This window comes from Actinomadura napierensis, from assembly GCF_039529375.1.
In the GTDB taxonomy this organism is placed as follows: Bacteria; Actinomycetota; Actinomycetes; order Streptosporangiales; family Streptosporangiaceae; genus Spirillospora; species Spirillospora napierensis.
In genome coordinates this window covers 1-56,694 of the sequence record NZ_BAAAMR010000025.1, presented here as the reverse complement: position 1 = coordinate 56,694, position 56,694 = coordinate 1, and the positions used below count along the sequence as shown (strand labels likewise).

50 protein-coding genes, 1 tRNA gene and 2 pseudogenes (1 of these 53 only partly in view) are annotated in these 56,694 nt (G+C 72.7%); 28 read left to right on the top strand and 25 right to left on the bottom strand.

What is annotated here, in order from left to right; translation table 11 throughout:
- Positions 1-550, bottom strand: partial view of a TetR family transcriptional regulator gene (locus ABD296_RS16535; RefSeq protein WP_344267409.1) — the 5' portion only. The gene continues 143 nt to the left of window position 1, outside the view; the window shows 550 of its 693 coding nt (coding positions 1-550); its start codon is at positions 548-550; its stop codon lies beyond the left edge, outside the window.
- A 179-nt stretch (positions 551-729) separates the two neighbouring features.
- Here ABD296_RS16535 and ABD296_RS16530 point away from each other — a divergent pair.
- A pseudogene (locus ABD296_RS16530) lies at positions 730-2,416 on the top strand (MFS transporter).
- 91 nt (positions 2,417-2,507) lie between these two features.
- Positions 2,508-3,215 carry a rhomboid-like protein gene (locus ABD296_RS16525; RefSeq protein WP_344267405.1) on the top strand — a complete coding sequence of 236 codons (708 nt, stop codon included), beginning with the start codon at positions 2,508-2,510 and terminating at the stop codon, positions 3,213-3,215.
- A 228-nt stretch (positions 3,216-3,443) separates the two neighbouring features.
- On the opposite strand, the gene ABD296_RS16520 is transcribed toward ABD296_RS16525, so the two are convergent.
- Complete coding sequence (locus ABD296_RS16520) at positions 3,444-4,694, bottom strand: hypothetical protein (protein WP_344267403.1); 1,251 nt, start codon at positions 4,692-4,694, stop codon at positions 3,444-3,446.
- A 262-nt stretch (positions 4,695-4,956) separates the two neighbouring features.
- Here ABD296_RS16520 and egtA point away from each other — a divergent pair, with 262 nt between their 5' ends.
- Genes egtA through egtD form a run of 4 tightly spaced genes read left to right on the top strand, consistent with a single transcriptional unit; the run spans position 4,957 to position 9,333 of the window.
- Complete coding sequence (gene egtA, locus ABD296_RS16515; RefSeq protein WP_344267401.1) at positions 4,957-6,222, top strand: ergothioneine biosynthesis glutamate--cysteine ligase EgtA; 1,266 nt, start codon at positions 4,957-4,959, stop codon at positions 6,220-6,222.
- The gene (egtB, locus tag ABD296_RS16510; RefSeq protein ID WP_344267399.1) at positions 6,210-7,616 is read left to right on the top strand and encodes an ergothioneine biosynthesis protein EgtB; all 1,407 of its coding nucleotides are present in this window, start codon (positions 6,210-6,212) and stop codon (positions 7,614-7,616) included. The genes egtA and egtB overlap by 13 nt, the downstream gene beginning before the upstream one ends.
- A complete protein-coding gene (gene egtC, locus ABD296_RS16505; RefSeq protein WP_344267397.1) occupies positions 7,617-8,351 on the top strand; it encodes an ergothioneine biosynthesis protein EgtC in 735 nt (244 codons plus the stop codon).
- 25 nt (positions 8,352-8,376) lie between these two features.
- A complete protein-coding gene (gene egtD, locus ABD296_RS16500) occupies positions 8,377-9,333 on the top strand; it encodes an L-histidine N(alpha)-methyltransferase (protein WP_344267395.1) in 957 nt (318 codons plus the stop codon).
- A gap of 63 nt (positions 9,334-9,396) precedes the next feature.
- On the opposite strand, the gene ABD296_RS16495 is transcribed toward egtD, so the two are convergent.
- Positions 9,397-10,176 carry an SGNH/GDSL hydrolase family protein gene (locus tag ABD296_RS16495; RefSeq protein WP_344267393.1) on the bottom strand — a complete coding sequence of 260 codons (780 nt, stop codon included), beginning with the start codon at positions 10,174-10,176 and terminating at the stop codon, positions 9,397-9,399.
- A gap of 159 nt (positions 10,177-10,335) precedes the next feature.
- On the opposite strand from ABD296_RS16495, the gene ABD296_RS16490 reads away from it, so the two are divergent.
- On the top strand, positions 10,336-11,442 hold the full coding sequence (locus ABD296_RS16490) for an acyltransferase family protein (protein WP_344267391.1): 1,107 nt from the start codon (positions 10,336-10,338) through the stop codon (positions 11,440-11,442).
- 47 nt (positions 11,443-11,489) lie between these two features.
- Positions 11,490-12,677 carry a hypothetical protein gene (locus ABD296_RS16485; protein ID WP_344267389.1) on the top strand — a complete coding sequence of 396 codons (1,188 nt, stop codon included), beginning with the start codon at positions 11,490-11,492 and terminating at the stop codon, positions 12,675-12,677.
- 122 nt (positions 12,678-12,799) lie between these two features.
- On the opposite strand, the gene ABD296_RS16480 is transcribed toward ABD296_RS16485, so the two are convergent.
- Positions 12,800-13,330 (bottom strand): cysteine dioxygenase, encoded by a 531-nt coding sequence (locus ABD296_RS16480; RefSeq protein ID WP_344267387.1) that lies wholly within the window; start codon positions 13,328-13,330, stop codon positions 12,800-12,802.
- A 197-nt stretch (positions 13,331-13,527) separates the two neighbouring features.
- Between ABD296_RS16480 and ABD296_RS16475 the strand changes: the two genes are divergently transcribed.
- Complete coding sequence (locus ABD296_RS16475) at positions 13,528-14,499, top strand: LacI family DNA-binding transcriptional regulator (RefSeq protein WP_344267385.1); 972 nt, start codon at positions 13,528-13,530, stop codon at positions 14,497-14,499.
- Here the strand turns inward: ABD296_RS16475 and ABD296_RS16470 are convergent.
- Positions 14,496-15,959 carry an aromatic amino acid ammonia-lyase gene (locus ABD296_RS16470; protein ID WP_344267384.1) on the bottom strand — a complete coding sequence of 488 codons (1,464 nt, stop codon included), beginning with the start codon at positions 15,957-15,959 and terminating at the stop codon, positions 14,496-14,498. The genes ABD296_RS16475 and ABD296_RS16470 overlap by 4 nt on opposite strands.
- 159 nt (positions 15,960-16,118) lie before the next feature.
- On the opposite strand from ABD296_RS16470, the gene ABD296_RS16465 reads away from it, so the two are divergent.
- Genes ABD296_RS16465 through ABD296_RS16450 form a run of 4 tightly spaced genes read left to right on the top strand, consistent with a single transcriptional unit; the run spans position 16,119 to position 19,596 of the window.
- Positions 16,119-17,312, top strand: coding sequence for an ABC transporter ATP-binding protein (locus ABD296_RS16465; protein WP_344267382.1), 1,194 nt, complete (start codon positions 16,119-16,121; stop codon positions 17,310-17,312).
- Positions 17,312-17,962 carry an ABC transporter permease gene (locus ABD296_RS16460; protein WP_344267380.1) on the top strand — a complete coding sequence of 217 codons (651 nt, stop codon included), beginning with the start codon at positions 17,312-17,314 and terminating at the stop codon, positions 17,960-17,962. Before ABD296_RS16465 ends, ABD296_RS16460 begins: the two co-directional genes overlap by 1 nt.
- The gene (locus ABD296_RS16455) at positions 17,959-18,645 is read left to right on the top strand and encodes an ABC transporter permease (protein WP_344267378.1); all 687 of its coding nucleotides are present in this window, start codon (positions 17,959-17,961) and stop codon (positions 18,643-18,645) included. The genes ABD296_RS16460 and ABD296_RS16455 overlap by 4 nt, the downstream gene beginning before the upstream one ends.
- A 24-nt stretch (positions 18,646-18,669) precedes the next feature.
- The gene (locus ABD296_RS16450) at positions 18,670-19,596 is read left to right on the top strand and encodes an ABC transporter substrate-binding protein (RefSeq protein ID WP_344267376.1); all 927 of its coding nucleotides are present in this window, start codon (positions 18,670-18,672) and stop codon (positions 19,594-19,596) included.
- A gap of 128 nt (positions 19,597-19,724) precedes the next feature.
- Here ABD296_RS16450 and ABD296_RS16445 read toward each other — a convergent pair whose 3' ends face one another.
- Positions 19,725-20,561 carry a TetR/AcrR family transcriptional regulator gene (locus ABD296_RS16445; RefSeq protein WP_344267374.1) on the bottom strand — a complete coding sequence of 279 codons (837 nt, stop codon included), beginning with the start codon at positions 20,559-20,561 and terminating at the stop codon, positions 19,725-19,727.
- 225 nt (positions 20,562-20,786) lie between these two features.
- Here ABD296_RS16445 and ABD296_RS16440 point away from each other — a divergent pair, with 225 nt between their 5' ends.
- Entirely contained in the window at positions 20,787-22,079 is a 1,293-nt protein-coding gene (locus tag ABD296_RS16440) for an alpha/beta hydrolase family esterase (protein WP_344267372.1), read from the top strand.
- 1 nt (position 22,080) lies between these two features.
- On the opposite strand, the gene ABD296_RS16435 is transcribed toward ABD296_RS16440, so the two are convergent.
- Complete coding sequence (locus tag ABD296_RS16435; RefSeq protein WP_344267370.1) at positions 22,081-22,716, bottom strand: winged helix-turn-helix transcriptional regulator; 636 nt, start codon at positions 22,714-22,716, stop codon at positions 22,081-22,083.
- Between the two features lie 65 nt (positions 22,717-22,781).
- On the opposite strand from ABD296_RS16435, the gene ABD296_RS16430 reads away from it, so the two are divergent.
- On the top strand, positions 22,782-23,564 hold the full coding sequence (locus ABD296_RS16430; protein WP_344267369.1) for an SAM-dependent methyltransferase: 783 nt from the start codon (positions 22,782-22,784) through the stop codon (positions 23,562-23,564).
- On the opposite strand, the gene ABD296_RS16425 is transcribed toward ABD296_RS16430, so the two are convergent.
- The 5 genes from ABD296_RS16425 to ABD296_RS16405 form a co-directional block, all read right to left on the bottom strand.
- Positions 23,551-24,783: a glycosyltransferase gene (locus tag ABD296_RS16425; protein ID WP_344267367.1), complete on the bottom strand. Its 1,233-nt coding sequence runs from the start codon at positions 24,781-24,783 to the stop codon at positions 23,551-23,553. The two genes, ABD296_RS16430 and ABD296_RS16425, sit on opposite strands and share 14 nt — an antisense overlap.
- A gap of 174 nt (positions 24,784-24,957) precedes the next feature.
- Positions 24,958-25,143 carry a DUF397 domain-containing protein gene (locus ABD296_RS16420; protein WP_344267365.1) on the bottom strand — a complete coding sequence of 62 codons (186 nt, stop codon included), beginning with the start codon at positions 25,141-25,143 and terminating at the stop codon, positions 24,958-24,960.
- 101 nt (positions 25,144-25,244) lie between these two features.
- On the bottom strand, positions 25,245-25,499 hold the full coding sequence (locus ABD296_RS16415; protein ID WP_344267363.1) for a DUF397 domain-containing protein: 255 nt from the start codon (positions 25,497-25,499) through the stop codon (positions 25,245-25,247).
- A 41-nt stretch (positions 25,500-25,540) separates the two neighbouring features.
- Entirely contained in the window at positions 25,541-25,732 is a 192-nt protein-coding gene (locus ABD296_RS16410; protein WP_344267361.1) for a DUF397 domain-containing protein, read from the bottom strand.
- Positions 25,729-26,610: a helix-turn-helix domain-containing protein gene (locus tag ABD296_RS16405; protein ID WP_344267359.1), complete on the bottom strand. Its 882-nt coding sequence runs from the start codon at positions 26,608-26,610 to the stop codon at positions 25,729-25,731. The genes ABD296_RS16410 and ABD296_RS16405 overlap by 4 nt, the downstream gene beginning before the upstream one ends.
- 325 nt (positions 26,611-26,935) lie before the next feature.
- On the opposite strand from ABD296_RS16405, the gene ABD296_RS16400 reads away from it, so the two are divergent.
- Positions 26,936-27,400 (top strand): ATP-binding protein, encoded by a 465-nt coding sequence (locus ABD296_RS16400; RefSeq protein WP_344267357.1) that lies wholly within the window; start codon positions 26,936-26,938, stop codon positions 27,398-27,400.
- Positions 27,401-27,668: 268 nt separating this feature from the next.
- Positions 27,669-29,309: an asparagine synthase-related protein gene (locus ABD296_RS16395; protein ID WP_344267355.1), complete on the top strand. Its 1,641-nt coding sequence runs from the start codon at positions 27,669-27,671 to the stop codon at positions 29,307-29,309.
- Here ABD296_RS16395 and ABD296_RS16390 read toward each other — a convergent pair.
- On the bottom strand, positions 29,263-32,316 hold the full coding sequence (locus ABD296_RS16390) for a hypothetical protein (protein WP_344267353.1): 3,054 nt from the start codon (positions 32,314-32,316) through the stop codon (positions 29,263-29,265). The genes ABD296_RS16395 and ABD296_RS16390 overlap by 47 nt on opposite strands.
- Before the next feature lie 101 nt (positions 32,317-32,417).
- A tRNA-Leu gene (locus ABD296_RS16385) sits at positions 32,418-32,490 on the bottom strand.
- A 205-nt stretch (positions 32,491-32,695) separates the two neighbouring features.
- On the opposite strand from ABD296_RS16385, the pseudogene ABD296_RS50585 reads away from it, so the two are divergent.
- Positions 32,696-33,031: pseudogene (locus ABD296_RS50585) on the top strand (AfsR/SARP family transcriptional regulator); the annotation flags it as partial.
- 416 nt (positions 33,032-33,447) lie between these two features.
- Positions 33,448-33,726 (top strand): hypothetical protein, encoded by a 279-nt coding sequence (locus tag ABD296_RS16380; protein WP_344267351.1) that lies wholly within the window; start codon positions 33,448-33,450, stop codon positions 33,724-33,726.
- Positions 33,727-33,759: 33 nt separating this feature from the next.
- On the opposite strand, the gene ABD296_RS16375 is transcribed toward ABD296_RS16380, so the two are convergent.
- Entirely contained in the window at positions 33,760-34,257 is a 498-nt protein-coding gene (locus ABD296_RS16375; protein WP_344267349.1) for an FBP domain-containing protein, read from the bottom strand.
- A 299-nt stretch (positions 34,258-34,556) separates the two neighbouring features.
- Between ABD296_RS16375 and ABD296_RS16370 the strand changes: the two genes are divergently transcribed.
- Complete coding sequence (locus ABD296_RS16370; protein ID WP_344267348.1) at positions 34,557-36,785, top strand: FUSC family protein; 2,229 nt, start codon at positions 34,557-34,559, stop codon at positions 36,783-36,785.
- Positions 36,786-36,799: 14 nt separating this feature from the next.
- Here ABD296_RS16370 and ABD296_RS16365 read toward each other — a convergent pair whose 3' ends face one another.
- A complete protein-coding gene (locus tag ABD296_RS16365; protein WP_344267490.1) occupies positions 36,800-37,561 on the bottom strand; it encodes an IclR family transcriptional regulator in 762 nt (253 codons plus the stop codon).
- Positions 37,562-37,653: 92 nt separating this feature from the next.
- On the opposite strand from ABD296_RS16365, the gene hutH reads away from it, so the two are divergent.
- The 6 genes from hutH to ABD296_RS16335 all read left to right on the top strand — a co-directional run bounded on the left by hutH (position 37,654) and on the right by ABD296_RS16335 (position 45,249).
- Entirely contained in the window at positions 37,654-39,198 is a 1,545-nt protein-coding gene (hutH, locus tag ABD296_RS16360) for a histidine ammonia-lyase (protein WP_344267346.1), read from the top strand.
- 11 nt (positions 39,199-39,209) lie between these two features.
- Positions 39,210-40,862: a urocanate hydratase gene (gene hutU, locus ABD296_RS16355; protein WP_344267344.1), complete on the top strand. Its 1,653-nt coding sequence runs from the start codon at positions 39,210-39,212 to the stop codon at positions 40,860-40,862.
- A gap of 82 nt (positions 40,863-40,944) precedes the next feature.
- Positions 40,945-42,144 carry an allantoate amidohydrolase gene (locus tag ABD296_RS16350; protein ID WP_344267342.1) on the top strand — a complete coding sequence of 400 codons (1,200 nt, stop codon included), beginning with the start codon at positions 40,945-40,947 and terminating at the stop codon, positions 42,142-42,144.
- Positions 42,145-42,154: 10 nt separating this feature from the next.
- Positions 42,155-43,510 carry a formimidoylglutamate deiminase gene (locus ABD296_RS16345; RefSeq protein ID WP_344267340.1) on the top strand — a complete coding sequence of 452 codons (1,356 nt, stop codon included), beginning with the start codon at positions 42,155-42,157 and terminating at the stop codon, positions 43,508-43,510.
- Positions 43,507-44,682 carry an imidazolonepropionase gene (gene hutI, locus ABD296_RS16340; RefSeq protein ID WP_344267338.1) on the top strand — a complete coding sequence of 392 codons (1,176 nt, stop codon included), beginning with the start codon at positions 43,507-43,509 and terminating at the stop codon, positions 44,680-44,682. The genes ABD296_RS16345 and hutI overlap by 4 nt, the downstream gene beginning before the upstream one ends.
- A gap of 21 nt (positions 44,683-44,703) precedes the next feature.
- The gene (locus ABD296_RS16335) at positions 44,704-45,249 is read left to right on the top strand and encodes a ferritin-like domain-containing protein (RefSeq protein WP_344267336.1); all 546 of its coding nucleotides are present in this window, start codon (positions 44,704-44,706) and stop codon (positions 45,247-45,249) included.
- Here the strand turns inward: ABD296_RS16335 and ABD296_RS16330 are convergent.
- The 4 genes from ABD296_RS16330 to ABD296_RS16315 form a co-directional block, all read right to left on the bottom strand.
- Positions 45,246-45,725, bottom strand: a complete 480-nt coding sequence (locus ABD296_RS16330; RefSeq protein WP_344267489.1) for a flavin reductase family protein — start codon at positions 45,723-45,725, stop codon at positions 45,246-45,248. The two genes, ABD296_RS16335 and ABD296_RS16330, sit on opposite strands and share 4 nt — an antisense overlap.
- Positions 45,722-47,425 (bottom strand): signal peptide peptidase SppA, encoded by a 1,704-nt coding sequence (gene sppA, locus ABD296_RS16325; RefSeq protein ID WP_344267334.1) that lies wholly within the window; start codon positions 47,423-47,425, stop codon positions 45,722-45,724. Before sppA ends, ABD296_RS16330 begins: the two co-directional genes overlap by 4 nt.
- A 118-nt stretch (positions 47,426-47,543) precedes the next feature.
- On the bottom strand, positions 47,544-48,035 hold the full coding sequence (locus ABD296_RS16320) for a PaaI family thioesterase (RefSeq protein WP_344267332.1): 492 nt from the start codon (positions 48,033-48,035) through the stop codon (positions 47,544-47,546).
- An 89-nt stretch (positions 48,036-48,124) separates the two neighbouring features.
- Positions 48,125-49,696 (bottom strand): serine/threonine-protein kinase, encoded by a 1,572-nt coding sequence (locus tag ABD296_RS16315; protein ID WP_344267330.1) that lies wholly within the window; start codon positions 49,694-49,696, stop codon positions 48,125-48,127.
- Positions 49,697-49,786: 90 nt separating this feature from the next.
- Here ABD296_RS16315 and ABD296_RS16310 point away from each other — a divergent pair, with 90 nt between their 5' ends.
- Complete coding sequence (locus tag ABD296_RS16310) at positions 49,787-50,653, top strand: NUDIX domain-containing protein (protein ID WP_344267328.1); 867 nt, start codon at positions 49,787-49,789, stop codon at positions 50,651-50,653.
- Here the strand turns inward: ABD296_RS16310 and ABD296_RS16305 are convergent.
- From ABD296_RS16305 to ABD296_RS16295, 3 genes are all read right to left on the bottom strand, one after another.
- The gene (locus ABD296_RS16305) at positions 50,610-51,005 is read right to left on the bottom strand and encodes an ACT domain-containing protein (RefSeq protein WP_344267326.1); all 396 of its coding nucleotides are present in this window, start codon (positions 51,003-51,005) and stop codon (positions 50,610-50,612) included. The genes ABD296_RS16310 and ABD296_RS16305 overlap by 44 nt on opposite strands.
- Before the next feature lie 35 nt (positions 51,006-51,040).
- Complete coding sequence (gene glgB, locus ABD296_RS16300) at positions 51,041-53,272, bottom strand: 1,4-alpha-glucan branching protein GlgB (RefSeq protein ID WP_344267324.1); 2,232 nt, start codon at positions 53,270-53,272, stop codon at positions 51,041-51,043.
- Between the two features lie 385 nt (positions 53,273-53,657).
- Positions 53,658-53,867: a hypothetical protein gene (locus ABD296_RS16295; protein WP_344267322.1), complete on the bottom strand. Its 210-nt coding sequence runs from the start codon at positions 53,865-53,867 to the stop codon at positions 53,658-53,660.
- A 197-nt stretch (positions 53,868-54,064) separates the two neighbouring features.
- On the opposite strand from ABD296_RS16295, the gene ABD296_RS16290 reads away from it, so the two are divergent.
- The gene (locus ABD296_RS16290; RefSeq protein WP_344267320.1) at positions 54,065-54,823 is read left to right on the top strand and encodes a GntR family transcriptional regulator; all 759 of its coding nucleotides are present in this window, start codon (positions 54,065-54,067) and stop codon (positions 54,821-54,823) included.
- A 48-nt stretch (positions 54,824-54,871) separates the two neighbouring features.
- Here the strand turns inward: ABD296_RS16290 and ABD296_RS16285 are convergent, their stop codons facing one another.
- Both ABD296_RS16285 and ABD296_RS16280 read right to left on the bottom strand, forming a co-directional pair.
- Positions 54,872-56,317 (bottom strand): maltokinase N-terminal cap-like domain-containing protein, encoded by a 1,446-nt coding sequence (locus ABD296_RS16285; RefSeq protein WP_344267319.1) that lies wholly within the window; start codon positions 56,315-56,317, stop codon positions 54,872-54,874.
- A 2-nt stretch (positions 56,318-56,319) separates the two neighbouring features.
- Positions 56,320-56,694 (bottom strand): alpha-glucosidase C-terminal domain-containing protein (locus tag ABD296_RS16280; protein ID WP_344267318.1); only part of this gene is annotated, 375 nt, incomplete at its 5' end.

Sequence of the window (56,694 nt, the reverse complement as noted above, 5' to 3'; positions counted from 1 at the left end):
TGGCGGCCGCGGCGATCACGTGCGGGCGCAGTTCGGTGGCCGGGTCCAGGCCCATCCGCTCGGCGATGATCTCGGTCATCAGCTGCTGCTTCTTCTGCGCGTGCTCCAGGCTGCCCGCCATCAGGGTGGGGCTGTCGCTCATCATGCTGAACAGGCACTCGAAGCGCTCGGGGTCGAAACCCAGCCCGCCGCCCTCGCAGGCGCGGGCGATCTCCACCACGGTGCGCCGGAGCGCGGTCATGATCGGTTCGTCCGGGGGGCGGTCGGCCAGCGCCTGCATGACGGCGCTGGTCTGCTCCTCCTGGAAGGTGAGCGCGACGTCCTCTTTCGAGGCGAAGTAGCGGAAGAACGTGCGGGACGAGACGTCCACGGCGTCGGCGATCTCCTCGACGGTGGTCGCGTCGAACCCCTTCTCGGCGAAGAGGGTGAACGCGGCGTCGACGAGCGCCTCACGGGTGCGCTGCTTCTTGCGTTCGCGCCGGCCCGGGGGCTGGGATCCGGGGCCCGCGGGCTCGTTGCCCGGACGGGTCTCGGGGGCGGTCGCGGTCATGTGCGAAGTGTAACGACGCGCGGACCCGACGCCAAGTGGCCGAGGGCGACTGTTGTCGTGATCTGAATCATGTCCTTCTATGACCTGAGGCATTTGACGACAACTGTCAGCGCATGACAGTTTGGGACCCACAACGTCGCTACGGAGGCTCGACCATGTCCCAGACCCGCGGCGCCGAGGTGCTCCACCCCGGCGCGTCCCACCCGTCCAGCCCCCGTGACCAGGCACGCGGCCGTCCAGCCCGGCCCGGCCACGGGCATCCCTGGCTGACCCTCGTCGCCGTCGCGCTCGGCGTGATGATGGTCGGCCTGGACGCGACCGTCGTCTCCATCGCCAACCCGGCGATCGCCAAGGACCTGGGCGCGTCCCTGTCCGGGCTGCAGTGGGTGACCAACGCCTACCTGCTGGCCCTCGCCGTCACGCTGATCCCGGCCGGCAAGATCGCCGACCGGTTCGGCCGCAAGCGCACCTTCCTCGCCGGGGTCGTCGGCTTCGGCGTCGCCTCGCTGGCGATCGGGCTGTCCGGCGGGCTCGGCATGGTGATCTTCTGGCGGGTCGTGCAGGGCTTCGCGGGCGCGCTCCTGCAGCCCGCGAGCCTGGCGATCCTGCGCAACACCTTCCCCGCCGACAAGCTCAACGCCGCCATCGGCATCTGGGGCTCCACCGTCGGCATCTCCATCGCGGGCGGCCCGATCGTCGCCGGCCTGCTGGTGGAGAACGTCAACTGGGAGTCGGTCTTCTTCCTGAACGCCCCGCTCGGGCTGGTCGCGCTGCTGGTCGGCCTGTGGGTGATCCGCGAGTCCAAGGACGAGGAGGCCGCCGGGTCGTTCGACGTGCCCGGCGTCGCGCTGCTGACCGGCGCGCTGTTCGCGCTGGTCTGGGGCCTGATCAAGGCGGGTGAGCACGGGTTCGGGCACGCCACCCCGCTGGTGTCGTTCGCCGCGGCCGTCGTGCTGTTCGCCGCGTTCGTGTGGAACGAGCTGCGGGTCGAGCGCCCGCTGCTGCCGCTGTCGCTGTTCCGCTCGGTGTCGCTGTCGGCCGCGACCGGGCTGATCGTCCTCGGCTTCTTCGGGATGTTCGGGACGATCTTCTTCATCACCCTCTACCTGCAGCAGGTGCACGGCATGAGCCCGGTGGACGCGGGCGTGCGGATGCTGCCGATGACCGGCATCTTCATCGTCGCCTCGCCGATCGCGGGCGCGCTCACCAACCGGTTCGGCCCGCGGGTGCCGCTCGTGCTCGGCATGGCGTTCACCGCGGCCGCCATGTTCGGCCTGTCCCGGATCGGGGTGGACGCCCCGTACGTGCAGCTGTGGCCGTGGTTCGTGCTCGTCGGCCTGGCGTTCGGCATGGTCATCGTCGCCGGCACCGAGGCGATCGTCGGCAACGCGCCCGCGCACCTGGCCGGCGTCGCGGGCGGCCTCCAGCAGACCGCGTCGCAGCTCGGCGGCGTCCTCGGCACCTCCGTGCTCGGGGTCCTGCTGTCCACCAAGGTCGGGGACGTGCTGGTCGGCCGGCTCACCGAGTCGGGCGTGCCCGCCGGTGCGGCGAACCAGCTCTCCGGGACCGACGGGCTGGTCGCGCAGGGCGTCGCGCCCATCCCGCCCGGCACGCCGGAACCCGCCGCGAAGGCCATCACCGACGGCAGCCACCTGGCGTTCATGGACGGATTCCAGACCTCGCTGACGGTCGCCGGCGCGGTCGCCCTCGTCGCGGTCCTCGCGGCGCTGCTCGTCCGCCGCGGCAACACCCCGGTGGAGGGCGCCGCCGCCGTCTGACGGCCCGCGGTGCGCCGTCCCGGTCGCCCCCGGGACGGCGCACCGCGCGCGGCGTCGAACCGGCCGTCCGGAATCCCCGTACCGGTGACCAGGGAGGAGCCTTGGAGAAGCCGTCGTTTTCCTGTGAGTCTTGGGGGTATCGGGACCCCGACACTTCTGGAGCACCTAGGCTTGCCGGGATGATGGGCGGGTTTATCAAGCGGTACCCGATGCCGCTGACGTTCCTGGGCCTGTTCGGCGCGATGTGGCTGGTGCAGGTCTTCCTGCTGCCGCCGGCCGCGCAGCGCGCGGTCGTCGCCTGGGCCAGCACCAACCTGGCGAACCTCGCGGTCGACCCGGTCGGCACCATGATCGCCTCCGCGTTCGTCGCCGAGGGGTCGCAGGCCGCGCTGCTGGTCGTCGCCGTGCTCGGGCTGTTCCCGGTCGCCCGGCGGTTCGGCAACGTGCGGGCGATCGTGCTGGTCACGGTCTCCCACGTCGCCGGCACCCTGATCAGCCAGGGCATCGCGTTCGTCCGGCTGGAGGCCGGCCTGCTGTCGGACTCGGTCCGCACGATCTCCGACGTCGGCCCGTCCTACGTGCTGTGCGCGGCGCTCGTCGCCGCGGTCCTGTACGGGCACGGCCGCGTCCGCCGGCTGCTGGCGTTCGGCGCCTGGGCCGCGCTCCTGCCCTTCCTGTTCCAGGGCCTGTCCTCGCTGGAGGTCGCCGCGGTCGGGCACCTGGTGGCCATGCTCAGCGGCGCCCTCGTCGGCGGCCTCCTGCTCCTGTTCGAGCGCCGCCGCGGCCCCGTGGCCGCCGCCATCGAGGCGGCCGAGACAAGGGCCGTCCACGCCGTCCAGGAAGTCCACGACTCCCTCAAGCCCAACCCCACCCCCTCAGAAGCCTGACCCCCAGCCGCCCCATGGCTCGAACCCCGACCACACGACAAAGGCTCGAACCCCGACCACGACGAAGGCTCGAACCTCAGCCGCCGCCACGGGCAGGAACGCGGAGCGAGCGCAGCGAGCGGAGCGGGCCTGCCCGCCGACCGACAGGCTGTTTCGCCACGGAGCGCCAGCGGAGTGGGGAAACGGCCTGTCGGTCGCAACGGGGGTTCCAGGGGGTCGCCCCCTGGGCTACTGAGCCTCGGGCGTCGGGTTGGCCGTGGGGCTCGGCGCCGGGGTGCCGGGGTCGTCGGTCGTCGGAGGCGTGGACGGCGGCGTCGTCGGCTCGGTGGAGCCGTCGTCGGGCGGGGTGGTGGGGTCGGGGCTGCCGGAGTCCGGGGGAGTGGTCGGCGTGTCCGAGCCGGGCGGCGTGGACGGGGCCGGCTTCTCGGGCTTCGCGGGGGTGCCGGTGCTCGGGTCGGAGCCGTGCGCGGGCGTGGAGTGCTCCGGGGACTTCGCCGGCGCGGACGTCGCGCCGGGGGTGCCCGGTGCGGCGCCGGAGCCGGGGGTGCCGCCGGCGGGTTGCGGCCGGCCGTCGAACGCGCTGGTCACGGGGTTCTTGGACGGGTCGGGGTTCCCGCCGGTCGAGCGCTCGGAGCCGGTGCGGCCGGTCGGCGGGTTCTCGGTGATGCCGGTGGTCTTCGCGGACGCGGGGTCGGTGCGTCCGCTGCCCGCCGTGGGGACGAGTGACGCGGCGCCGCCGCCCTTCGCAGTGGGCCAGGACGCCAGCAGGCCGATGACGGCGGCGGCGGACGCGGCGACGCCCGCGACGGCTCCGAGGCCCTTGGACCAGATGCCGCGCTTGGCGCGCGGTCTGCGGTCGGGCTCGCCGAGGACGACGAGCGGGGTCGGGGCGGAGACGCTCGGCAGCGGCCCGGCGGCCTCCTGCTCGCAGGCGGCGAGGACCTGGGCGCGCAGCCAGTCCGGCGCGCGCGCCGGGGCGCGCTTGGCGAGCAGCTGCGGCAGCCGCCCCTTCTCGAACGCGGCGATGACGTCGAGCTGCGGTTCGGCGGTGCCGCGCATCAGCGTGTCGAGGACGGCGCGTTCGAGCCGGGACCGGGCGGCGTTCAGCAGCTGGACGACGGTGTCGGGCGCGAGGCCGAGGACGCGGGCGATGTCGCGGGTCTCCAGCCATTCGCCGGCCCACAGCAGCAGGACCTCGCGGTGGTCGGCGCGCAGGCCGCCGGCGGCGCGGACGAGGGGGTCGGGGTCGGCGAACAGCAGGCCGCCGGACGGGGTGGCGAAGGCGCCGCGCTCGGCGCAGGCCGTCCGGGACAGCGAGTACAGCCAGAGCACGCTGTCGCCGCGCGGGGGCTGGTGCACCGCCGCGGCGAAGGTGTCGCCGACCGCCGCCGCCGCGAGCTGGTCGCCGACGAGCGACCAGCAGTAGGCGTACAGGCGGGCGGCGTGCGCGTCGTAGAGCGAGCCCAGGTCGCCGCGCATGTGACCTCCCGGTCGTCTCCGCTGCTGGCACCGGGCTGCACCCATCCGTGCATACCGGTCGGTAGCGGGACTCTAGCGCCTGGGGTCAACCGGTGAGAAGCCGGGGAGTGAACATCCTGTCGAATAGCACGGAAAGTAATCACTCCGGCGGCAGACGGTCATGTTCACCCAGATTTAAGGAAGTTCACGAAAATTCGCGGATTCCTGATCCGGTTCAGCAGGGAAGGATTCGAACTCGTTATCGAGTTTTCGAGGAGGCCGCGTGCCAGGACTCACCGAAGACGACGTCTACCAGCACATTTACGGCGTCTGCTTCAAGACCGGCCCGCCCGGGACGGTCGGCGCGGAGACGGAGTGGTTCGTCGTCGACGGCCGCGACTCGGCCGCGCACGTGCCCGCACGGCGGGTGCGGATGCTCGTGGACGAGGCCGGGCCGCCGCCCGGCGGAAGTGCCGTCACCTACGAGCCCGGCGGGCAGCTCGAACTGAGCTCCGCGCCCTTCCCCGGCATTTCCGAACTGCATTCGGCGCTCGCCGGGGACGTCGCGCACGTGCGGGACGCGCTCGCCCCGGCCGGGCTGGACCTCGTCGGGCACGGCGTCGACCCCGTCCGGCGGCCCCGCTTCCAGGCCGAGCATCCGCGCTACGGGTGCATGCGCGACTACTTCAGCGCGGGCGGGTTCGCCGACGCGGGGCTGGCGATGATGTGCTCGACCGCGTCCGTCCAGGTCTGCCTGGACATCGGCGCCGACCGCGCCGACGCGGCCCGCCGCTGGCGGCTGACCCACGCGCTCGGGCCGCTGCTGGTCGCGGCGTTCGCCAACTCGCCGCTGCACGCCGGCCGGCGCACCGGGCTGCGCTCGTCCCGGCAGGCCATCTGGACCGAGCTGGACCCGTGCCGCACCCTGCCGGTGCTGCGCGACGGCGCGGACGTCGATCCCGCCGAGGCGTGGACGCGGTACGCGCTGGACGCGCAGGTCATGCTGGTCAAGACCGCGTCCGGGGAGTGGGTGTCCGACCCCGGCATGTCGTTCAAGGAATGGCTGGCCAAGGGCGAGCCGGGCGCCGAGGACCTCGCCTACCACCTGTCCACGCTGTTCCCGCCGGTCCGGCCGCGCGGCTGGCTCGAACTGCGGATGATCGACGCGCTGCCGGCCCGGTACTGGCCGGTGCCCGTCGCCGTCGCGGCCGCGCTGCTGGACGACCCGGCCGCGTCGCGCGTCGCCGAGGAGGCGGCGGAGCCGGTGGCGCACCTGTGGGCGGAGGCGGCCCGCGACGGGCTCGCCGACGCGTCGCTGGCCGCCGCCGCCCGCACCTGCTTCACGGCGGCGCTGGACGCGCTGCCCCGGATGGGCGCGGCCGGGCTCGTCCCGCTGGTGGAGGAGTACGCGCGCCGCTACGTCGAGCGCGGCCGCACCCCCGCCGACGACGGCCCCGCCCGCCCCGGGCGCGCCGGCACTTCCCGCGCCGGCTCTTCCCGCGAGGCTCCCACCACGATGTCCGAGGAGGACCTGACATGGCACCGCTGAGCTCCCCGGGCCCGATCGCCGAGCACGGCGAGCAAGACGAGGACGCGCTGAAGGACCTGATCGCCGCCGAACTCGGCACGGTGCGCGACCGCAGTTTCGGCCTCACCACCGACGTCCTCGACGGCACCGGCCTCACCTCGCAGGTGTCGCCGCTGATGTCGCCGCTGGTCTGGGACCTGGCGCACGTCGGCAACTACGAGGAGCTGTGGCTGCTGCGCGCCGCCGCGGGCATCGAGCCGATGCGGCCGGAGATCGACACGCTGTACGACGCGTTCGAGCATCCGCGCGCCGAACGGCCGTCGCTGCCGCTGCTGTCGCCGGAGGAGGCGCGCGCCTACATCGGCACGGTGCGCGCCAAGGTCCTGGACGCGCTGCCGTCCGTGCGGTTCGACACGGCGAACCCGCTCACCTCGGGCGGGTTCGTGTACGGGATGGTCGTCCAGCACGAGCACATGCACGACGAGACGATGCTGGCGACGCATCAGCTCCGCAAAGGCGCTCCCGCGCTCCTGGACCCGGCGGTGGAGCCCTTGCAGAAGCCCGCCGCAGCGTCCGGGGCCGACGAGGTGCTCGTCCCCGCGGGCCCGTTCGAAATGGGCACATCGGACGACCCCTGGGCGTACGACAACGAGCGTCCCGTCCACAGGGTGGATCTGCCCGCGTACTACATCGACGTGGAGCCGGTCAGCAACGCCGCCTACACCGCCTTCATGGAAGCGGGCGGATACGACGACCCGCGCTGGTGGGCGCCCGCCGGATGGGAGTGGCGCACCACCACCGGTAAGCGCGCCCCCGCGTTCTGGTCGAAGGAGGAAGGGCAGTGGGTGCGGCGCAGGTTCGGACGCACCGAACCGGTTCCGCCCAACGAGCCCGTCCAGCACGTGTGCTGGTACGAGGCCGACGCCTACGCGCGATGGGCCGGCAAGCGTCTCCCCACGGAGGCGGAGTGGGAGAAGGCCGCCCGGTGGGACCCGGCCACGCAGCACTCCCGCAAGTTCCCATGGGGCGAGGTCTACGAGGAGGGCCGCGCCAACCTCGGGCAGAGGACGCTACGCCCGGCCGATGTCGGCTCCTACCCGTCCGGTGCGTCCGCCTACGGAGTCAGGCAGCTCATCGGCGACGTGTGGGAGTGGACGTCGTCGGACTTCCACGGCTACCCGGGCTTCCGTTCGTTCCCCTACAAGGAGTACTCCGAAGTGTTCTTCGGCCCCGACTACAAGGTGCTGCGCGGCGGTTCATGGGCGACGCACCCGCTCGCCATACGCGGCTCGTTCCGCAACTGGGACTACCCCATCCGGCGGCAGATCTTCTCCGGCTTCCGCTGCGCGCGTTCCGCGGTTGCCGGGGGGCGTGGGGGGTCGTCCCCCCACAAGGCGCATGTGGGTGAGGGCTGAGTGTGCCGCCACCTCGGATACCTGGGCACGGAGCGGACCCTGCATTCGCTCATCTACGAGGGCGAGCACTCCCTCGAGCACCAGGCGTACGCGCCGCGCATGACGCAGGGGAACCTGCTGAACGCCGACGGGTACGGCGCCGGCTGGTACTCCGGCGGCGCCGCCGTCCGGTTCCGGCGGGCGCAGCCGCTCTGGACCGACCAGTCGTTCCGCGAGATCGCCGGGACCGTCCGCGCGTCCTGCGCCGTCGCGGCGATCCGCTCGGCGACCGTCGGGTTCCCGGTGGACGAGTCGTGCGCGCAGCCGTTCCGGGAGGGTCCCTGGCTGTTCAGCCACAACGGCAAGGTCGAGGGCTTCGCCGGCGTCGAGGCCAAGCTCCGCGAGCTCGCCGGTGACCTCGCCGGCGTCCCGGACGCCCGCGCGCCGCTCGACTCGGCGCCGCTGTTCGCCATCGCCGTCCGGCACTGGCGCGACGGCGCGTCCCTCGGCGAGGGCCTGGCCGCCGTCGTCGCGGCCGTCACGGGCCTGACCGGCGGCCGCTACAACCTGCTCGCCTCCGACGGGACGGCGCTGGCCGCCACCACCTGGGGCGACTCCCTGTTCGTCCGCGAGGACGGGGACGCGATCCAGGTCGTCTCCGAACCGCTGGACGAGCGCCCCGGCTGGCGGCCCGTCCTGGACCGCTCGCTCGTCACCGCCGGACCCGCGTCCGGTGTCCGTATTGACCCGCTCTGATGCAGACCCGCTGTAGGAGGACCACGTGGACCGGTTCCTGACCGCCGACGACCTCGCCAAGACGCTCCGACAGGACGTCCGGGAGGGGCTCACCGGCACGCCGAAGACCCTGCCGCCCAAGTGGTTCTACGACGAGCGCGGCAGCGCGCTCTTCGAGGAGATCACCAAGCTGGAGGAGTACTACCCGACCCGCCGCGAGCGCGAGATCCTCACCGCCCGCGCCCCCGAGATCGCCGCGATCACCGGTGCCCGCACGCTGCTGGAGCTGGGCGCCGGGTCGGGGGAGAAGACCCGGCTGCTGCTCGACGCCCTGTCCGGGACGCTGCGCTCCTACGTCCCGGTGGACGTCAGCGGCGACTTCCTGGAGGAGGCGGCGGCCGGGATCGCCGCCGACCATCCCGGCCTCACCGTCCGGACGGTCGTCGCCGACTACGAGCAGCACCTGCACCTGCTGCCGGCCGGGGAGCGGCGGCTGATCGCCTTCCTCGGCGGGACGATCGGGAACATGCCGCCCGCCGCCCGCATCGGGTTCCTCGGCGGGCTGCGCGCCACCATGTCCGACGGCGACTTCCTGCTGCTCGGCGCCGACCTCGTCAAGGACACCGGACGGCTCGTCCGCGCCTACGACGACGCGGCCGGCGTCACCGCCGAGTTCAACAGGAACGTCCTGTACGTCATCAACCGGGAGCTGGACGCCGACTTCGTCCCGGACGCGTTCCAGCACGTCGCGGTCTGGAACGACACCGACGAGTGGATCGAGATGCGGCTGCGGTCCACCCGCGACCAGGACATCCGCGTCGGCGGCCTCGATCTGGAGGTCTCGTTCGCCGAAGGCGAGGAGATGCGCACCGAGATCTCCTCGAAGTTCCGCCGCGAGCGCCTCGCGTCCGAACTGGGCGCCGCCGGCATGGAACTGGCCGAGTTCTGGACCGACGAGTCCGGCGACTTCTCCCTCTCCCTCGCCCACCCCGCCGGAGCCTGAACCCACGTTCAGTTGCGGCGAGTCGTCGTTATGCGCGCCGCCATAACGACGACTCGCCGCAACTCAACGACGGGGGTGGGCGAGGCCGAGGCGCTTGACGTCGGCCGCGAGGCGGGTCGCCACGTAGCGGTGGCCCGCCTCGTCAGGGTGCGTCCCGTCCTTCTTGATGTACTGCGGCGCGTTGCCCCGGCGGGTCAGCCGGTTCCCGGTGATCCACCGCTCCGCGAGCGGGTCGACGAACGGGACCGCCATCTGCGTCGCCAGGTTCCGCAGCGCGTTGCGGACGGCCAGCTCGTTGGGCGGCGGGGTGTCGTTGCCCCACAACGGGCCCATCAGCACGACGTGCGTGCCGGGCCAGCGCTGCCTCGCCCGCTCGAGCAGCGCCCGCGCCGCGGCGGCGACGCGCGGCGCCGGCACCCGCCAGTCGTTGTGGCCGCCCGAGACGATCAGCATGTCGGGCGCGGGGCGCCAGCCGAGCTGGCTCTCGAACAGCTGCAGGAACGCCTGCCCGGCGACCGTCTTGACGAAGCCGGTCCCGGCGCGCCCCTTCACGATGACCTGCCAGCCCATCAGCCGCCCGGTCGCCGACGCGTAGGTGGACTCCGGCTGGACGCCCCGGTCGCCGACCGTGTAGCTGTCGCCGAGGAAGAACACCACCGACGGGCGGGCGGCCTTCCCCGGGCCCGCCTTGGCGGGGGCCTTCTGCGGGGCGGGACCGTCCGCCCTGGCCGTCCGGTGCCCGGTTCCGCTGACGCCGCCGCAGCCCGCCAGCAGGGGCAGGCCCAGCAGGCCGAGGCACAGCAGAAGGGTCGCCGCGCCGCGTCGGGCGCGGCGAGATGTCATGGAGGACCACCAATTGTTGGGGAAGATGCACGGGTATCTTACTGATCCCCTCCCTCCGCACGGGCCCGTCTGAGCGCAATCCCCCGCCTACACCCGCCGTTCACCGCGTCCTCACGCCGCGTCCGGTGCCGCGCAACCCGTCCCCGAAAGGGTTCCGCGGTGACCCGACACCCGCGGCTGCGCGAACTCGACCTGCTCCGCTTCCTGGCGGCGGCGGGGGTCGTCCTGTACCACTTCACCGGGTTCGGCGGGGCGGGGCCGTGGCCGGAGCACGCGCGCGAGGTGTTCCCCGCGCTCGGCGCGGTCACCCGGTACGGCTACCTCGGCGTGGACCTGTTCTTCGTCATCAGCGGGTTCGTGATCCTGATGAGCGCGTGGGGGCGCTCGCCGGGGGAGTTCGGCGTCTCCCGGCTGGTGCGGCTGATGCCCGCGTACTGGGCGAGCGTGCTGCTCGGCGCGGTCGTGTACGCGGTGTTCCGGCAGGGCCACGGCGTCCCGGGGCTGGTGGTGCCGAACCTGACGATGCTCCAGGGCGGGCTGGGCGTGGAGAACGTCGACGCCGTCTACTGGACGCTCTGGGTGGAGATGCACTTCTACGTGCTGGCGGCGGTGCTCGCCGGGATCGGGATCACCTACCGCTCCTGCCTGATCTTCATGGCGGCGTGGACGCTCGGCGGCGTCTTCGCCGACGAGGCCGGCAGCAACCTGCTCCAGATCATGCTGGTGCCGACGTGGAGCCCGTACTTCATCGCCGGGATGGCCCTTTTCATGATCCACCGGTTCGGGCCGACGCTGCTGCTGTGGGGCTTCGTCGCGGTCTCGTACCTGCTGGCGCTGCACTGGGGCACCTGGCGCGCCGGGACGGCCTTCAAGGGCTCGGACGACCGGGTCGTCGCGGTCGCCGTCACCGCGATCTTCCTGGTGATGATCCTCGTCGCGACGGGGCGGCTGGCGTGGGCGCGGTGGCGGGTGCTGACCGTCCTCGGGGCGCTGACGTACCCGCTGTACCTGGTCCATTCGCAGCTCGCGCTGCCCCTCCTGGACGCCGTGTACCCCGGGCTGAACCGGTGGGCGGCGCTCGCGGTCGTCATCGCGGCGTCGCTGGCGCTCGCGTACGCCGTGCACCGGCTGGTGGAACGGCCCGGCGCGGCATGGCTGCGGGCGCGGCTGCTGGCGTCCCTGGAGCCGATACGGGGCCGCAAGCCCGTCCCCGCCGACGACGTACCCGCCCCGCGCGCCCCCGAGCCGGAGCTGGTCTCCCGCTGACCGTCCGGCCCGGGACGGGCTTATGTTTGTCGGTCATGGCCATAGGGGTGGACGCCGCGGTCGTCCTGTCGACCGCCGTGAGCCTTGCATTCGTGCCGCGTCTGGTGCGGAACGGGAATGCAGGCGGAAGCGCGGGGCGTGTCTGGGCCCGTCCGGAAGTGTTCCTCGCGCTGGTGGTAGCGCTCGTCTACCTCAACCAGGTGCTTTTCACCGTGTACATATTGCGCGTGCACGGCGGGGACACGTCCTTCATAGCGCGGTACGTGCCCGAGGGATGGTTCGCTATGGCGGACGGGTCGTCCATGCGTTCTCTGGCCGCGCACTTCCCGCACCCCGGTCTGCTGGCGCCGTGCCTGCTGCGTGTGCCGGCGTCCCTTGAGCTGCCGTTCGGGTTGCTCTCCTTTGTGACGGTGTTGCGGTGGTTGGATCGCGGGCTTTACAGGCGCGTCGCCACGTCATGGATGCTGTGGGCGGCGTCCCTCTCCTACACGTTCTCCTTCTGCGCCGTGGAGTGGAATCTGCACACCCCTTACACGGTGGACGACATCGTCATCCGCGTGTGCACCGGCCTGGTGACGCCATTGCTCATCCAATGGCTCGCCCGGCAGGACACCGACGCGCCTACGGTTTCGTCGTTCCCACAGATGCTCCTGTTCGCCATATCGGTGTGGGCGCTAGGGCAACTGGTGCTGACCGTCTACGACACGGCCCTCCTCTACAACCTCGGGCATCTCGGTGGACGTCTGCCAGGCGCGACGGTCACGGCGGTGATTCTGGTGGCGGCCCGCTGGGGGGCCACCCGGCTGCCGCAGGGCGGTGGGTCCGGGCTCGCGTTGACGTCCATCGGCACCGGGCTGCGCTGGGCGCTCGCCCTCTTCTTCGTTCCGGCACTGGCCGTCCGGTACGGCGTGAACTTCGGGACGCCGATCGTCTCCGCCGTTGCGGGGCTCCTCATCTGCGCGGCGGGCGCGGTGTACGCGCTCCGGGAAGGGCTCTCCGGTGCCGGGACGCGCCGCACGGTGCTCTGGGCCGTCCAGATCGCCCTGGCGTTGCTCACCGGGGGAGCGGCCGGGGTCGCGGCCGTCCTGCTGGTGACCGACACCTATTACGAGGCCGGTGTGCTCCGTGCCGCCGCGCTCTGCTTCGCCGTCGCCGTCGCGGTGTGCGCGCTGACCGACCGGTGGATCGACCGCCGCCGCGCGGCGCCTCCGGAGACCGTCGCGCCGGGGGTGTGACGTTTTCGGGACCCGGCGCGCTGAGTGGTTTGTGAGTGGCCGTCCGATGTGAGCGGGCATCGGACGGCCGCCTTCCCTGGCGGGCCCGTCTCCCCCGGTCGGGCCCGCCAGGGGTACCAGGATCAGGCGGGCGCGTCCTGCGGGCGGAGCTCGTCGGCGTAGCCGACCGACAGGCGGCGCATCACGCCCGACTCGTCGATGGAGTACTGGCCCATCCGCCGCAACGGCGGCGAGTAGGCGTGGATGGACACGCTGGCGTCGGCCACCCCGGTGAGCCGGTGGATGTGGTCGGGGCCGAAGCAGAACGACCGTCCCTGGGTGACGACCGTGCGGACGTGCGCGCCGCCGATGCGGGGGTTGTTCTCCTCGACGGCGCCGCTGACGACGCGTACCGCGCCCGAGGACACGTCGTGGTCGTGCCACCCGGTGTCGTTGTCGGGCGTCCAGCACAGCAGCCACACGTCCACGTGGTCGTCCCGGTACAGCGAGGCGTAGTGCCGGCGCCCGTCCGGGAACTCGACGTGCTGCCGCCACAGCCCGGGGCGCTCCGCCAGGTCGTCCACCAGCGCGCGCAGCTCGCGCTTGTCGAGCGCGCGGCCGGGCAGGTCGGCGAAACCGGGGGCTTGGGACAGGACATCGACATCGTGCGGCACGGGTCGCTCCCTTCCTTTTCTTGACGGGTACGGGTGGCGCGGTGAGCAGGGGAGACGGCTACTGAACCGCATCAGTTAACCGTTTCAGTGAAGCGGTTCAGCAACCGACTCGTCAAGTGGGGTCCCCCGCCCTGTCAGTGGGGCCGTCTAACGTTGGAGGGATGTCGGAGAGGCGCAAACGCGCGACCATCCGTGAAGTGGCCCAGGCGACGGGGCTGTCGCCCGCCGCGGTCTCCTACGCGCTGCGCGGCATCCAGACCTCGGAGGAGACCCAGGAGCGGGTCCGCGCGGCGGCCGAGGAGCTCGGCTACGAGGCCCATCCCATCGCCCGCGCCCTCGCCAGCGGCCGCACCGACCAGGTCGGGCTGCTGTGCGGGTCGCTGGAGGACTACTGGCAGCAGTCCCTGGCGACCGGCATCGGCCGCGCGCTGCTCGCCCGCGACCGCTACGCGCTGATCGTCGACGCCGGCGGCGACCCCGAGCGCGAGCTGGCGCTCGCCCGCCGGCTGCGCGACCAGCGGGTGGACGGGCTGATCGTCCAGCCGCTCGACCCGGCCGCCCCCTTCTGGGCCGAGCTGTCGGAGACGGTCCCGGTGGTGTCGATCGGCGACGCCCTGCACGGCGGCCGGTCCCAGGGCGAGGTCGTGTTCGACAACCGGCGCGGCGTCACGCTCGCGCTGGAGCACCTGCGCGACCTCGGCCACCAGCGCGTCACCGTCTTCACCTCCACCGGCGCCAGCACCCCCGACCGCCCGGCCGACGTGCACGTCAACGCCGAGGCCGAGCGGCTCGGGCTGCGCGTCGACGTGGTCGTGGTGCCGCAGTCGCTCGCCGAGTCCACCGAGGTCGCGCGGCGGGTGCTCGCCGGCCCCGACCGCCCGACGGCGCTGTTCTGCTTCGCCGACTCCATCGCCTACGGCGTCTACGCCGCCACCCGCGAGCTGGGCCTGGACGTGCCCGGCGACATCGCGGTCTGCGGCTACGACGACCATCCGATGTCGGCGCTGCTCACGCCGCCGCTCACGTCCGTCGACTGGGACATCGACGGCATCGTGCACGCCGCCGTCCGGCTCGTCGTGGACGTCATCGACGGCAAGCCCCGCAAGCGCCGCGTGGTGCGCGAGCCGTCGCTGCGCGTCCGCACCTCCACCGGCGGCCCGCCCTCCTAGGGGTGCAGGCGGGCGAGCCGGGGCAGCAGGTCGGCGGCCACGGCGATGTCGGCGTCCAGCGGGCGGTCCTCCACGCGCGGGTCCAGGACGGTCTCGGCCAGGTCGAACGCCGACCGCAGCGGGCCGCCTGAGGGCGCGCGCCCCTGCATCCGCAGCGCCCGGACGGCGGCGACCAGCTCGCAGCCGAGGCCGAGCCGGTAGGCGGCCACGGCGTCGGTCGTCGCGCGCGCCGACTGGGTGGAGAAGCCCGCGTGCTCCTCGACGCCGCGCGACAGCACCGCGCTGCCGAGCGCGGCGGGGGTGGCGAGCCGGCGCACGTCGGCGAGGCAGGAGTGCGCCACGTACTCCAGGATCATGATCCCCGAGGACGCCTCGGTGGCGCCCTGGAACGGGTACAGGCCGGTGAACGACGGCTCGGCGAGCGTGCCGAGCCGCGCGGCGGCCAGCGCCATCGTCTGGAACAGCGCGGCGCGGGCGGCGTCGAGGGCGAGCCCGACGTAGGCGGTGTGGAAGTTGCCGTTGTGCCAGACGGTCCGCCCGGCGACGTCCACGAGCGGGTTCTCGGCCGCCGCGTTGATCTCCCGCGTGATCACCTGCTCGGCGTACCCGGCCGCCTCCAGCGCCGGGCCGTGGACCTGCGGGAACGCCCGGTACCCGTACGGGTCCTGGATGCGCATCGGGGCGAGCCGGTCGAAGGCGAGCAGGGTGCGCATGGCGCCGGCGGCCTCGCGCTGGCCGGGGTGCGGGCACGCGTCCTGGACGGGCGGCGCGTACGGCTCCTCCGACGCCCGGACGGCGAAGTGCGACAGAGCCGCCACCACCGTCGAGGCGCGCAGCGTCTCCCGCAGGTCGGCCACCGCGACCGCCGCCTCCCCGAGCGTGGCGGCGTTGGAGCTGATGAAGGCCAGCGCGTCGGCGGACTGCAGCCGGTACCGCGGGCCGCGCTCGGGCACCCCGTCCGGCCCGGCCAGCCAGGACCGCTCGCCGAGCAGGCACAGCGCCGTCGACGCCAGCGCGGTCAGGTCGCCGGTGCCGATCGCCCCGTACACCGGGACGGGCGGGAGAAGCCCCAGGTTGAGGACGTCCGCGAGCGCCTGGAGCGCTCCAGGCTCGACGCCCGAGCCGCCCGCCGCGATCTGGTTCAGCCGGACGGCCAGCATCGCGCGGACGATCTCCGGCGCGACCAGCGGCCCCGCCCCGGCCGCGTGGCTGCGCAGCAGCCGCAGCCCGTGCGCGTCGGCGTCCTCCCACTCCACGTCGACCACGCGGTTCGCGCCGACCCCGGTCGTCCGCCCGTAGACCGGCTGCGACCCGGCGACCTCGCGGGCCACCCGCCAGGCCGCGCGGGCGCGCTCCACCCCCTCGGGAGCTATGGCGACCATCACATCTTCGCGGGCCGCGAACACGACCTGAGCGCAGGTGAGCGAGGCGCCGTCGATAACGATTCGGCTGTTCTCCACGGGCCTACGCTACTTTCCCCAGATTTCAGATAGTTATCCTCAAGAACTGATGTTCCGGGCAAGGCGGGACTCTGACGGGACGGTACACATTGGTTACGGTTGGGGAGAAGGCCGGAGTCGATCATCGGCGTTGCGACGCCCAACGAGGACGTGAATCGTTTGATCACCTTTGAGGGCGTGACCAAGCGCTACCCGGACGGCACCGTCGCGCTCGACGACGTCAGCCTCGAGTGCCCCACGGGCCGGATCACCGTGTTCGTCGGCACCTCGGGCGGCGGCAAGACCACCGCGCTGCGCACCATCAACCGCATGGTCGAGCCCACCGCCGGGCGAGTGCTCATCGACGGCGGGGACGTCCGCGAGCGCAAGCCCGCCGAGCTGCGGCGCGGCATCGGCTACGTCATCCAGCACGCCGGGCTGTTCCCGCACCGCACCATCGAGGACAACATCGCGACCGTCCCGTACCTGCTGCGCTGGAACAAGAAGAAGGCCCGCGCCACCGCGCACGAGCTGATGGAGCGGGTCGGCCTCGACCCGTCGATGGCGAGCCGGTACCCGTTCCAGCTGTCGGGCGGGCAGCAGCAGCGCGTCGGCGTGGCCCGCGCGCTCGCCGCCGACCCGCCGATCATGCTGATGGACGAGCCGTTCAGCGCCGTCGACCCCGTCGTGCGCGCCGAGCTGCAGGACGAGTTCCTGCGCCTGCAGGCCGAGCTGCACAAGACCATCGTGTTCGTCACCCACGACATCGACGAGGCGATCAAGCTCGGCGACCACGTCGCGGTGTTCCAGACGGGCGGGAAGCTCGTCCAGTTCGACGCCCCGCAGGACCTCCTCGCCCACCCCGCCGACGGCTTCGTCGCCGGGTTCATCGGCCACGACCGCGGCATCCGCCGGCTGTCGTTCGTCCCCGCGTCCGGCGCGCCGCTGAGCGAGCGCGGCGTCCTGGCCGCCGACACGCCCGTCGAGCGCGCGCGCGAGGCCGACGACGGCTGGGTCCTGGTCGTCGACGGCGACCGCCGCCCGCTGGGCTGGGCCGCGACCGGCGTGCTGCCCGCGACCGGCGCCGTCGGCGACGCGACGCTCGCGCCGATCGGGCACACCTTCGCCGTCGAGAGCGACTCCGTCCGGGCCGCGCTCGACGCCGCGATCCTGTCCCCGTCCGGCCGCGCCGTCGGCGTGGACGGCGACGGCCGCCTCGTCGGCGTCGCCGACCAGCACGACCTGACCGCCGCCATCGCCACCTCCGGCGCGGACGTCGCGCCGGAGCCGTCCGACGCCGCCGGGCAGGACGCCGCCGGGCAGGACGCCGCCGGGCAGGTCGACGCGCCCGTGAAGGGCGGTGCCGGCGACTGATGGACATCGACTGGGGCTGGATCGGCGAGCACACCGGCTCGCTCGGCGACCACGCCCTCATCCACATCCGGCTGGCGCTGCTGCCGGTGCTGTTCGGGCTGCTCATCTCGCTGCCCGCCGGGGTCGCCTGCCGCCGCTGGCGGTGGCTGTACGCGCCCGTCCTGACCGTGTCGAACGTGCTGTACGCGATCCCGTCGCTGGCCCTGTTCATGCTGTTCATCCAGTACACCGGGCTGAGCGCGTCCACGGTGATGATCCCGCTGACCCTCTACAGCCTGTCGGTGCTGATCCCGAACGTGGTGGACGGCCTCGGCTCGGTCTCCGAACCGGTCCGGCAGGCCGCCACCGCGATGGGGTTCGGCCCGTTCCGCCGCCTCGTCCAGGTCGAGCTGCCGATCGCGGTGCCCGTCGTCATCGCCGGCGTCCGGGTCGCCGCGGTGTCCTCGATCAGCCTCGTCGCGATCGGCCAGCTGATCGGCCAGGGCGGGCTCGGCTACGACATCATCCGCGGTTCCCAGCTGCAGTTCCAGACCCAGATCCTCGCCGCGTCGGTGCTGATCGTCCTGCTGGCGCTCGCCACGGACGCGGTCCTGGTCATCGTCCAGCGGCTGCTCACCCCCTGGGCGCGGGCGCGCAGGAGGGCATCGTGAACGACGTGTGGAACCAGATCCACCTGTGCTGGACGTGGCTGACCGCGTCCGCGCAGTGGCACGGCGAGGACGGCATCCCGCACCGGCTGCTCCAGCACGTGATCTACAGCGGCGTGTCGCTGGCCTGCGCCGCCGTGATCGGGCTGGCCCTGGGCCTGCTCATCGGGCACACCGGGCGCGGCGGCTTCGCCGTGGTCAGCATCGCCAACCTGGCCCGCGCGATCCCCACGTTCGGCCTGGTGGTGTACGTCGTCCTCGTCCACTACAGCATCACGGCCGCGCTGATCGCGCTCGTCGCGCTGGCCGTCCCGCCGATCCTCGTCAACACCTACGAGGGCCTGCTCGGCGTCGACGCCGACGCCAAGGACGCCGCCCGCGGCATGGGCATGACGGGCTGGGGCGTGCTGTGGCGCGCCGAGGTGCCGATGGCGCTGCCGCTGATCCTGCTCGGGCTGCGCACGTCCGCGATCCAGGTGGTGGCGACCGCCACCATCGTCGCCTATCCGGGCTTCGGGGGCCTCGGCCGCTACATCATCGACGGCCTGGCCCGCAACGACTACCAGCTGGTCATCGGAGGGACCGTGCTGGTGGTGCTGCTCGCACTGATCGTCCAGGTCGTCTTCGCGGCGCTGCGCCGCCTCGTCGTCTCGCCGGGCCTGCTCGGCACCGCCCGTTCCTCCTGACCCTTTCAACGAAGGAAACCGACCATGAAGCACATCATCCGTGGCGCGGCCGTCGGCCTCGCGGCCGCCCTGACGCTGTCGGCCTGCGGCGGTGGAGGCGACGACAACGACAAGAACCCCCTGTCCGGCGGCGGCGCCTCCAAGGGCACCATCACCGTCGGCGGCGCCAACTTCCCCGAGAGCGGCCTGATCGGCGAGGTCTACGCGCAGGCGCTGGAGGCCAAGGGCCTCAAGGTGGCCCGCAAGTTCAACATCGGCGCCCGCGAGATCTACTACGACCAGGTCGTCAAGGGCGGCATCGGGGTGATGCCGGAGTACAACGGCGCGCTGCTGACCACCTCGGTCGACAAGACCAGCACCGCGGCCACCACCGACGAGGTCAACGCCGCCCTCAAGGCGAAGCTGCCCGCGTCGGTGGAGGTCCTGAACTCCGCGCAGGCCGAGGACAAGGACTCGGTCACCGTCAACCCGCAGACGGCGTCCAAGTACAAGCTGAAGAGCATCGCCGACCTCAAGCCGGTCGCGAACCAGCTCACCATCGCCGGTCCGTCGGAGTTCAAGACCCGCCAGCAGGGCCTCGTCGGCCTGAAGAAGGTGTACGGCCTGGACTTCAAGAAGTTCCAGCCGTTCGACGCCGGCGCCCAGGCCACCCTGGTCAAGCTGCTCACCGAGGACAAGGTGCAGGCCGCCGACCTGTTCACCACCGACCCGACCATCGTGCAGAAGAAGCTCGTCGTCCTGGAGGACCCGCAGCACGTCTTCAGCGCGCAGAACGTGACGCCGCTGGTCAACAAGTCCGCGGTGAACCCGACCGCGGTGGCGGCGCTGAACGCCGTCTCCGCCAAGCTCACCACCCAGGACCTCCTGGACATGATGAAGCGCATCGCCATCGACAAGGACGACCAGGAGAAGGTCGCCAAGGACTGGCTCACCAAGTCCGGCCTCGCCTGACGCCCCGCCCTTCCGGAAGCCCGCCGCCCCGCCGCGGCGGGCTTCCGCGCGTCGGCGGCGGCTCAAACGTGATGCTTGTCAGGAGTCAAAGGCTCTTCTTTGGGGACACTCTGCGCCGACACGACCAACTAGGAGGCCCCCCGATGCCCTGGCTCATGATCCTCGTCCTGCTCCTCGCGCTGCTCCTGTTCGGGATCGGCTTCACCCTGAAGGTCCTGTGGATCGTCGCGGCCGTCGTCCTGATCGTGTGGCTGCTGGGCTTCGTCGCCCGCAGCTCCGGGCCGTCCGGCCGCCGCGGCCGCTGGTACCGCTGGTGACCCAGGACCGCACAACGCCCGTTCCGCCACGTCGGCCAGATGCGCGGCGACGGCGTCGGCGGGCAGGGACCGGCCGGTGAACAGCGCGTCGAAGGCGTCGAAGCCGGTGAGCAGCCACAACGTGTGACCGGCCTGCTCGGCGGTGACGCCGTCCCGCAGCGCCCCCGCCTCGTGGAGGCGCCGGGCCAGGCCGTCCATGCCGTGCGCGCGGCCGTCCTCCAGAAGGCGGACGGCCGCGCCTACGGCCTCGGCGTCCAGGTGCGCCATTGAGTACAGCGCGCGCAGCACGTCGCGATGCGCCGCGTACATGCGGGCGCTGAGGACGATCCCGTCGCGCATGCCCTGCCGGGCGTCCGGCTGCACGAAGGCCTGCCTCATCCCGGCGAACCCGCCGCGATCGAGCAGGTCCATCCCCAGCGCGACGAACAGGCCCGTGCGCGACCCGAAGACGGTGTAGATCGTCGAGCGCGCGACCCGCGCCAGCCTGGCGACCCCGTCCAGGCTCACCGGCTCGGCCGGCGCCTCGACCAGCAGCCGCCGCACGGCGTCGCCTCGGCGTGGGACGCGTCCGCTCTCGGCCTGCGCGTCGTCGTGATCGCGGACGCGGACGCCGCGCGCTGCGATCGGGAGCACAATGCCGCGCTGCATACCGTCTGCCGCTCCTTCGGCGATGTCCGTCCTGGCTTCGACGTCCTCGCCGTGATCGACGGGTTCTAGGGGGTTTTGTCAGCGGGCGCGCAATTGGAGGGGTGCGCAGTGTCTGTTTTGTGAGCAGCGGCGGCGGGCGGGTGTACCTAGGCTCTGCCAGGACGGCCGGGGCCTGGACCCCGGGATTCGCCGCGGCGCTGGGGGACGCCCGCAGGAAGGACGGCCATGAGCCCGCACTCCCTCACCTCCCGCCGACGACGGCGCCTGGCCGCCGGGGTGGCGCTGACCTGCGCCGCACTGGCGTTACCGGCGGTCACGTCGCCGCCGTCCGCGCATGCCGACGCGCTGAGTCCCGACCGGATCACCGTCACCGTGGACGGCGCGCCCGCCTACCGGCTCGACGGCGACCTGCGCTCCGGCGGGATCACCGTCACCGAGGCCACGCCCGACTACAACACCAACAAGGTGCAGGGGCAGGGGACATTGAGCGGGGCGAGCGGCGGGACGGCGACCGTCCGGTTCGGGCTGTCGCGGACCCTCGCGGGTCTGTCGGGGACGTTCAGCCTCGATGACGCCGGAGTGCAGATCTCCGCGACCGTCATCAGCGGCGTGCAGACGCCCTCGGACGGCACGGTCACCTGGCAGGGGCAGGGGACCGTGAAGCTCGACGGAAAGACAAGCACCCGGACGGTCGGCTTCACCGTCCAGGACCGTCATCCCGACCCAGGCGACCACGCGATCCACCTCGTCCACGCCGGGCAGACGCGGGTGGCGATCCTCCGGCTGCCCGACGGCTACGACGGCACGCCCCTCCCGGCCCTGTTCCACTTCCCGGGCCTGTTCGAGACGCCGCTGTTCGCCGAGTTCTACGGGCGCATGGCCGACTACGCCAAGACCCGCGGCTTCATCATGATCACCCCGGAGCACTACGGCACCGGATGGCAGGGCGTCTCCGGCGGCCAGCCGGGTGCCGACGTCGACGACCCGGGGTTCGTGTCCGCGCTCCAGGACGTCCTGGTCAAGCGCTTCAACGCCGACCCGCGCCGGCTCTACGCCTCCGGCATGAGCAACGGCGGATTCTTCACCAGCAAGCTGGCCTGCGAGAACAAGCGGTTCGCCGCCTACGCGCCGGTATCGGGCCAGCTCGAGGACCAGGCCGCCTGCCACCCCGGCCGCGCCGTGCCCATCCTGATGATCCACGGTGACGCCGACCCGATCGTCCCGTACTCCACCGCGACGGCCGCCGCCCCCTTCTGGGCCCGCAACAACGGCTGCGCGGCCACGACGACCGACACCGACCTGCCCGACACGCACACCGACGACGGCACCACCGTCACCAGGCACGACTACAACGGCTGCCCCGCCGGCGCCCCGGTGATCCTCTACCAGATCAAGGGCGGCGGCCATAACTGGCCCGGCGGCACGCCGTACCTGGGGCCGCTGCTCGGCGGCACCACCAAGGACATCGACGCCAACGCCGTCATCTGGGACTTCGTCTCCCGCTTCCGCCTCAGCTGAATCAGCCGACGGGCCGCAGACGGGCGAGCACGTCTGCGGCCCGTCCCCGGGTCGTCAACCCGATCCCGGTGGCGGCGTCGATGCCGATCACGCCGGTGAGCAGGCCCAGGACGGCGCGGGCCGGGCCCTCCAGGACGAGATCGGGATCGGCGGCGCGCCCGGCGCGGGCGCGGACCTCCCCTCCGCCGATCTCGATCACGGCCTCCTCGCCGGACGCGATGAGCTGGACGACCGCCGGCGGGGCATCGGGGTCGGCGTCGGTGGCGAACCAGGCGGGAGCGTAGGCGAGCCAGCGCGCCTGGAACGCGTCGTCCGGACGTTCGGCGTCCATGAACCGAAGCCCCCACAGTCCGAGCGCCTTCAACACCGGCTCCAGCGCCAGACCGTCGTCGGTCAGGGCGTAGAGGACGGTCGCGACGGGCGGAGGCGCGTCCTCGCGGCTGATCAGCCCGGCGTCCTCCAGCTCCTTCAGGCGGGTCGACAGGAGGTTGGTCGCGACGCCGGGCAGCCCGTTCTTCAGATCCGTGAACCGGCACGGGCCCCGCAGGAGCAGCTCCCGGACGATCAGCAGCGTCCAGCGGTCGCCCACGACGTCGAGGGCCCGGGCGATCGAGCAGTACTGGCCATAGCTTCGCACCCGCCGAGCCTAACGCCGTGCGGTTTACTATAGAAACCAGTGAGTTGAAAAATTAAACTGGCCCGATGACCTACGAAGAGACCGGTGTCGGCCGGACGATCGACCGGCTCCTGCGCGAGCATCCCGGCCTCGACTCCGACGGTGCGCTGGACGACCTCGACCAGTTCCACATCGGCGGCGCCGACGCCGTCGACCTGCTCATCGAGAGCCTCGCCCTCGCCGCGGGGGACGCCGTCCTGGACGTCGGCTCGGGATTCGGCGGCCCGGCCAGGCAGATCGCCCGCCGCACCGGCAACCACGTCACCGGCATCGACATCACCCCCGCCTACGTCAGCGCCGCCCGCGACCTGACCGCCGGATCCGGAGTGCGCGACCTCGTCCGGTTCCGGGTCGGGGACATCGCCGCGTTCCACCCCGACCCTCCGTTCCAGGCCGCGATCACCATGCACGTCCAGATGAACGTCGAGGACAAGGCGGCCTGGTTCGCGCACATCGCCCGCTGCCTCGCGCCCGGTGCGCGCCTGGCCGTCTGGGAGGTGTGCGGCCCGGGCCAGGCCGGCCTGCCCTGGCCGATGCCGTGGTCGCTCGACGGCACCGACAGCTTCGTCGTCACCGCCGACGCGCTTCACGCATCGATCGGGCAGGCCGGCTTCACCACCACCGAATGGACCAACGAAACGGCCTGGGTCCGGAGCTGGATCGCCCGGACGTTCGCCGACGGCCTCCCCGACGGCCCGGTGCTGCCGATGCTCCTGGACGACGGCTACACCCGCGTCATCAACTACGCCACCGCACTCACCGACGGCCCCCTCGAGATCTGGCGAGGATCCTTCGTCAGAGCCGGCTGAGCGCTCCCGTCCCGGCGGCCTCGACCAGGCGCTTCGCGGCCACCATCGCCCCGTCTGTGGGGATCGTGCGGGCCAGGGCCTGCGCTCGTTCCCGGGTCTCCGGCGTCAGGGCCGTCCTGAGCGCGTCTGACAGTGACTCGAAGGTCGGGGTCGGACCGTTGTGCGCCGCGCCGATGCCCAGCTCGGCCACCCGCGCGGCCCAGTACGGCTGGTCCGCGATCCGGGGCACCACGACCTGCGGCGCGCCGGCCCGGGCAGCCGTCCCCGTGGTGCCGGCGCCGCCGTGGTGCACGACGGCCGCGACCCGGGGGAACAGGGCCTGCTGGTTGACCTCGCCGACGGCGAAGCAGTCGTCCCCGTCGTCGATCGGGGCCAGACCGGCCCAGCCGCGGGCCAGGACCACGCGGCGGCCCTGCGCCCGGCACGCCTCGACGGCGACCCGGGCGATGCCCTCAGGGGCGTGCGCGGCCATGCTGCCGAAACCCACGTACACCGGTGGTTCTCCGGCGTCCAGGAACGCCTCCAGCCCGGCCGGGAGCGGGCGCTCGTCGGGAAGGATCCACGCCCCGGTCTGGACGAGGTCGAAGTCCGTCATGCCCTGGGACGGGCACAGGGCCGTGTCCGCCGCCAGCCACGGCCGTCCGGCGAAGACATGGTCGCGGACGTCGTCCACCGGCGGCAGGCCGATCGCGGCCCGATGGCTGTTGAGCGGCCCGCCGTACAGCGCGTTCACCCTCTGGGCGTCCGCCTTCCACAGCACCCGGTTGTCGGTCTCGCCTTCCGGCAGCGGTTTGCCCGGCCGCGACCCGGGCGGGAAGTGCCGCGACGGTAGGCCGAAGATATGGAAGCAGGCGAACACGTAATGGAGACCGAGTTTCTCGGCCACGTCCCGCGCGCCTGCCGGCATCAGGCCGGTCGCCAGCAGCGCGTCACATCCCTCGGCCGCCGCGGAGAGCGTCTCGAACCGCGCCGCGACCAGCTCCGGAGCGAGCCGGAAGGCGTCCTTCGCCGACGGCGGCTTCGGACCGGCCACCACCGAGCGCACCGTGGGGCCCAGCGGCACCAGCGGCACACCGGCACGCGCCAGCAGGTCCGCGAACTCCTCGTCCGGCGGCGCGCACACCCGGACCTCCACGCCGAGTTCCCGCAACCGCATCGCGAGCCCCGCCAAAGGCTCGACGTCCCCGCGCGACCCCCACGTCGACAGCACAACACGCATATCGCTGATCCCCCGTTCACACAGCTCCGGTCTCGGCCGCCAATGGTGAGCCATCCCCCGGGTCTTGCCGCAAGCCCCCAGGCGCGCTATAACCTGAAAGTGGCAGGGAGCAGGTTCTCCCTGCCCCTGCTTTTTCAGCCCCCGGCCGACGGAGTGCAGCGGCCCGGGGCACACCTAGGAGCGGACGCCCCGAAGGAAGGCACCCCACTCCCGCGCGGTGAACTCAAGAATCGGCCCCGCGCCGCGTCCCTTGCTATCCCGCACCCCGACCAAGCCCTCAGCTGAGCGCCCTACCTCAACGCAATCGCCGTCGGGCGTGCTGCGGCTTGATTTGCGCCAACGCGTGTATCGAGTGGTCATGTCTTCGATACTCACGCGCTGGCCCGAGGAAGTCTCGGTAGAAGGCCACATTGGATGGCACGGCCGAGCCCGTGTCACGCGGGCCCGGCCGCGGTGGCTGGTTACACCGTGGTGGAGCGGATGGTCTTGAGGAAGGCGGTCCACTCGCGGGCGGTGAAGTCGAGGATGGGACCCGCGCTGTGTTGCTTGCTGTCGCGCACGCCGATCGTCCCAGAGACAGAGCGGGAGATCTCGAGACAGGCCCCGTTGGCCTCGCTGTAGCTCGACTTGTGCCAATGAACGTACCGTTCAATCATGGAGCCATCCTGACGCTTCATGGTGATGCGGACGCGGTCGAAGATCGCGCCGGCTGACAAGGCCGGGCTCTTTGTTGTGCGGGCTCGACCGTGGTGGCCGGCTATGCCTTGGAGCGGACGGCCTGGAGGAAGGCGGTCCACTCGCGGGCGGTGAAGTCGAGGATGGGCCCTGCGCCGTGTTGCTTGCTGTCGCGCACGCCGATCGTCCCGGAGGCAGAGGGAGAGATCTCGAGGCAGTTCCCGTTGGCCTCGCTGTAGCTCGACTTACGCCAGGTGGGGTACCGCGTTGTCATGGAAGAGGTCCGATTCTGTTCTCAAGGGCGTCGGCCGCATCGGTCAGCAGGCCGAGACTGGCGGCGCCGGAGAGAGCAGCCTGCCGTAGATGCTCATACCGTTGGTTATACCTCATCACCTCGTCATGTTCGATGTGCACGATGTCCGTGCTGACAGTGTCCACGACCGTCATTGGAGGGTCATCGGGGTCCGGGAAGGTGTAGAGGGAGAAGGCTGACAGGGGAAGTAGACGGCCTGTGAAGTCGGCTTCCAAGGGAAGGATCAGCACCGTGACGCGGGGATGCCCGAGCATGGTTTCGATCAAGTACCGGAGTTGCCCCAACATCACTCGCGGAGGGGCGGTCGGACGGCGTATGACGACTTCATCGAGGATGGCTTCGTAGTGCGGGCCGTCCTTTCCCAGGGCGTGCTCTTGGCGGCGTAGCCGGGCGTCCAGCATGCGTTCGGGGACGAAGTCGATCTTCCCCTCGCTCTCCGCCAGCTTGATCATCAGACGAATGAACTCGGGGCTTTGCAGAGTCCCGGGGAACGTGAACTGGTTGTACTCGCGGACGGTGGCGGCGCCCGATTCGATGTCGGCGTACAGGCGCTGCCTGGAGCCCATGGCGTCCCCATAGGCGTCCCACCAGCCGCGCGCGGTGGCCTCGCGAGCGATGCCGAAGATCTCGTCGCTCTTCTCACGGGTGGTGCCGAGCGCGTTGAGGATGTTCGAGACGTCGCCGAGGTCGGGGCGGCAGCGGGCGTTCTCCAGTTTGGAGATCGTCGTGCGGGAGCGGAAGATCAGTTTGGAGAGCTCGTCGGCGGTGATGCCGCGCTGCTCTCGAAGGGTCCGCAGTTCGGTGGCGAGGCGCTGCCGGCGGACGAAGGGACTGGTCACCGGTGACCTCCGTGATCGAGCCGGTGAGGCTGGGGGCGAACGCTGGCCGAGGTTCCGTGTGTTGACTCTGTGTTATCACGTGAATGCCGAGCGTGTCCTCGATTGCGAGCCCCTCGAACGTCGTCCGGCGGATGGTCACGTGCCGATGGTGAACGTGCACATCCGTGCACGTTCACGCTCTTGCGCGTTGTGTTTCGGGGGCGTCCGTCTCGCGGACGCACCTTCGGCGGGGTGGCGGCTCGGATGGGGGAAGTGGTGGGCGGGGGGCTGCGGGGGTTTCGAGGATGGGGGTGTTCGTGACGGGTCGTTTCTTGTGAGGTGATCGATGTTGCTCGCCGTTTCCGTTCCGGTGGAGCCGGAGGCGCCGATGTACTGGCGGCGGGAATTCCGGGGCAGGACCGATCAGGTCCGGTATGTCCGGGCATTCGCGGCGCATCTGCTGGCCGATTTCCCCGGGCTGGACGACGTTCTTCTCGTGCTGGACGAGCTGGCCGTCAACGCCGTCCGGCACACGCGGTCGGGGCGGGCCGGCGGACGGTTCGCCGTGGAGATCAGCATGGACGTGGCCGGGGTCATCGTCTACGTGGCCGACCAGGGTGGGCCGGGGGAGCCGCGGCTGCGGACCATCACCGAGCTCGCCGAGGGCGGGCGGGGGCTGCTCACCGTGGAGGCGCTGACCGCCACGTGGTCGTGGACGGGGGACGCCCGGGGGCGGACCCTTCGTGCCACCTTTCCGGCTAACGGCTGGCTGAATCGCGGCATTCCGGAGGAAGAAACTGACGCTCCGTAAATGCGGAATTTATTATACCTGTGGCCGCTTTCGGTCATTGCAAGGGTGCTGGGCGGGAGGCTTTGCGCAGGCGGTACCGGGACCGGGTTTCCGGATGCCTTTATTTCACCGGTGATTAACCTGGGCGTGCTGGGGTCGGTGCTTCGTCCCCAATGGAGTGGAGCGCGTAGTGCGCGTCTATCTTTTGCTCGTCTCGCGCGAAGCGCGCGAGCCTGTTCCACCGGTCGCTCTGCGGGCGGCGCGGCGTGCGGTGCGCGAGGCGTTCCCAGTGCCGCAGGACGTGATCGCAGCGGTCGAGTGGACGGCGCCGGACGGGCAGGTCGCGATGTTCGGCTGGTCGAACGAGCCGGAGCACGAGTTGCTCCCCGAGACCGTCGTGCAGGGGGCGGGGCACCGGCTCGGATACTGCGGCTACCTGGCGGAGCCGAAGCGGGACAGTGACCTCCTGCTCACCGAGCCCGACCTCGGTGCGGCCGTGTCGGGGCTGGGCGGCGTCTTCTCGGTGTTCAGAGCGGGGGAGGACGGCATCGAGGCCGCGACGTCGATGGCCCGGGTGTGTCCCGTCTACCACGCAGAGTCCCGTGGCGTGAGGGTCGTGGGCAGCCGGGCGTTGCTGGTCCATCTTGCGGCGCGGGCGGTGGAGACCGGGGTGGAGGACCCGGAGGTCGATATCCTGGTGGAGACGCTGCAACCGCTGATCCGGCATGGGTTCTTCGCCAACGACGACACTCCATTTCGCGGGGTGCGCGCGTTGCCGGCGGGTGCGGTGCTGCGGGCGCCGCTCGGTGCGCGGACGACCGTCCGGCAGCAGCCCATGCCGGAGGCGCAGAAGACGCCCGGGCGCGCGAAGGACCAGCGGAGGCTGATCGGGCCGCTCGCCGAGGCGCTGGTGGACGCGGCCGCGCCGCTGGGGCGGCATCCCGAACCGGTGGCGCTGGCGCTTTCCGGCGGACGGGACAGCCGGCTGATGGCGGCGGTGCTGAAGGCCGCCGGAGTTCCGTTCACCGGCGCCACCCATGGGTTCGCCGATGATCCGGACGTCGTCCTCGTCCGGCGGGTGTCGGAAGTGCTCGGGATCGAGCACCACGTGGACCTGACCGTCCCCGAAGGGCACAAGGAGTCGGTGACCGTCCAGCACCCTTTTGCGCGGACGCACGACATCGTCCGGATGTGCGAGGGGATGAATTCGGCGTACGAGAGCGTCAACAGGTACCGGCCCTTCGATCCGGTGCCGAGGACGTCCGGGTCCGGTGGCGAGACGTTGCGCGGCGGCTTTCTGTACGACCAGGACGACGTCAGTGCGGGTGGCCTCCGCAAACGCGTCCGGCTCATCTTCTTCGCCGCGGAGCGGCTGATGACCGGGGAGGCGAATGCCAGGGCCGCCGAAGAGCACCGGCAATGGGCCGAAGGCGACGGGTTCGACGTCCTCGACAAGCTGTACCTGTACTACCGCACCGGCCGGTGGATCGTCGGATCGCACACCGCCACGCTCATGAACGCGCCCTATTACCACCCGTTCTTCGACAACAGGGTGGTGCGGGAGGCGCTCGGTCTCGCGCCGGAATGGCGGCGCAGCGAATATCCCTTCTACCTGCTGATCCGGGAACTCGCGCCGGGGCTGGCGGACGTCCTTCGACGACGGCTTCCGCGACCTCCTGCGGGACCAGATCATGGACGGTCCCGCAGAGCTGTTCGCCATCCTCGACCGGGACGCGGCCGCGGACGCGCTGAGCGACGCGCCGAAGCGGTGGGCGAAGCAGCTCTGGCACATCCACACCGTGAGCGTCCTGCTGTCGGGGGCGTGGCGGCGGCCCCTGCCGGAGCTTCCGCCGGTGGTGATCCCGATCCCAGGCTGAAAGGCGTCACGCCGGGGCACGCCGTCGCCGCCCGGTCAGGAGGGCGCCGATGACGACGAGGACCAGGCCGCAGCCGGCGGCGATCACCGGGAGGTCCGTCGGGATGCCCAGATACGTGGTGATTCCGAGGATGCGCGACAGGCCCCAGGGGAGCAGCGCCATCTGGTCATTCCAGATCGTGAGCGCGCGCTCCAGACCGATGGCCGCGATCAGACCGCCGAGCACGGCCAGGGGCGCGCCGGCGCTGATCAGCGTCACGCCCGTCGCGCGCCGCCGGGACAGGGCGTCCCGCGAGGTGAGGAGCGCGACCGCGAGCACCCAGAGGAACGCCGCGAACGCGACGGTGATGTAGAACGAGCGCAGCGCGGGTGCGGTCCAGAAGTCGTACCAGTAACGGCCCGGGCCGCGTCCTACCAGCGCGAGCAGAAGGATCATGGTGCGCAGCAGCGCGGCGCCGCCGACAGCGGCGCTCAGCGCGAAACGGTCGCGGCCGCGCGTGAGCCACCGCAGCGCGGCGGCGAACACCACCCAGGCGCCGAGGGTGAGGACGAGATGCGCCGGCGCCGCGAACCAGGTGAAGACGGCCCGGCTGAGGACGAGCATGGCGGCGGGCAGGAGCCAGACCAGCGTCCGGTCGACCCGTCCCGCCGGGGCGACCGTGCCGGCCCGCCACGGTCGCGTCATTCCCAGCCAAAGGGCCCGCAGTGCCGCCGAACCGGGCGCGCCGCGCAGCAATCGTTGCCCCGGGGACGTGCCCAGCGCACCGGCGACCACCAAAGCGAGCAGCAATCCCCGGGCCAGCCATGCCATTGCGATGTCGCGGTCCGCGCGGTGCATGCCGATGTTCGCCGCGGTGAAGTTGTACGCCGGTAGCGCGACGTAGCCGCCGTACCGCCGCTGGTGCGCATGGGCGTCCTCACGGAATTGCTTCTCGGCCGCCTTCCATTGGGACTTCGCCTTGGCCGAACCGGTGTCGAGCCATTGGACGTGCCGCAGCGTCATGGCGCGATACGAGGAGAGCGTGGTGAACAGGTCCACCTCGTAGTCCATCGTGTCGGCGAACTGCTGCCGCAGCCGGGGATCACGCCAGGACGATGCGGGCGTCGCGTCGATGAGCGCCCGCATCCTGCGCGCCAGCGCCACCGCGTCCCGGCCCTCGGCGATCGCCTCGCCGATCCGCGGCTTGGCGACCCGGTAGATCGTGTCGAGCGCCGCGGAGTCCCCGGTGACGATGTCCCACTCGAAGATCCACATCATCGGCGGCGGTTCCAGCCCGAGGGCCCTGACCCGGTGGCCGGCGTAGGGCCCGATGTAGAGGCCGTCCGTCACCATCCGCCGCGACGACGCCATGACCTGCGCGATCGCCGACACGGTCGCGGGATCGGCGGAGAACGTCCGCCGGATCCAGTCGCGCGTGACCGCCGCCGTGTCGACGTCCGGGTCCCAGGCGAGCCGCGCGGTCAGGTAGACGTTGACGTCCCACATCTGCCAGAACCCGGCGCGGAGGTAGAGGGTCATCGGGCCCGCGCGCAGCGGGCCGCCGTCCTGCGTCCAGTCCCAGACGCCGACGATGTTCGGGTTCGCGGCGAGCAGCGTCCGCAGGGCCCGCTGTTCGAGGTCGCCGAGGTCGTTCGGCAGTGCCCCGAACCCTTCGAATTCGCGCCGGGCTTGGAATTCCACGATGCGTCGCTGCCGCCCGGTCGAAAGCGTCGTGTTGAGAGGGAGTTCGCTGTAGAAGTCGCCGAGGCTGTATTTGGTCGAGACGATCAGATGGCGGTCGTCGATGCCGTCCAGCACTTGGTGATAGGACGCGGGATCGGTGTGCATGTCGCCGACCGCGCCGACCCCGACGCTCCACGTGCGGAAGATCAGGTCGCGGTCGTCGGCGTCCGCCTGGGCGAGCAGTGCGGTGAGCATCGCGCGCACCTGCGGGACGGTCGTCACCTTGATCTCGGAGTGATAGTCCCAGCCGGGGAGCTTGTAGTCGCCGCCGCCCTCGCCGATCCGCACCATCACCCCGTCCGCGTACGGCAGGGCCGTGAACAGTTCGTGCAGCCCGGCGCGGTAGACCGACCACAACCTGGGGCTGGAGGTGTCGATATCGCCGAGGTAGCGCTTCAACGGCGGAGAGAGCGCCAGCATGTCGGTCTGGAAGAACACTTTCATGCCCATGTCGTGGGCGTACTGCCAGATCGGCCCGAAAACCGAGCGCATCGCCCGCGCCCGAGCGATATGCGGATCGCCCGCGCGGTAAACGGCGTGGCCGTCGCCCACGCCGTCGAAGGTGATGTATTCCAGGAAACCCGGTACGACGACGCCGTTGTACCCGTACGCCAACGCGTGGTCCACGAACTGGCGGAACTGCGCCCCGATGCGTCCGGCGGCTGCGGCGTCCACCCAGGGTGCGTGCCCCAACAGAGCCGGGCCGACCGCATCGGTGTTCAGCCCGTAGTCGGTGCCCTTCGCGAACGCGGCGCGATCGGCCTCCAGGCCCACCGATCCGTGGTCGGTCAGCCGCAGCGGCAGTCGCGGTACGACGACCCGGCCATTCTCGGCCGCGGGCAGCACGGCCGTGCCGGAACGGATCCGGTCGGCGACCGCGTACAGGCCGTTGGCCGCTCCGGCGACGTCCGCCGCGTCCAGCGCGTACCCGGCACCGCGGCTCCGCAGCCGGAATGCCTCGTCAGCACCCTTGGGGAGCGAGCGGGTCAGGCGCACGTCCAGCACCGCGCCACCGGCCGCTTCCTCCTCGACGCGGGGTTTCGGGCGCCCACGTCCCTCCAGCGCCGACGCCACAGACTCTGCGGCGAGCAGCATCCGCCTGCGTTCGAGCGCGGTGCCCGACGCCGGCAGCGACACGGCGTCCAGCTCCGGCGCCGCGACCAGGCCGGCCTCCGGCGCGGCCCGCATCGCCTCCGCCGGCACCGCCGCGGGGACCGACTCCAGCCCCAGCGCGCCGTTCACACCCGCCGCGACCAGCACGCCCGCGACGAGCACGACCAGCGCCGCGACCGCGAAGGGCCACCGTCGCGTCCGCGCGCCACCACCCTCGTCCGGCACGGCGCAATCGTAGATCAATCCGGCGCGGTCCTTCTCCGCTCCGCCATTGTCGCCGGAAAGCGATCGGGTCGCGTCTTCCCGGGCGTTGTGGCGAGCCGGTGTGCCTCCGGTCGGATTCGAACCGACACTTCGACTCTTTTAAGGAGTTGGCCTCTACCGTTGGGCTACGGAGGCGGGCGGTGATGTCACGCACCGGAGCGAGAGCCGGCCGGACGAGTCCGGGCGGATCAAGCCGCCCCGGCCGAATGGCTGCGTCGCGTGATCGCGCAATGGCCGGCCGTGGCCGGAGCGCGCTTTCCCGGGATTCCTCGTTCGAGCATGGAAACCACAATGCCCTAGAACGCGCTTAGCTTCCGTATATTTTCTGAATAAGGTAAAAGTGCACACGGGGGGCCGGCTCGGGGCGCGGGCGAATGCCGGGCTCCGCCGTCGCCGGTCGAGCAGGGGGCCGCTAAGGGAGTTCCGGGTGCTGGGCCCGCTGGAGGTCGTCGCGCATGGCCGGCGGTTGCACCTGGGAGGCCCCCGGCAGCAGGCCGTCCTGAGCGCGCTCCTGCTCGAAGCGAACCAGGTGGTGCCGGTCGACCGCCTGGTCGACGCGGTGTGGTGGGGAACCCCGCCGTCCTCGGCGACGGCCAACGTCCGCGGGTACATCGCCGGGCTCCGCCGCGTCCTGCGCAGGACGGGGCGGCCGTCGGAGCGGCTCGTCACCCGCGCGCCCGGCTACCTGCTCCGCCTGCTACTCATGGAACGGTACGCCGACACCTGCGTGGTGCGCGGCCGTCTCGCCGACGAGCTGGGCATCGACCCCGGCGTGCGGCTGCGGCGCCTCGCGCAGCGGATCCTGAACGCCGATCCCGGCCTGGACGGCACCGTCCCGGGCGCCCGGGGCGGGCAAGACCCGCCTGGCCGTCCGCGCGGCGCACCAGATCGCGCGCCGGGGGCGGTTTCGGTGAGATCCGGCTCTTCGCCGACCTGCACGCGGCGGACCCGCGGCACCGTCCCGCCGACCCGGCCGACGTCCTGGAGACGTTCCTGCGGCTGCTCGGGGTCCCCGCCGGGGCCGTCCCGCATGGGACGGAGGGCCGGGCCGCGCTCTTCCGCGCCCGCCTGCACGGGCGGCGGGCGCTGCTCGTGCTGGACGACGTCGCCGACGAGGAGCAGGTGCGGCCGCCGGAAGCCCTCGACCTGCTCAGGAAGGTCGTCGGCGCGGACCGGGTCGACGCCGATCCGGACGCCGCCGCGCGGATCGCCGCGCGCTGCGGCGGGAGGAGGAAACGGCCGAACGCGCGGCCGCGGCGGGCCGCGCCGTCACCTAATCCGTGCGCGGCGCCGAACGGCGGCCCGACGCCGACCTGCGCCGGCGCCCCGGGACGGGCTGACCTCGCGGGGCGTTCGGACCCGGTCGCCTGACGAACTGCAGGCGGGCCTTGCCAGGACCGCGGCTCAGGCGGTCACCTTGTCGAGGAAGGCGTGGAGATTGCCCTGAGTGCGGGTGATCTTCTCCGCGAGGGTGAGCGACTCGTCGAGGTCCCCGCCCACCGCCGCCTGCTTCTTGCCGCGCAGGTAGAGCGGGCAGGCGAGGTCGGCGCAGAAGTACTGCCCGACCGTGTTGCCCTGGCGCCCGGCATCGCCCGTCCGCCGCGCCGTCATCAGGGCGACGCCGCCGCTGGAGTGCGTCGTCAGGCACAGCGAGCACATGCTGCGCGAGGTGAAGCCGCGGGACGTGCCGGGCGACCCGCGCAGCGCGATCCCGACGAGGCGGTCCTCACGCTCGGCGACCAGGTACGCCCGCCCGGCCGCCCCCGGATCCCGCCAGCCGAGGAAGTCGAGATCGTCCCAGGGGCGGTCGGTGAGGTCGCGGGGGAGGCCGAGCCGCTTGGCCTCTCCCTTGGAGCAGTTGACGAAGGACGTGCGGATGTCCCGTTCGGTCAGGGGTCTCATGCCCGCGACGCTAGTTTCCCTAGAGCCATTAGGCAAATAGTTAATCATCCTAGGATGGGCCTTCGTGGCCCGGGCGGTCGCGCCGGGACGAACGGGCGGTCCGGCGGGGTTAAGATTGTGAGGCTGGCTAACAATCCTCGCGGGGGCGGCGCCACGGACGCGGTACGGGCGCGCGGAGGCATGACGTCGGGGCCGTGCGGCCCGGCATTGGAACGCTCCCGGCAGGCGGGGGCGATGGGGAGGAAAGCGAACTGCTGCCGGACGACGCGCGGCCGAGGGGCCTGGGGCTCCTGCGCCGCATGAAGAGGTCGTTGCTCGCGTGGGATCTCGGGCTGGCGCGCCTGCAGGCAGCGCGGCGGATGCTGGTCAGCCTCCCGGCCGGGATGGCGGCCGGGTACGGGGTCGCGGAGGCGCTCGGCGAGCCGGCGTTCATCGGGCTCATGCTCGGCGCGCTGCCGGCCATGCTGACCTCGCTGCTGATCGCCGACAACGGGGTGGGTCGGGCGACGGTCCGGTCCGCGGTCGTCTACGTGCCGTTCGTCCTGGCGCTCTACCTGAGCATGACGCTGCACCCGCACCGGTTCCTGGGGCTGGCGGCGCTCGTCCCCGTGCTCTTCACGCAGTTCTACGCGGCGCGTTTCGCGCCGTGGGGCAATGACGCCGGCGCCGTGCTGTTCGCGGGGTATCTGAGCGGCCTGCTGCTGCCGATGCCGCTGACGGAGTTCAGGCCGATGGCGGCGATCGCCGCGGCCGGGCTCGCCGCGTCCATCGCCGCCCGGCTCGCGCTGGCCCGCCCCGCGCCCGCCAAGGCGCTGGCCCGGATCCAGCGGGCGTTCCTGGCGTGCGCCGCCGACGTGACCGGCGCCGCCGCCGATCTTCTGGACGCGGCGGACACCGGCACCGGCCGTGAGCGGGCACTGCGGCGGCTCCGGCGCCGGCAGGCCCGGCTGAACGAGTGCGCCCTGGTCGCCGACGGCCTGCTGGCGCGGCCCGGCACCACCGGGGAGGCCGAGCGCCTGCACCGGCTGCTGTTCGAGACCGAGCTGGTGGTGCAGGCCGTCGCGAGGGCCGTCCGCGAGCTGGACGACCACGATCCGCCGGGCGCCCTGCGCCGTCACGTCACCGCCGCGCTCCGCTCCTACTCCGCCGGCGGCCCGGGGGAGGAGTACACGGCCCGTGACCTGGTCGGCTGGCTGGACCGGCGGCGGGCGAGCGGCCCGGCCGCCGATGTGGGCACCTCCTCGCTCGTCCACCACCTGGCGGTGCTGCTGACCGACCTGTCGCGGACGTCACGGACATGGGTGGACGCCGGGCGGGCCGCGCCGGACAAGGGCGAGGAGGCGCCGTTCCAGTCGCCGGTCGTGCTGAGCGCCGGGCAGGCGGTGCTCGGGTCCGGGCCGGTCGCCGAGCAGATCCTGGCCTCCGGCGGCCCGGGCGGGGTGCGGCGCCGCCTGAGGGTCTCCCCGCACCTGCGCACGGCCCTGCAGGTGGCCGTCGCGATCTCGATCGCGGTGCCGGTCGGCGACCTGATCAGCGGCCGGCGCTTCTACTGGGCCGCGATCGGCGTCATGATCATCTTTACCGGGACCAACACCACCTACGAGCGGGTCCGCAAGACCGGGCAGCGCGCGCTCGGCACCGTCGCCGGCGGGGCGCTCGGCGTCGCGTCCTTCGAGCTGCTCGGCGCCGCCCACCCGTGGATCAGCCTGCTGCTGGTGATCGCCGGGCTGACCGTGGGCGCGTACTCGATCGCCTCGCACTACACCTGGTGGGTGATCGGCCTGGTCGTCGCGCTCGTCCAGCTGTACGCGTTCACCACCGACTTCGACACCTCGCTGATCGTCCTCCGGCTCGCCGAGAACATGGTGGGGGCCCTCACCGCCGTGCTGGTCGGGCTCGTCCTGCTGCCCATCGGCACCCGCAGGATGATCGACGAGGCGGTCCGCGCGCACCTGGCCGCCGTCCGCGACCTGGTCGCGGACGCCGGCGCGCAGCCAGGGGCGGCCGGGGACGTCCGGCTGAGCAGCGGCTCGCGCGCCGTCGACCAGGCCCTGTTCCGGCTGAACGCGATCATGCGGCCGATCGTGCGCCGGCCGACCGGCGGCGCCGGCCGCGCCGACGCCGAGACGCTGATGGCGCTGACCACGATCACCGGGTACGTCCGCGAGATCGCCGCCGCCCCGCCGGCCGTGCCTCCGGAGGCCGAACGGATCCTGCACGCGGTCACCACCCGGATGGCGCTCTCCCTGGACGCGCTGATCGGCGCGTTCGGCGGGGAGACCGGCGGCGTGTGGCGCCGCTCGGGCGAGGCCATCGACCGCCTCGACCAGGCCCTGGTGCACGACCCGGACGCCCTCGTCCTGCGCAACCGCCTGCAGTTCCTCGCCCTAGCCGACGACGCGCTCGCCACCCTCGCCGAGCGGCGGGGCATGCGCGTCATGGGCATGGAGTACGCGAAGGTGGCGCCCGAACGCCGCCTCCAGCTCGCCTCGCTCCGCTCCCGCCGCCATCTCACCGGCATCTGCTGACGGATACCGCCGGCTCAGGCGGGCGGGCGGCCGGTCAGGCGGGTGGTGAGGGTCTCGGCCGTCCGCCGGACGCCGGCGGCGAGCGCGGGCCAGGTCCCGGGGGGATGCCGGTCGCGGCGGAAGGTGATCGTGACGGCGGCGGTCGGGTGCCCGGTGTGGTCGAACGCGCAGGCGGCGATGCTGGCGAAGCCCTCGGTGATGTAGCCGTCCTCGGACGACCAGCCGCGCCGGGCGTCCTCGGCGAGGACGCGGCGCAGCTCGCGGAGCGAGCCGGGGCCCTGCCCGGTGCGGTTCACGAAGCGGCCCGGGAACAGGGCCCTGACCTGGGCGGGCGGCAGGTGCGCCAGCAGGGACAGGCCGCTGGCGGTGAGCTGGGCCGGCATCCGGACGCCCACGTCGGTGACGAGGGTCGCGTGCCGGGGCGGCTGCTCCTTGAGCAGGTACAGCGTCTCCGCGCCGTGCAGGACGCCGAGCTGGGCGATCTCGCCGACCCGGTCGACGAGGCGGCGCAGCAGCGGGCGGGCGAGCCGTTCGAGGGGCTCGTGGCGCAGGTAGGCCGAGCCGATCTCGAAGGCGGCGACGCCGAGGCCCCAGCGGCGCTCCTCGGGGATGGACGTGACGAAGCCGTCCTCGGCCATCGCCGTGAGCAGGTGGTACGTGCTGGAGCGGGGCAGGTCCAGGGCGCGGGCGATCGCGGAGGCGGGCAGCGGGCCGGGCGCGGCCGCGAGCAGGCGCAGCACCGCCAGGGCGCGGCGGACGGCGGGGACCTGGCTCATCATGCCAGTGTCTCGTATCCGAGACGGAAACGGCCGTCCGGCCCTGCCCCCGGCGGCCCCTGCCGGGTGGAATCGTGGGTATGGGTTTCGTCATGGCAGACAACAGTGTTCGGGTCGGTCCGGATCCGCTGTCGTTCGAGCAGGTCGCGGCGGTGGCGCGGGACGGCGCGGCGGTCTCGCTGACGGACGAGGCGCTGAAGCTGGTCGGGGAGTCGCGGGCGCACATCGAGGAGCTGTCGGCGCGCCCGCTGCCGGTCTACGGGGTCTCGACGGGGTTCGGGGCGCTCGCGACCCGGCACATCCCGCCGGAGATGCGCGCGCAGCTGCAGCTCAACATCGTCCGGTCGCACGCCGCCGGGTCCGGGATGGAGGTCGAGCGGGAGGTCGTCCGGGCGCTGATGCTGCTCCGCCTGCACACCCTCGCGACCGGCCGGACGGGCGTGCAGCCCGTCACCGCGCGGACGCTCGCCGACCTGCTGAACGCCGGGATCACGCCGCAGGTGTTCGAGCACGGGAGCCTCGGCTGCTCCGGCGACCTCGCGCCGCTCGCGCACGTCGCGCTCGCGCTGATCGGCGAGGGGCAGGTGCGGGACGCGGACGGCGAGCTGAGGCCGGCGGCCGACGCGCTCGCCGAGAAGGGGATCACGCCGGTCAAGCTCGGCGCCAAGGAGGGGCTCGCCCTCCTGAACGGGACGGACGGCATGCTCGGCATGCTCGTCCTCGCCATCCGCGACCTGCACAAGCTGCTCACCGCCGCCGACATGGCCGCCGCGATGTCGGTCGAGGCGCTGCTCGGCACGGACCGGGTGTTCGCCGCCGACCTGCAGGAACTGCGGCCGCATCCGGGGCAGGCCGCGTCGGCCGCCAACCTGCGGGCCCTGCTGGCCGCCTCCGGGATCATGGAGTCGCACCGCGGTCCCGACTGCACGCGCGTGCAGGACGCCTACTCGCTGCGCTGCTCGCCGCAGGTCAACGGGGCCGCCCGCGACACCCTCGCGCACGCCGAGCTGGTCGCCGGACGGGAGCTGGCGTCCGCCGTCGACAACCCGGTGGTGCTGCCGGACGGCCGGGTCGAGTCCAACGGCAACTTCCACGGCGCGCCCATCGCCTACGTGCTGGACTTCCTCGCGATCCCGACCGCGGACGTCGCGTCGATGTCGGAGCGCCGCACCGACCGGATGCTCGACAAGGGACGCTCGTCCGGGCTGCCCGCCTTCCTCGCCGACGACCCCGGCGTCGACTCCGGCCACATGATCGCCCAGTACACGCAGGCCGCGATCGTCTCCGAGCTGAAGCGGCTCGCCGCCCCCGCGTCCGCCGACTCCATCCCGAGCTCGGCGATGCAGGAGGACCACGTGTCGATGGGCTGGAACTCCGCCCGCAAGCTGCGCCGCGCCGTCGACGGCCTGACGCAGGTGATCGCGATCGAGATCCTCACCGCCGCGCGGGCCCTCGACCTGCGCAGCCCGCTGCGCCCCGGACCCGCGACCGCCGCCGTCGTCGCCAAGCTGCGGGAGGCCGTCCCGCCGCCCGGCCCGGACCGCTACCTCGCGCCCGAGATCGCCGCCGCGACCGCCATGGTCCGGGACGGCTCGCTCGTCGCCGCCGCCGAAGCCGTCACCGGCCCCCTCTCCTAAGGAGCCCGCACATGTCCGGTCCCCGTCCCGTCCGCGCGCCGCGCGGCACGAAGCTCACCGCCGCCAAGGGCTGGCCGCAGGAGGCCGCCCTCCGCATGATCCAGAACAACCTCGACCCGGAGGTGGCCGAGCACCCGGACGACCTTGTCGTCTACGGGGGATCGGGGCGGGCGGCCCGCAGCTGGGACGCCTTCGACGGCATCGTCCGGTCCCTGTCTGACCTGGAGGGCGACGAGACGCTGCTCGTCCAGTCGGGCAAGCCGGTCGGGATCTTCCGGACGCACGAGTGGGCGCCGCGCGTGCTGATCGCCAACTCCAACCTGGTGCCGCAGTGGGCGACCTGGGAGGAGTTCCGCCGGCTGGAGTCGCTCGGGCTGACGATGTTCGGCCAGATGACCGCCGGGTCGTGGATCTATATCGGCACCCAGGGCATCCTGCAGGGCACCTACGAGACGTTCGCGGCCGTCGCCGAGAAGCGGTTCGACGGCTCGCTCGCCGGGACGATCACGCTGACCGCCGGGCTCGGCGGGATGGGCGGCGCGCAGCCGCTCGCCGTCACGATGAACGGCGGCGTCGCGATCTGCGTCGAGTGCGACCCGTCCCGCATCGAACGGCGCGTCGAGCACCGGTACTGCGACGTGAAGGCCGACTCCCTGGACGACGCGCTGCGCCTCGCGGAGGAGGCGCGGGAGGCCAGGCGGCCGCTGTCGGTCGCGGTGCTCGGGAACGCCGCCGACATCGTCCCCGAGCTGCTGCGGCGCGGCGCGCCGATCGACATCGTCACCGACCAGACCAGCGCGCACGACCCGCTGATGTACCTGCCGAGCGGCGTCGCGTTCGACGACATGGCCGCCGAGCGCGACAAGGACCGCGACGGGTTCATCGCCAAGGCCCGCGCGTCGATGGCGCGGCACGTCGAGGCGATGGTCGGGTTCCAGGACGCGGGCGCCGAGGTGTTCGACTACGGCAACTCGATCCGCGGTGAGGCGCAGCTCGCCGGCTACGCGCGGGCGTTCGAGTTCCCCGGGTTCGTCCCGGCCTACATCCGGCCGCTGTTCTGCGAGGGCAAGGGCCCGTTCCGGTGGGCGGCGCTGTCCGGCGACCCGAAGGACATCGCGCGCACCGACAAGGCGATCCTCGACCTGTTCCCCGACAACGAGCCGCTCACCCGGTGGATCCGGATGGCGCAGGAGAAGGTGCACTTCCAGGGCCTGCCGTCCCGGATCTGCTGGCTCGGCTACGGCGAGCGCGACAAGGCCGGGGAGGTCTTCAACGACCTCGTCGCGCGCGGCGAGATCAGCGCGCCGATCGTCCTCGGCCGCGACCACCTCGACTGCGGTTCCGTGGCCAGCCCGTACCGGGAGACCGAGGGCATGAAGGACGGCTCCGACGCCATCGCCGACTGGCCGCTGCTGAACGCGATGCTCAACACCTCGTCGGGCGCGACGTGGGTGTCCATCCACCACGGCGGCGGCGTCGGCATCGGCCGCTCCATCCACGCCGGGCAGGTCTGCGTCGCCGACGGGACGGCCCTCGCGGGCGAGAAGCTCCAGCGCGTCCTCACCAACGACCCCGGCACCGGCGTCATGCGCCACGTCGACGCCGGCTACGACCGCGCCGCCGAGGTCGCCGCCGACCGCGGCGTCCGCATCCCCATGCGTTGACTTGCGGCGAGTCGTCGTTATGGACGCCTCCATAACGACGACTCGCCGCAAGTGAACGGGGTTCGGGCGATGAGGAGGGGTGTTGGGGTACGAGGAGATGTGGCGGGAGCTGCTGCCCATCGGCCGGGACGCCGATGGCGGCGGGTACCACCGGTTCGCGTGGACGCCGCCGGAGCTGGAGTGCCGCGCCTGGTTCGCCGGCGAGGCGCGCCGGCGCGGGCTGCCGGTCGAGCACGACCGCAACGGCAACATGATCGCCTGGTGGTATCCGGCGGACGGTGCGCGCGATCAGTCCGTGCTGACGGGGAGCCACTTGGACTCGGTGCCGGGTGGCGGGGCGTTCGACGGGCCACTCGGGATCGTGTCGGCGTTCGCCGCCGTCGACCTGCTGCGCGAGCGCGGTGCGGAGCTGCGGCGGCCCGTCGGGATCGCGGCGTTCGCCGAGGAGGAGGGCGCCCGGTTCGGGGTGGCGTGCCTGGGGTCGCGGCTGCTGGCCGGGGCGATCGACCCGGCACGGGCGCGGGGGCTCACCGACGGGGACGGGCGTACGTTCGCCGAGGTGCTCCATGGCGCAGGACTCGATCCCGAGGCGATCGGACCGGACGAGGAGTTGCTCGGACGCGTCGGATGCTACGTCGAGCTGCACGTCGAGCAGGGACGGGCGCTCCACGAGCCGGTCGGCGTGGCGAGCTCGATCGTCCCGCACGGGCGGTGGCGGTTCGGGTTCGCGGGCGAGGGCAACCACGCCGGCACGACCGCGCTCGCCGACCGCCGCGACCCGATGATCCCGTTCGCCGGGATGGTCCTCGCCGCGCGCGACGCCGCCGAACGCAACGGGACGGTGGCGACGGTCGGGAAGGTCCGGGTCGTCCCGGGCGGGGTGAACGCGATCGCCTCGTCCGTCACCGCCTGGCTCGACGCGCGCGGGCCCGCCGACGGCGCCGTCCGCAAGACCGTGGAGGAAGTCGGAGCGGCGGCGCGCGAGGCCGCCCGCCCGCACCGGGTGACCGTGGAACTGGCCGAGGAGTCCTACACCGAGATCGTCGACTTCAACCTGGCCCTGCGCGACCGGGTGGCCGGGACGCTGGGCGGCGCGCCCGTCCTGCCGACCGGCGCGGGCCACGACGCGGGCGTCCTGTCGGCGCGGCTGCCGGCCGCGATGCTGTTCGTCCGCAACCCGACCGGCGTGTCGCACGCGCCCGCCGAGCACGCCGAGACCGCCGACTGCCTCGCCGGGGTGGACGCCCTCGCGGCGGTACTGGACGACCTGGCCTGCGGGTAGGGATCCCGATATGCAATGGCATGCCCAGTTCGCCTGGCTCGGAGACGCGGTGGCGGCCGACGTCCTCATCGAGGCCGACGGCGAGCGGATCACGAGCCTCACGCCCGGCGTCCCCGCCCCGCCGCACGCCCAGCACCTGCCCGGCCTCACCCTGCCGGGCCTCGCGAACGCGCACTCCCACGCGTTCCACCGCGCCCTCCGCTCCCGCGTCCAGGAGAACCGGGGCACCTTCTGGACGTGGCGCGAGCAGATGTACAAGGTCGCCGACCGCCTCGACCCCGACTCCTACCGGGCGCTGGCCCGGGCCGTGTTCGCGGAGATGGCGCTCGCCGGGATCAGCTGCGTCGGCGAGTTCCACTACCTGCACCACCGCCCCGGCGGCGCGCCCTACGACGCGCCGAACGCCATGGGCGAGGCGCTGATCGCGGCGGCCTCCGACGCCGGCATCCGGATCACCCTCCTCGACACCTGCTACCTCACCGGCGGCATCGGGCAGCCGCTCAAGGGCCCGCAACTGCGGTTCGGCGACGGCACCGCCGGCAACTGGGCCCGCCGCGTCGACAGCCTCTACGAGCAGACCGACAAGGCGGGCCGGCTGCACGCCCGCGTCGGCGCCGCGATCCACTCGGTCCGCGCCGTGCCCCGCGAGCAGGTGCGGGCCGTCGCGTCCTGGGCCAAGGAGCACCGCGCGCCGCTGCACGTCCACCTGTCCGAGCAGCCCGCCGAGAACACCGCGTGCCTCGACGCCTACGGCGTGACGCCCGCGCGGCTGCTCGCCGAGGCCGGCGCGCTCGGCCCGCTCACCACCGCCGTCCACGCCACCCACCTCACCGACGACGACATCGGGCTCCTCGGCGCCACCACGACCGGCGTGTGCATGTGCCCGACCACCGAACGCGACCTCGCCGACGGCATCGGGCCCGCCCGCGGCCTCTGCGACGCCGGCGCCCCGATCTGCCTCGGGTCCGACCAGCACGCCGCCATCGACCTGTTCGAGGAGGCTCGCGCCGTCGAGCTGGACGAGCGGCTGCGCACCCGCGTCCGCGGCCACTGGACCGCAGGCGAGCTGCTCGCCGCCGCCACGTCCAACGGCCACTACGCGCTCGGCTGGCCGGAGGCGGGGCGCCTCGAACCCGGCGCGTACTGCGACCTCGTCACGGTCGCGCTCGACTCCGTCCGCACCGCCGGCGCCGGCGCCGCGCACGCCGCCGAGGCCGCCGTCTTCGCCGCCACCGCCGCCGACGTCCGGTACGTCGTCGTGTCCGGCCGCCAGATCGTGCACGACGCCCGCCACCTGCTGGTGGACGACGTGCCCGCCGCGCTGTCCGCCGCCATCGAGTCCGCCACCCGCGAGGAGCCCGGTTGAGCACCGCCATCACCGACATCGGGGAACTGGTCACCAACGATCCCGGCCGGGGCGACGGCCCGCTCGGCATCGTCCGGGACGCCGCGCTGGTGATCGAGGACGGCGCCGTCGCGTGGACGGGGCCCACCGCCGAGGTCCCGGCCGCCGACGAGGTGTTCGACGCCGCCGGACGCGCCGTCCTCCCCGGTTTCGTGGACTCCCACGCCCACCTGGTGTTCGCGGGTGAGCGCGCCGAGGAGTTCGCGGCCCGCATGAGCGGACGCTCGTACGCCGCCGGCGGTATCCGTACCACCGTCGAGCGGACCCGCGCCGCGTCCGACGACGAGCTGCGCGCCAACCTCCGCCGTCTGGTGGACGAGATGGCGCGGCAGGGCACGACGACCGTCGAATGCAAGTCCGGGTACGGCCTCACGGTCGACCAGGAGGAACGCGCCGTCCGCATCGCCGCCGAGATCGCGGACGAGGTGACCTACCTGGGCGCCCACGTCGTCCCGTCCGAATACGGCGACGACACCGCCGCCTACACCCGCCTGGCCGCGACCGACATGCTCGCGGCCTGCGCACCCCACGCCCGCTGGGTCGACGTGTTCTGCGAGGAAGGCGCGTTCGACGCCGACCAGGCCCGCGAGGTCCTGCAAGCCGGAACCAAAGCGGGGCTGACGCCCCGGCTGCACGCCAACCAGCTCACCGAAGGCCCCGGCGTCCGCCTCGCCGTCGAACTCGACGCCGCGTCCGCCGACCACTGCACGTTCCTCGGTGACAAGGACGTGGACGCGCTCGCCTCGTCCCGCACCGTCGCGACCCTGCTGCCGGGCGTCGAGTTCTCCACCCGCCAGCCCTACCCGGACGCCCGCCGCCTCCTCGACGCCGGCGCCACCGTCGCCCTCGCCACCGACTGCAACCCCGGCTCCTGCTACAGCTCCAGCATGGCGTTCTGCGTCGCCGTGGCCGTCCGCGACATGCACATGACGCCGGCCGAAGCCGTGTGGGCCGCCACGGCCGGCGGTGCCCGCGCCCTACGCCGCACCGACGTCGGCCACCTCGCCGCCGGCGCGCGCGCGGACGTCCATGTGCTGGACGCCCCGTCCCACATCCACCTCGCCTACCGGCCCGGCGTCCCCCAGACCTTCGCCGTGTGGAAACAGGGCCAACGGGTAAACGCTCCCGAGTAACCAACCCCGGGAGGCAACGGAATGGCCGAGTTCCTGACGGACATCAAGACCCTGCGCGAGCGCGCCCGCCAGGAGATCGACAAGGGCCCGATCACCGAGGCGTACGGCGCCGACGTCACGCGGGTGATCCAGGTGTGCAACGAGGCCCTCGCCACCGAGATCGTCTGCACGCTGCGCTACAAGCGCCACTACTACACCGCCACCGGCATCCACGCCGAGGCCGTCGCCGGCGAGTTCCTCCAGCACGCCGCCGAGGAGCAGCAGCACGCCGACATGCTCGCCGAGCGGATCGTCCAGCTCGGCGGCGAGCCCGACTTCGCGCCCGACACCCTCACCACCCGCTCGCACGCCGAGTACGACGCCAGCCGCGACCTCGTCGCGATGATCAGGGAGGACCTGGTCGCCGAGCGCATCGCGATCGCGTCCTACACCGAGATCGTCCAGTGGATCGGCGACGGCGACCCCACCACCAAGCGCGTCTTCGAGCAGATCCTCGCGCAGGAGGAGGAGCACGCCGACGACCTGCGCGGCATGCTCGAACGCCTGCCGCAGACCGAGAAGCGCTAGCCGGGCAGGTAGCGGCGGTTGACCCTGATCAGGGGTTTCCGGTCGCGGGCGATGTAGTCGGTGGAGAGGACCTCGGCGGCGAAGAGGGTGTGGTCGCCGGCCTCTATGCGCTGACGGGTCTCGCATTCGAGGGCGGTGACGCCCGACTCGGGGATCAGCGCGCCGGAGAGCCCGCCGCGGTGGTGCGGCTCGCTCGCCAGGAGGATGCGGGCGCCGGGGCGGCCCTCGGCGGCGAAGCGGCCGGCGAGGGCGCGCTGCTCCGCGCCGAGGACCGTCGCGGCCCAGCGGCCGGTGCGCGACAGCACCTCGGCCAGGTAGGACGAGGACGCCACGCCGGCCAGCACCATCGGCGGCTCCAGCGACACCGACATGAACGAGGTCACCGTCGTGCCGAGGTCGTCGCGGCCGTCCCGGACGGTCAGCACGACGACCCCGGTGGCGAACCCCCCGACCGCCTCAACGAAATCGGGTGTCAGCGGATCTCCCAGGAGCCGGGGAGGGTGAGGGGGCCGGCGGACGGGAGGCCGAGGCGGGCGGCGAGGCCGCCGAGCGAGCCCCAGCCGTCGAAGCGGGCGGACGCGGCGGTGCGGTCCTCGCTGGACTCCGGCGGGCGCAGCCGCTCCAGCGGCGACGTGTGCGGGTAGGAGCGGACCGGCGCGTCGGCGGGCAGCCCGGCCTTCTTGCGGGCCAGGTCGAGCGCCATGTCGATGCCGCCCAGCTCGTCGACGAGGCCGCGGTCGCGGGCATCGGCGCCCGTCCAGACCCGGCCGCGGGCCAGCTCGTGGACGCGCTCGCGGGACAGGTCGCGGCCCTCGGCGACCTTCGCGGTGAAGTCGTCGTAGATCTTGTCGAGGGAGGCGTTGACGCGCTCCCACTCGGAGTCGCTGAAGTCCTTGGTGGCGCTGAACATGCGGGCGTGCTCGCCGTCGGCGACCGAGCCGAGGCCGACGCCGACGCGCTCCAGCAGGTCGTTCACCACGGCCTTGCCGACGACGACGCCGATCGAGCCGGTGATGGTGCCGGGCTGCGCGACGATCGTGTCCGCGGCCATCGACACGTAGTAGCCGCCGGACGCGGCGACGTTCCCCATCGACACGACCACCGGCTTGCCGGCGCGGCGGGCCAGCACCACCTCGCGCCAGATCGCGTCGGACGCGACGGCGGACCCGCCGGGGCTGTTGACCCGGAACACGATCGCCTTGACCCGGTCGTCCTTCACGGCGGCGCGGAACGCGGCGCCGACGGTGTCGGAGCCCATCGCGGGGCCCGAGTTCGGCAGCGGGCCGCCGCGGCCGCTGCGCCCGAGCCGGATCGGGCCCTGCCCGTTGATCAGCGCGACCACGTCCTGGCGGCCGGGCTGCGGGATGCGGCGGGTCAGGCCGTGCGTGCGGTTGTAGCGGGAGACGTAGCGCAGCTGCGTCCCCGCGCCGAACTCCTTGCGGAGGAAGGCGTACACCTCGTCGCGGTAGCCGAGGTGATCGACCAGGCCTTCCTCCAGGGCCTCGCCCGCGAGCAGCGGGCCGCGGTTCGTCAGGTCGCGGACCTTGTCCTCCGGCAGGTCGCGGGCGGCGGCGATGCCCGCGGTGATCTGCTCGCCGAGGGAGGTGACGAGCCGCTGCGACGACTCCTCGTGCTCGGGCGTGTACGTCTTCTCCATGAACGTGTTCGCCATGGTCTTGTACTCGTAGCGCTTGGCGAACCGGGGCTGCACGCCCGCCTTCTCCAGCGCGCCCGCGAAGAACGGCTCCTCCAGCGCGACGCCGGTCAGCCCGACCTCGCCGGTCGGCTGCAGGTAGACCTTGTCGAACCCGGTGGCCAGGTAGAACGGGACGGTGCCGTGGCCGCCCTCGCCGAACGTCTCGGCCCAGGCGATGGTGAGCTTGCCGGCGTCCCGCAGCGCCTGGACGGCCTCGCGCAGCTCCTGCGCGAGCGCCAGCCCGACCCCGCCGGTCACCTTCACCACCAGCGCCTTCACCCGGTGGTCGGACCGGGCGCGGCGCAGGCCGTCCAGCACGTCCCGCAGGCTCGTCCGGCGCATGGACAGGATCGCCGAGACGGGGTCCGCGGGCGCGGTCTCCACGATGCCCTCGGTGAGGTCCAGCTCCAGGATCAGCGGTGCCGTCCGCCGGTCCCGGGCCTGCTTGATGACGTTGACGACTGTGCCGGGATCCACCATGACACCAGCCTATGCGTTCGCTCGCGGGGCCCTCGTGCGCCCCGGGTCCAGCGTGCTCTCCGCCGGAAGGACGAGGCCGGCGACCGCGAGGACGGGGCCGGCGACCGTGAGGACGGGGCTAGCGGCGCGCGAAGGCCTTGTTCGGCAGGACGCTGGCGGACGCCTGCGCGACGGGGCGGCCCTGCGCGTCGCTGATGACCGCGTTGGCGACCATCCGGGTGCTGCCGGGGTGCACACACGTCCCGGCGACCGTGTAGGTCTCGCCGGCGCGGACGCCGCGCAGGTAGTCGACGTTCAGGCTGAGGGTGAGCATCGGCATGAAGTGCTCGCAGGTGCTGCTGCCCGCGAGGCAGACCGCGTTGTCGAGGATCATGGCGATGTAGCCGCCGTGCACGGTGCCGCCGGGGTTGCACAGCTTCTCGGTGGGCGTCCAGGAGATGTCGACGCGGCCGGGCTCGGCGGACGTGATGACCTGCCCGATGTGGTCGTTGATGTCGGAGATCTGGGGGAAGTGTCCGTCGGCCATCGCCCGGATCAGCTCCGCGCCCGTGAGCGTGTCCCACATCCGGGCCGTGTCCTCGGCCGCCGCCGGTCCCGCGTCGACGCTCAACTCGTTCTCCCTGATCATCCGACGTCCAGACACCGAATGGTATTCGGCGCTGGGTGCGCGCGGCACTGTGCCCTTCGTCACCGGGCGCGTCAGGCGGTCTTGTGCAGCGTGCCGCTCGTCGTCCCGATGCCCGTCGAGGTGTACTCCAGCCCGCCGGACACCTGCTTCAGCGACACCGGCCCGCCCGTGCAGAACCCCTCGCTCCCGGTGCTGCGTATCGCCGTCTCGTCGAAGTCGACCTTCGCGCCGGACACGGTGGAGACCGTCAGCCGGGTCTGGCAGCCCCAGCGGTCGTAGTCGGCCGTCCCGCCGTCACTGCCCCCGGTCAGATGCATCGTCACCTTCGTGCTCACGTCGCCGAGGGTGATGCCGCCGGTCTGCGTCAGCGTGCCCTCCCACGTCCCGCCGAACGCCGCCGGCAGCGACCCGCCGCCGGACGAGGCCCCGCCGGACGGCGTCCCGCTGCTCGGCGTCCCGCCGTTCGACGCGCCGTCCGTCGGCGTGGCCGGGGCACCGGTCTGCTCGATCGCCCGGCCGGACGAGTCGTCCGACGGCTTGCCGCCGCCGTCGCTCTTGTAGATCAACCCTGCCACGCCCCCGATCAGGACGAGCGCCCCAAGGACGGCCACGGCCATGCGCACGCGCCTACGGGAGACGCGGCCCGCGCCGTCCGGGCCTTGGGGCGGCGACGTGCTGAGGAGCGGCGGATGGGGCTGCGTCGGGTCGCGCGGCGGGAGCGGGTTCGTGGACGGCCCGGACGCCCCGCCGCCGCCCGGGTGCGGGCCGGGCGGAGGCGGCACCGGGACGGGCGGCCCGGGATACGGCTGCGGTTGCGTGACGTCCCGCCGCGACAGCGGCGCCGGAGGCGGCGACGGGTCGATGAGCCGCATCGCGAGGTCGCGGGAGGACGGGCGGCGGTCCGGGTCCTTGGCGAGGCATTCGGCGAGCAGCGGGCGCAGCGCGTCCGGCACGCCGGTGAGGTCGGGGTCGGCGGTGGCGATCCGGTGCATCATGGCCTCGAAGGTCACCCCGCCGCCGAACGGCGGGCGCCCGGTCGCCGCGAACACCATGGTGCCCGCCCACGCGAACACGTCCGACCTCACCGTCGGCGGGTGGTCGCGCAGCCACTCGGGGGCGAAGTAGGCGGGGGTGCCGACCATCTGCGTGCGGGTCTCGGCGTCGATCGCGCGGGCGATCCCGAAGTCGACGACGCGCGGGCCGTCCGGGCCGAGCAGCACGTTCGCGGGCTTGAGGTCGCGGTGCACGATCCCGGCGGCGTGGATGGCGGCCAGCGCGCTCGCGGTGTTCACCGCCAGCCGCTGCAGGTCGCCGCCGCGCAGCGGGCCGCGCTCGGCGACGCGCTCCTGCAGCGACGGCCCGTCGACGAACTCGCTGGCGACGTAGGGGAGCGGGCCTTCGGCGGAGGAGTCGAGCACGGCGGCGGTGGCGAACGGCGCGACCTGCCGGGCCGCGTCCATCTCGCGGGCGAAGCGGGCGCGGGCCCGCTCGTCGGCGTTCTTCAGGACCTTCACCGCGACGCGCTCCCCGGACGGCCCCTCGCCGAGGTAGACGACGCCCTGGCCGCCCTCGCCGAGACGTCCGGTCAGCCGGTAGCGGCCGATCTCGCGGGGATCGCCGGGGGCGAGGGGCAGAGCGGGCATCTTCGGTTTCCTCCGGGCATGGTCGCCTGCGTCGGCCCCCCGGACGACGACACCACCGTACTTCGGTCACCGAGCGGATATCGTCGGCTCATGGGCGATGGGGACGGCTGGGCCGAGTGCGACCAGGGGCACACGCACTGGGGACGCTTCGGCGCGGCGGGCCTGCTGGCCTACCACCGCGACGCGGACGGCCGGATGTGGATCCTCCTCCAGCAGCGCGCCTGGTGGGGTCTCGGCGGCGGCACGTGGGGCATGTTCGGCGGCGCGACGCACAGCCATGAGGACGGCGTGACGGGCGCGCTGCGCGAGACCGCCGAGGAGTGCACGCTCGACACCACGCTCGTGCGCGTGCGCGGTACCCGGGTCGAGGACCACGGCGGCTGGGCGTTCACCTCCGTGATCGGGGCGCTGGACGAGAAGGTCGACGTGAAGCCGGCGTCGCGGGAGACGCGCCGCGCCGAGTGGGTCCGCCTGGAGGAGGTGGACGACCGCAAGCTGTTCGCGCCGTTCGAACGGTCGTGGCCGCTGCTGCGGGAGGGGATGAAGGGCCTGGTCCTGGTCGTGGACGGCGCCAACGTCGTCGGGTCCCGGCCGGACGGCTGGTGGAAGGACCGGGCGGGCGCCAACGCCCGGCTCCGCGACTCGCTGAAGGTTCTCAACGAGGGCGTCCGCGGCCTGCCGCCGGGCCCGGTCGCGTTCGACCTCTGCTTCCCGGAGATCGTGCTGGTCGTCGAGGGTGCGGCGCGTCCGGTCGCGGACGAGCCGGTGGACGGCGTGCGCGTGGTCGCGGCGCCCGGCAACGGCGACGACCACATCGTGGACATCGTCCGGCGGTCCGAGCCCGACACCGAGTACCTGGTCGTGACCGCCGACCGGGAGCTGCGCGCCCGCTGCGAGGACGCCGGCGCGTCCGTCACCGGTCCGCGGTGGCTCCTCGATCGGGTCGCCCGTCGCTGACCCGGTGCCCGGCGTCGCGCAGGGCCTGCGCCGCGTCCTTCAGCCGGTGGTCGGGGACCAGCACCAGGTCGGCGTGGAAGGTGGACGCCACGAACACCGGCACCCCGGCGGCGGCGAGCGGCCCGACGACCGCCGCGAGCATGCCGGGCAGGTCGAGGCCGTGGCCCGCGTCGCCGTAGAAGCCGACCCAGCGCTCCGCCTCGGCGAACGGCGACGCCTCCCGCACGACGGTGAGGCCCTCGGGGGCGCGGACCAGCGCGATCCACTCGTCGTCCTCGGGGAACGTCGCGTTCGGCAGGTGCTCCACCATGAACTCGGACGGGACGATGTGCAGGTGCTGCGCGGCGCTCATGGCGCCACTCTATTCAGGGCGGCACCGCGCAGGCGTCACTCCGGGACGAGCCAGACGGCGCCGAGCGGCGGAACGCGCAGCGTCGCCGAGGCAGGCAGGCCGTGCCACGGTTCGGCGGTCGCCTCGACGCGGCCCATGTTCCCCACGCCGCTGCCGCCGTACTCGTAGGCGTCGGTGTTGACGACCTCGCGCCAGCGGCCTTCCCGGGGCAGCCCCACCCGGTAGTCCTCGTGCGGGTTGCCGGCGAAGTTGACGACGCACGCCATCACGGGCCGTTCGTCGCCGTCCTTGGACGCCCCGTAGCGCAGGTAGGACAGCGTGTTGCCGCCCGCGTCGTTGCCGTCGATCCAGCGGAATCCGTCGTGGTCGCTGTCGCGCGACCACAGCGCGGGCTCGGCGCGGTAGGCGTGGTTGATGTCGCGGACGAGTTTCTGCAGCCCGACGTGCAGGGCGCCCTCGGCGGCGTTCTCCAGCAGCCACCAGTCGAGCGGGCGCTCCTCCGCCCATTCGGCGCCCTGGCCGAACTCCTGGCCCATGAACAGCAGCTGCTTGCCGGGGTGCGACCACATGTAGGCGAGCAGGGCGCGCAGTCCGGCGAACTGCTGCCAGGTGTCGCCGGGCATCTTGCTCAGCAGCGAGCCCTTGCCGTGGACGACCTCGTCATGCGACAGCGGCAGGACGTAGTTCTCCGAGAACGCGTACACCAGCGAGAACGTGATCTCGTTGTGGTGGTAGTTCCGGAACACGGGCTCGTGGCGGAGGTACTCGAGCGTGTCGTGCATCCAGCCCATGTTCCATTTGAAGCCGAAGCCGAGGCCGCCGAGATGGGTCGGGCGGGACACGCCCGGCCAGGCCGTCGACTCCTCCGCGATGGTGAGGACGCCCGGGTTGCGCTTGTAGACCGTCGCGTTCATCTCCTGGAGGAACGAGATGGCCTCCAGGTTCTCGCGCCCGCCGTAGATGTTGGGCGTCCACTCGCCCTCGTTGCGGGAGTAGTCCAGGTAGAGCATCGACGCGACCGCGTCCACGCGCAGGCCGTCGACGTGGAACTCCTCCAGCCAGAACGACGCGTTGGCCACCAGGAAGTTGCGGACCTCGGCGCGCCCGAAGTTGAACACCAGCGTGCCCCAGTCGGGATGCTCGCCGCGCCGCGGATCCTCGTGCTCGTACAGCGCGGTGCCGTCGAAGCGCGCCAGCGCCCACTCGTCCTTGGGGAAGTGCGCCGGCACCCAGTCGATGATGACGCCGATACCGGCCTGGTGCAGCTTGTCGACGAGGTAACGGAAGTCGTCGGGGGTGCCGAAGCGGGACGTCGGCGCGTAGTAGGACGTCACCTGGTAGCCCCAGGACGGACCGTAGGGGTGTTCCGCCACCGGCAGGAACTCCACATGGGTGAACCCCATGTCCTTCACGTACGCGGTCAGTTCCTCGGCGAGTTCCCGGTAGCCGAGCCCGGGACGCCACGAACCGAGATGCACCTCGTACGCGCTCATGGGCTCGTGCAGCCACTCGTGCTCCTTGCGGCCGTCCATCCATTCGGCGTCGTCCCACGCGTAGGACGAGGTGTAGATGCGCGACGCCGTCGCCGGGGGACGCTCGGTGTACTGCGCCATCGGGTCGGCCTTGGCGCGCCACCGGCCGTCCGCGCCGAGGATCTCGAACTTGTAGCACATGCCGTCGCCGACGCCGGGGACGAACAGCTCCCAGACACCGGTGGAACCGAGCGACCGCATCGGATGCGCGCGGCCGTCCCAGTGGTTGAAGTCGCCCACCACCCGCACGCCGCGCGCCGTCGGCGCCCACACCGCGAAACCGGTTCCGGCCACGGAGCCGAACGCCGACGCGTAGGTCCGCACATGCGCCCCCAGCGTGCGCCACAGCTCCTCGTGCCGGCCCTCGCTGATCAGGTGCATGTCGAGCTCGCCGAGCGTCGGCAGATGCCGGTACGGGTCGTCCTGCACGGTCTCGGCGCCGTCCCCGTACGTCACGGCCAGCCGGTAGTCGGGAACGGCGAGGGGGGCCTTCCCTTTGTCGGCGCCGGCCAGCGACGCCGACTTCGGCAGCGTCCCGGCGAACACACCCTGGTGGAAGTGGCGCAGCGGGTGCCGGTCCCCGTTCGGGAGCACGACCTCGACCTTCTCGGCCAGCGGCCGCAGCGCCCGCACCGTCACCCCGTCCCGGCCCGGATGCGCCCCGAGGACGCCGTGCGGATCGTGGTGGTCGCCTCCGACGAGCCGGTCGATCTCCGCGCGCGTCACCCGTGCCATGACGTCATGGCCTCCTCGTCTGGGGTCCCGGGACCCGGGGGACGGCCCCCGGAATGAACACTGATGCCGTTTCCCAGTAGGAGTGCCCGGAGATCGGCCGGACTCACATGGCGGAAGGGGGCGATTCACCGGAGATCTGCGACCGCACGGACGGCACGACTCTTTGTCGGGGGTCGCGACGAATGTGCCGTCCATGCGGTCACGTCTACCTGGCCCCAGGGGTGACGGTGACCCCGCCGCCCTGGGCTCCACTCCTGTGTCACCTGAGCGACACAGGTACCTTCCGTACCGGAGCGTCCCGGCCCGGTCCGCCCCCGCCTGCGGACCGGGCCCCCCCCCCCCCCCCCGCGCCCCCCCCCCCCCCCCCCCCCCCCCCCCCCCGCCCTCACGCGTCACCGCGCGGCTGCTCGCGGAGCAGCTCGCGCAGCCCCGCCGGATCGTCCGCGGCCACCGTCATCGCGCATCCCGCCTGCAGCTGCGCGTCGGTCAGATCGCCGCTCCGGGTGGCGTACCAGCGCCCGGCGTCGCTGCGCCAGACCTGCCAGCCCGGATACTCCCCCTCGATGGCCGTCTTCAGATCCTCGAAGTCGCCCATCAAGGTCGTCCTTTCCCTGAGGCGCTCTTCTGTATACAAAAGTCTTACTCGGTCTGAGAGGTGTCAAGCTGTCCGTAAGCGGACCGTGCCCCCGCGGATAGCGCCCGGCTAGGTATGAGTGACGGTGAGGAGGCGGCGAAATCGAACACCGCGTCGAATGACCGGGGGCGCGCCTGAACGAAGGGGAGGTGACGCCGGTGCCGGACCGTCCCGCCTACCTGCGCATCGCCGACACGCTGCGAGAGGGGATCCGGGACGGCGGCCTTCCGCCGGGGACCCGGCTGCCGACCATGGCGGAGCTGTGCGCCGAGCACGGCGTCTCGGAGATCGTCGTGCGCCAGGCGATCGCGCTGCTGCGCACCGAGGGTCTCGTCGAGACCCGCCGCGGCGGCGGCACCGTGGTCCGGGTCGTGCCGCCGGCCCGCCGGGTCGCGATGGAGCGCTACCGCGCGGTCACCCGGCCGCTCGCGGTTCCCGAGACCACCTTCACCCGCGACCAGAAGATCAGCTGGCAGGAGTACCGGCTCGACAAGGAGTACTCCCGGGTCCGCGCGGACGACGTCCTCGGCGCGCTGTTCGAGCTGCCCACCGGCACCGAGCTGCTGCGCCGGCGGTTCGTGTTCCACGCCCGGGGGGAGCCGCAGCAGATCTCCGTCAACTACCTGCCCTGGGACCTGGTCGGCGGCACCCCCGTCGCCGACCCCGCGCGCGAGCCGTGGCCCGGCGGCACGCTCGCGCAGCTGGCCTATCTCGGCCACCCGCCGACCCGCGTCGAGGAGTCCGTCCGCTCCCGCATGCCGACCCCCGAGGAGGCCGAAGCGCTCCGGATGGGCGGCGGCGTCCCCGTCATCGCCATCACCCGCCGGTTGCTGTCGCGCGCGGCGGTCATGGAGGTCTGCCGCGAGATCGTGCTGCCCGCCGACCGCGTCGTCCTGGACTACGCCATCGACCTGTGACGCCCCCGCGCCCGCCCCGTCCAGGGGCGGGCCGCGTGGGCGGCGCGGTCAGCCGGCGAGGTGCGCCAGCGAACGCAGCGGCACCGGCAGCCAGGACGGCCGGTTCCGCGCCTCGTAGCGGATCTCGTAGACCGCCTTGTCCAACTCGAACGCCCGCACCAGCGCCGCGTGCAGGGCCGGATCTGGGCCGCCCGCCGCCGCGTACCCGGCGCAGAACGCGTCCCGGTTGCGCTGCGCCCACGCTCGGGCGCGCAACTCCAGCAGGTCCGCCGCCTCGGGCGCGAGGTTCCCGTCCACGGCGAGCAGGAACCGCGCCGCGTACTCGAACGAGCGCAGCATCCCGGCGACGTCGCGCAGCGGGTGCGCGGGCGCGCGCCGCTCGGCGGCCGGGCGGGCCGGCTCGCCCTCGAAGTCCAGCAGCACCCAGCCGGTGTCGGTGCGCAGCACCTGGCCGAGGTGGTAGTCGCCGTGCACCCGCTGGAACGGCAGCTCCCCGGCCGACGCGGCCACCTCGTCGAACACCGCGCGGATGGCGGCGGCGTGCGGGCGCAGCGCGGGGACGGCGGCGGCGACCGCGTCCAGCTGGTCGTGCATCCCGGCGGCCAGCTCGCGCAGCCGCTCGGGCGGCGCCGTCGTCACCCCGAACGCGCGGCCGAGGTCGCGGTGCACCTGCGCGGTCGCGGCGCCGAGCCGCTCGGCCTCGGCGGCGAAGTCGCCGCCCGCGGCGCCCGCGTCGTCCGGCGTGAACGCGGGCGGCGGGCCCGGCGGGACGGGCTGGGCGAACCAGTCGCGCACGCTGGTGAGCGCCAGCTGCCAGCCGTCGGTGGCGCTGCGCAGGTACTGCGACAGCAGCGCGAGCGTGATGGGCTCGCCGCCCGCCCCGTCCCCGCCGGGCGCCAGCTCGATCCAGCCGTGCACGGCCGGGATGTGGTCGCAGCCCGCGCGGGTCAGCGCGAGGTTGACCTCCAGGTCCGGGTTCACGCCCGGCGACAGCCGGCGGAACAGCTTGCACATGTACGCGTCGCCGAAGACCAGCGAGGTGTTGCTCTGCTCGGCGGTGGACGGCGTGCCGTCGAGGTCGGTGCGGATGCCGGTGCCGGGCGCGCGGCGGAACCGCAGCGGCCCGATGACCGATTCGCCCGCCATGTGGGAGAGCAGCGGGCGGGTCAGCTCGGGGTCGTGGGCGGCGTCGTAGGCGTGCCCGGTGATCCCGGTCGTCCCGGCGAGCAGGCCGATCCCGTGCGGCCGCAGCCGCTCGGGCAGGTCGCGGCGGACGCCGAGGAGGAGCTGGTAGTGGTCGGTGGCGCCGTTCTGGCGGACGTCGAGGACCAGGTGGTGCAGGCCCGGGTCGCCGGTCTGCAGTTCGGTGGCGGTGCCGATGGACAGCTCCTCGATCGGGCTGTCCTTGCCGCCGAACCAGCGCTGCCGGGGCAGCCAGTCGGCGAGCAGCCGGACGAGGGACGGGTCGCCGGCGCGTCCTGGACCGTCCGGCACGGCTACATCATCCCTTCGCGGCCCGGCTCGTCGGGCGGGGGCGGAAGCAGGAACCAGTAGAAGCCGTGGCCGGGGAGGGTGAGCAGGTAGGGCAGTTCGCCGATGGCGGGGAACTGCACGCCGCCCATGCACTCGATCGGCGCGGAGCCGCGGAACCGCCGCAGGTCCAGCTCGACCGGCTGAGGGAAGCGCGACAGGTTGTTCACGCACAGGACCGTGTCCGTGCCGCCCCACTGGTTGGTGTCCCCGCCGTTGATCTCGCGGGTGAAGGCGAGGACGGAGGGGTTGGAGGCGGAGAGTTCGACGTAGGAGCCGACGCCGAAGACGGGGTGGCGTTGCCGGATCTCGATCATTTTGCGGGTCCAGTGCAGGAGTGA

Bases quoted from the DNA above. Each gene is read 5' to 3' on its own strand.
- ABD296_RS16525 (WP_344267405.1), top strand. From the start codon at position 2,508: ATGATGGGCGGGTTTATCAAGCGGTACCCGATGCCGCTGACGTTCCTG.
- ABD296_RS16520 (WP_344267403.1), bottom strand. From the start codon at position 4,694: ATGCGCGGCGACCTGGGCTCGCTCTACGACGCGCACGCCGCCCGCCTG.
- egtB (WP_344267399.1), top strand. From the start codon at position 6,210: ATGGCACCGCTGAGCTCCCCGGGCCCGATCGCCGAGCACGGCGAGCAA.
- ABD296_RS16495 (WP_344267393.1), bottom strand. From the start codon at position 10,176: ATGACATCTCGCCGCGCCCGACGCGGCGCGGCGACCCTTCTGCTGTGC.
- ABD296_RS16460 (WP_344267380.1), top strand. From the start codon at position 17,312: ATGGACATCGACTGGGGCTGGATCGGCGAGCACACCGGCTCGCTCGGC.
- ABD296_RS16450 (WP_344267376.1), top strand. From the start codon at position 18,670: ATGAAGCACATCATCCGTGGCGCGGCCGTCGGCCTCGCGGCCGCCCTG.
- ABD296_RS16445 (WP_344267374.1), bottom strand. From the start codon at position 20,561: ATGCAGCGCGGCATTGTGCTCCCGATCGCAGCGCGCGGCGTCCGCGTC.
- ABD296_RS16440 (WP_344267372.1), top strand. From the start codon at position 20,787: ATGAGCCCGCACTCCCTCACCTCCCGCCGACGACGGCGCCTGGCCGCC.
- ABD296_RS16430 (WP_344267369.1), top strand. From the start codon at position 22,782: ATGACCTACGAAGAGACCGGTGTCGGCCGGACGATCGACCGGCTCCTG.
- ABD296_RS16425 (WP_344267367.1), bottom strand. From the start codon at position 24,783: ATGCGTGTTGTGCTGTCGACGTGGGGGTCGCGCGGGGACGTCGAGCCT.
- ABD296_RS16420 (WP_344267365.1), bottom strand. From the start codon at position 25,143: ATGACCACTCGATACACGCGTTGGCGCAAATCAAGCCGCAGCACGCCC.
- ABD296_RS16410 (WP_344267361.1), bottom strand. From the start codon at position 25,732: ATGACAACGCGGTACCCCACCTGGCGTAAGTCGAGCTACAGCGAGGCC.
- ABD296_RS16400 (WP_344267357.1), top strand. From the start codon at position 26,936: ATGTTGCTCGCCGTTTCCGTTCCGGTGGAGCCGGAGGCGCCGATGTAC.
- ABD296_RS16375 (WP_344267349.1), bottom strand. From the start codon at position 34,257: ATGAGACCCCTGACCGAACGGGACATCCGCACGTCCTTCGTCAACTGC.
- ABD296_RS16370 (WP_344267348.1), top strand. From the start codon at position 34,557: ATGAAGAGGTCGTTGCTCGCGTGGGATCTCGGGCTGGCGCGCCTGCAG.
- ABD296_RS16365 (WP_344267490.1), bottom strand. From the start codon at position 37,561: ATGAGCCAGGTCCCCGCCGTCCGCCGCGCCCTGGCGGTGCTGCGCCTG.
- hutH (WP_344267346.1), top strand. From the start codon at position 37,654: ATGGCAGACAACAGTGTTCGGGTCGGTCCGGATCCGCTGTCGTTCGAG.
- hutU (WP_344267344.1), top strand. From the start codon at position 39,210: ATGTCCGGTCCCCGTCCCGTCCGCGCGCCGCGCGGCACGAAGCTCACC.
- ABD296_RS16345 (WP_344267340.1), top strand. From the start codon at position 42,155: ATGCAATGGCATGCCCAGTTCGCCTGGCTCGGAGACGCGGTGGCGGCC.
- ABD296_RS16335 (WP_344267336.1), top strand. From the start codon at position 44,704: ATGGCCGAGTTCCTGACGGACATCAAGACCCTGCGCGAGCGCGCCCGC.
- sppA (WP_344267334.1), bottom strand. From the start codon at position 47,425: ATGGTGGATCCCGGCACAGTCGTCAACGTCATCAAGCAGGCCCGGGAC.
- ABD296_RS16315 (WP_344267330.1), bottom strand. From the start codon at position 49,696: ATGCCCGCTCTGCCCCTCGCCCCCGGCGATCCCCGCGAGATCGGCCGC.
- ABD296_RS16310 (WP_344267328.1), top strand. From the start codon at position 49,787: ATGGGCGATGGGGACGGCTGGGCCGAGTGCGACCAGGGGCACACGCAC.
- ABD296_RS16305 (WP_344267326.1), bottom strand. From the start codon at position 51,005: ATGAGCGCCGCGCAGCACCTGCACATCGTCCCGTCCGAGTTCATGGTG.
- glgB (WP_344267324.1), bottom strand. From the start codon at position 53,272: ATGGCACGGGTGACGCGCGCGGAGATCGACCGGCTCGTCGGAGGCGAC.
- ABD296_RS16295 (WP_344267322.1), bottom strand. From the start codon at position 53,867: ATGGGCGACTTCGAGGATCTGAAGACGGCCATCGAGGGGGAGTATCCG.